Raw genomic sequence first — 57,671 nt, forward strand, 5'->3', positions numbered from 1 at the left:
AATAAAATTTCAGGCATTAAATCTAAAATTTTAAAGAAATGACTTTACAAAATTTAAAATACTCGGTATTGGATTTGGCTTATATAGCACAAGGCAATACAATTAAACAAACGCTAAATAACTCACTGGATTTAGCCAGATATGTAGAGAAGCTGGGGTATACCCGTTTCTGGCTGGCGGAACATCATAATATGGTCAGTATTGCCAGTTCGGCGACTTCTGTATTGATTGGTTATATTGCCGAGGGAACCAATACTATTCGTGTAGGTTCTGGAGGCGTAATGTTGCCTAATCATAGTTCGCTGATTATAGCAGAACAATTTGGGACACTAGAGTCCCTGTATCCGGGAAGAATAGATCTGGGGGTTGGGCGTGCACCGGGAACGGATGGTTATACTGCTATGGCTTTGGGGAGGAATCCGCAGATTATTAATGAGCAGTTTCCGAGACAGATTTCAGAATTGCATACTTATTTCTCAGAAGAAAACAAAAATGGACAGGTAAGAGCCATTCCGGGAGAAGGGTTGAATATTCCTGTTTATATACTGGGATCTAGTACAGATAGTGCATGGTTGGCTGCTGAATTAGGATTGCCTTATGCATTTGCCGGGCATTTTGCTCCCGATCAGATGAGTATGGCGTTTAAGATTTACAGAGAGAATTATAAACCCTCGGATAGATTTCCGGAACCTTACATTATTGCGGCAACCAATATTATTGCCGCAGACACAGATGAAGAAGCAGAATATTTGTCTACAACTTTATATCAAGCATTTGTAAACCTTGTCCGGAATGACAGGAAACCAGCCCAGCCACCTGTGGAAGATATGGATACAATCTGGTCGCCAATGGAAGCAATGCAGGTTCGCCGAATGCTTTCCCTAAGTATCATAGGAAGTAAGGAAACGGTTCAAAAGAAGTTAAATGATTTCCTTGAAGTATACCAGATCGATGAATTAATGGCTGTTACCAATGTTTATGATCATAAAGCAAGGCTGAGATCATATGAAATTTTGAAAGAAGCGATTACAGGCTAATTGATAAGAAACAAAATTTAGAAGTACAAAAAGGAGAAGGCTTTTTATCGTTTCCTTTTTGTACTTTGTTTTTTATAATCATATATCAACGTCCTGAAAAATAATGAATTATTTCATAAAATCTTTACAGACTTTGCGGTAAAATAATTCAGACAGTTTTTTAAATTTGTGAAGATTAAAATCTATGCTTAAATATTTATCCCTATCCGTACTTAGCGGATTGTTGTTCGCAATATCGTGGCCTGCTCACGGAATTCCTGTATTTATATTCATTGCCTTTGTTCCACTTATGCTGCTGGAGCATCATCTTGCTAATTTCAGTACAGTAAAAAGGAAAAAACTTGCAGTATTTGGATTCAGCTTTCTAAGCTTTTTCATTTGGAACATACTTACTACATGGTGGTTATTCAATTCTCTAATGCCGGATGGTAGCCATTCCATCATAGCTGTAGCAGTACCTACATTGCTTAACTCTACAATGATGTCGCTGGTATTTCTGTTCTATCATATTTACAAAAAAAGGATAGGAACCTATCTGGGGTTGGTCTTTTTTGTAGCCTTATGGATTTGTTTTGAGAAACTTCACACCAGTTGGGAGCTCAGCTGGCCATGGCTTACGCTTGGAAATGCATTTGCAGGCTGGCATCAGTGGGTGCAGTGGTATGATACAACAGGAGTCTTCGGAGGATCTTTATGGATTCTGACAGCCAATATTGCTGCTTACTATACATACCGACTTTTCCAGGTAACCAGGAAGAGAAAGGAACTCATAAAAAATACAGCAATTTTCCTGGCCATTATATTAGTTCCGCTGAGCTTATCTCTGGTAAAGTATAATCAGATAAAACTTACTTCGGATAAAACAGTTAATGCAGTCTTGTTACAGCCAGAACTTGATCCTTATGCAGAAAAATATAGCAAGGATAGTGTTACGATTGTAAATGAATTACTGGATATAGCCAAAAAGAATGCAAAAGGGAAAGTAGACTTCTTTATTGCTCCCGAAACCGCAATTCCAGGCTCTGGAGGGCTTAGTGAAAATGGATTTGCCCATAGTTATGTTCTGAACAGCATACAGGATTTTACAAAACAATATCCGCAATCGGTATTTCTAACTGGAGCCTCCACCTATAAAGTTTATCCAAACGAGGAAAAAGCTTCTGAAACAGCTTATCTTGTAGGAAATGTTGGTGTGTGGGTTGATAGTTATAATACGGCATTGCAAATTGCTCCGGGACAAAAGATAGAAACTTATCATAAAGGTAAACTGGTGCCTGGCGTAGAAAGCTTCCCATATATTACAGTACTAAAACCTTTGTTGGGCGAGGCTATGCTAAATTTTGGAGGAACAATAGCATCATTGGGAAGTGATAAAGAAAGAAAAGTATTTTCCAATCCTTATAACACGGCTAAAGTAGCTCCTATTATTTGTTACGAGAGTGTTTATGGAGAATATGTAACAGAATATGTAAAGAATGGGGCTAATCTATTAGCTATTGTTACCAATGACTCCTGGTGGGGTTATTCGCCTGGTCACCGACAGCTATTAGCTCTTGCAAAACTAAGAGCAATAGAAACGCGTAAAGAAGTTGTGCGTGCTGCAAATAGTGGTACAAGTGCCCATATCAATGTCAGAGGGGATGTTGTAGAGAATCTTCCTTATGGAGCTCAGGGAGCAATTCAGGTAAAAGCAGGGATTTTTGAAGGAGAAACGCCTTATGTGAAATACGGAGATGTAATTTATAGAATAGCATTATTTGTATTTGGTTTTCTGTTTATCTATTTTTGGTCTCAAATCTATTTATCAAGTAAAAATAAAGTCAAGAAATAATGCAAAATATAGTTGGCATAGACATAGGCGGATCACATATTACCTTAGCACAGGTAGATCCTGAGAAACATGAAATTATTACTTCTACTTATGTCCGCGAGCGTGTAGACTCTTTCGCAGATCCTGAAACGATTTTCCATGCCTGGGTTTCCGGTATTGAAAAGGCTATAGGAGATTTAAGAAAAGAGGAACTACTTATCGGTATCGCTATGCCGGGACCTTTCGATTACGAAAATGGTGTTTCACTAATGCTACACGGGAAATTTCTTTCCATTTATGATGTAAATATTAAGGAGGAATTGGCGCGCCGTTTAGAAATAAAAACCAATCAGATCCATTTTATCAATGATGCTGCTGCTTTTTTAGAAGGAGAAGTATTTGGAGGATGTGTACAAGGACACGGAAGAATTTTCGGAGTTACACTGGGTACAGGCTTGGGGACTACATTTTATAACGGAACAGTAGCTACAGACGAAGATTTGTGGAATTCACCTTTTCATGAAAGCATCTGTGAGGATTATCTTGCAACAAGATGGTTTGTAAACCGTTATGCTGAACTTACAGGAGAAACAATTACAGGAGCTAAAGATCTGCTGGATAAGCCAGAAGAACTGCGGAATAAAATGTTCGATGAATATGCAGATTCTTTTGCAGAATTTATACTGAAATATGTAAAGTATTATGATCCCGAAGTTCTAGTGATCGGAGGTAATATTTCTAAAGCATATCCTTATTTTGCTGAACGTTTAAATCATATTCTTGAGGAGAATCGGATAGAACTGAAAATTGAAATATCTGAAATTTTTGAAGATGCAGCAATTCTCGGAGCAGCTAGTTATGCTTTGAAAATGAAAAACTAAAACCTGTTACTGTTAAACTATGAGAAAAAAAATTATTGTAACTGTTCTGTCACTTTGCAGTTATTTCTCCTTTGGACAAGATCTTAAACCTGTAGATTATGTAAACACCCTTATGGGTACGCAGTCTAAACATTCTCTGTCCAACGGAAATACATATCCGGCAGTCGGTTTGCCATGGGGAATGAATCTATGGACGCCACAAACCGGGAAAATGGGTGACGGCTGGGCTTACACTTATGATGCAGATAAAATAAAAGGCTTCAAACAAACCCATCAGCCATCACCATGGATGAATGATTATGGTGCATTTGCCATAATGCCGGGAGTTGGTAAACCAAAATTCAAAGAAGATGAACGAGCCAGCTGGTTTAGTCATAAGGCTGAGGTTGCGACACCTTATTCCTATAGCGTGTATCTGGCGGATGCAAATGTAACTACAGAGCTTACACCAACAGAAAGAGCTGCTTATTTTAAGTTTGATTTTCCTAAAACAGATAGTGCATACGTAGTAATTGACGCGCTGGATAAAGGTTCATATATTAAAATATTACCTAAGGAAAAGAAAATTATTGGTTATACAACCAGATATGCAGCAGGTAAATATGAAAATTTCAAAAATTACTTTATTGTTCAGTTTGATAAAGATTTCGATCTGACATCAGCATGGAAAGATAATGCACTGGTGAATGATCAGTTGGAGATCACAAGCAATCATGCAGGAGCGATTGTAGGTTTTAAGCTTAAAGCAAAAGAGTCCATTTATGCCAAGGTAGCATCATCTTTTATTAGCTTCGAGCAAGCCGAAATTAACCTGAAAAGAGAAATTGGGAATCAGTCTTTCGCTCAGGTAAAAAATAATGCTAAAGATATCTGGAGCAAAACATTGGGTAAAATTGAGGTGAAAGGGGGAACAGATGAACAATACAGAACGTTCTATTCTGCAATGTACCGTACTTTGTTTTTCCCGCAAAAGCTTTATGAAATAGACGCTCAGAATAAAATAAAACACTGGAGTCCTTATAACGGGAAAATCTTAGATGGAAGAATGTTTGCAGGAACAGGCTTCTGGGATACTTTCCGGGCTTTGTATCCGTTCCTAAATCTGGTATATCCAAGCATTAATGTAGAAATGCAGGAGGGGTTGGCTAATGCGTTCAAAGAAGGAGGTTTTCTTCCGGAATGGAGCAGTCCTGGATTTGCAGATGTAATGATTGGTAATAACTCCGCCTCCGTGGTTGCAGATGCTTACATAAAAGGGCTTAAAGGCTATGATATCGAAACATTGTGGAAAGCTGTTGTCCATGGTGCGAATAATGAAGGTCCTATGGATGCTGTCGGAAGAAGAGGTGTTTCTTACTACAACTCTTTAGGTTATGTTCCTTACGATGTACAGATTAATGAAAATGCTGCACGTACATTGGAATATGCTTATGATGACTTTGCAATTTACCAGTTAGGAAAAGCACTTGGAAAACCTGAGTCTGAAATCGGTATTTTTAAGAAAAGGGCTTATAACTATAAAAATGTTTTTGACACCTCTACCGGAATGATGAGAGGTAAAAATAAAGACGGAAAATTTCAGTCTCCTTTTAATCCGTTTAAATGGGGTGATGCTTTTACAGAGGGTAACAGCTGGCATTATACCTGGTCAGTATTTCAGGATATTGACGGATTGTCTAAGTTAATGGGGGGTAAAAAGAAATTTGAAGCAAAATTGGATGAGGTATTTTCATTACCACCAGTTTTTGATGATTCTTATTATGGATCTGTAATTCACGAAATCCGTGAGATGCAGATTATGAATATGGGGCAATATGCACATGGTAATCAGCCGATTCAGCATATGATCTATTTATACAACTATGCAGGAGCTCCTTATAAGACACAATATTGGACACGTCAGGTGATTAACAAATTGTATAAGCCGACACCGGACGGGTATTGTGGAGATGAGGATAATGGACAAACATCAGCATGGTACGTGTTTTCGGCTTTAGGCTTCTATCCGGTAACACCTGCTACGAATCAGTATGTTTTGGGAGCTCCGTTGTTCAAAGAAGCAACGATCCACTTGGAGAATGGTAAAAAAATTGAAATTAAAGCACCACAAAACAGCCAGGAAAATATATACGTGGAATCTTTAAGAGTAAATAACCAGCCATATTCTAAAAACTGGTTAAATCACCAGGAATTATTGAAAGGAGCAGTGCTGAATTTTGATATGAAAGCACAGCCTAATAAAGAAAGAGGTTCACAGGAAAAAGATTTTCCTTACTCTATGTCAACAGAAAAATTATAACAGAGATATTTAATATATTATGAATACTGAAAAAACAGAAATCTTTAACAGAATAGAAAAAACACTTGGAGAACAAGGGTTTAATATTGTAGCAAAAGATGATAGCAGGCCTTGGGGAGGCTTTTTTGTAATCGAAGAAAAGCAGGCTCAGGATTTCGCTAATCAATATTTTGACGGAATTGATGTAGAAAGCCTTAAGATAGGAGGGAAGCTAAGTCCTAAAATTCTTTTGGTTGCTCCTCAGGCTCGATTAAGCTGGCAGTATCACCACAGAAGAGCTGAGATTTGGCAGGTAGTGGATGGTGTTGTAGGGATTAAAAGAAGCAATACTGATGAAGAGGGCGATTTAAAAGAATATAATCCAAAAGATCAGGTAAAGCTTGAACAGGGAGAAAGACACCGCCTGATCGGATTAGACGGATGGGGAGTAGTTGCCGAGATCTGGCAGCATACAGATGCTAATAATCCGTCTGATGAAGATGATATTGTAAGGGTACAGGATGATTTTGGAAGATAATTTTAAACTTTCATATTCATCGTAACCGCTCATTATATCGTGAACGATAAGTATTCTGAAAAGATTTTCAGGAAAATAAAATATAAAATTTTGTGTGTTTGAAAAAAAATACATAATTTTGCACTTCAATTTGAATAAGTAGTAAAAGACTAAAGATATGTCAAAAATTTGCCAGATAACAGGTAAGCGTGCAATGGTCGGGAACCACGTTTCTCACGCCAATAATAAGACCAAAAGACGCTTTGAGATTAATTTATTGGAAAAGAAATTTTACCTTCCGGAGCAAGAGAAGCACGTTACTTTGAAAGTATCTGCTCACGGATTGAGAGTTATTAACAAGATTGGTGTTGAGGAAGCTATTGAAAGAGCTACTAGAAACGGATTTATTAAATAATTAGAAAATGGCAAAGAAAGGTAATAGAGTGCAGGTAATATTAGAGTGCACTGAGCATAAAGAATCCGGAATGCCGGGGATGTCAAGATACATCACAACAAAAAACAAAAAGAATACAACTGAAAGATTAGAGTTGAAGAAATTCAACGCTGTTTTGAAGAAGTATACTGTTCATAAAGAAATTAAATAACTTCTTAAAATAATAAGACAATGGCTAAGAAAGTTGTAGCAACCCTTCAGACATCATCTAAAAAAATGACTAAAGTGGTTAAAATGGTTAAATCACCGAAGTCCGGCGCTTACGTTTTCGAAGAAAAAGTAATGAACGCTGATGAAGTAGATGCATATCTTAAAAAATAATTTAAGTTAAGAACTTAACATACAGAAAACTACCTATTTAGGTAGTTTTTTTTATATATTTGTTTTATTAAACATTTAATATGAAACCATTCAGACGTATTTTAGTGTTCAGTTTGCTGCTGGGTTTTATAATAGCGTCTGGTCAAAAGAATGTTGAAATGATACAATTTAAAAATACTGAGTCGGTATTTCAGATCAAAGGACTTTCTCAGGTAGTTGAAGTACCTCTGGGTACTTCTAAAATGCTTATTTTATCAGGACAGGTTCCTGTTAATCAGAAAGGAGAAGTTGTCGGTACAGATATTAAAACACAAACACAGCAGGTATTTCAGAATATCCGTGCTGTTTTGGAGCATTGCGGAGCAAGCCTTAATGATATTGTAAAGCTAGGAATCTTTACTACTGATATTTCTAAAATAGCCGAATTTAGAGAAGTCAGAGATCAGTTTATTAATACCGAAAATCCGCCTGCAAGTTCTCTTTTAGAGGTAAAAGGACTATTCAGGAAAGATGTATTTATAGAAGTAGAAGTTACGGCAATTGTTAAAAATAAATAATATTTAGCTAAGTGAGTTGGTTTAAAAAAATATTCAAAAAAGAAGAAAAAGAATCTTTAGACAAAGGATTGGAGAAATCCAGTCAGTCATTTTTTGATAAGGTAAGCAGAGCTGTTGTTGGTAAGAGCAAGGTTGATGATGAAGTTCTGGATGATCTTGAAGAGGTACTAATTGCATCTGATGTAGGTGTGGAAACTACTGTGAAAATCATCAGAAGAATTGAAGATAGAGTAGCTAAAGACAAATATGTAAATGTAGCAGAGCTTAATAATATTCTTCGTGAAGAAATATCAGGTTTACTTTTAGAAAATCCACATGCCGGAACGCAGAATATAGATAAGACTAAAAAGCCTTATGTAATAATGGTAGTGGGGGTAAATGGTGTTGGAAAAACAACAACGATTGGAAAGCTTGCTCATCAGTTTAAATCAGAAGGGCTGAATGTTGTTCTTGGAGCTGCAGATACGTTTAGAGCTGCTGCAGTGGATCAGTTGGTAATTTGGTCTGAAAGGGTAGGTGTGCCGATAGTAAAACAGGCTATGGGGTCTGATCCTGCATCTGTTGCTTTCGATACAGTCCAGTCTGCAGTATCACAAAATGCAGATGTTGTAATTATAGATACGGCTGGCAGACTTCATAATAAGGTAAATCTTATGAATGAGCTTTCTAAGATTAAAAGAGTTATGCAAAAGGTTATTCCGGATGCTCCACACGAAGTACTCTTAGTATTGGACGGATCTACGGGACAAAATGCCTTCGAGCAGGCAAAACAATTTACAGCGGCTACGGAAGTTTCAGCTTTGGCAGTTACTAAACTGGATGGGACAGCTAGAGGTGGAGTAGTTATTGGTATTTCGGATCAGTTCCAGGTACCGGTGAAATATATAGGTGTAGGAGAAAAAATGCAGGATCTGCAGCTTTTTAATGGTACAGAATTTGTTGACTCTTTCTTCAAAAAGAGAGAAGAAAATTAATTTGCAGTTTTTAATTAAATTCTGCTAAATTTGAGATAACAAAGTTAAACTATTTTATAATCTATTAAAAATCACAAAATTATGGGCTGGATTACATATATTGTATTTGGGCTTATTGCTGGGGCAATCGCTAAAGCAATACATCCGGGTAAGGATCCGGGAGGCTGGTTGATAACTATTCTTCTTGGTATTCTAGGATCTATTTTAGGACGTTGGATAGCTGGCGCAATAGGCTGGTATGCAGCCGACAGTTTCTGGAGTTTCAAAAACTGGCTGTTCTCAATCGGAGGCGCAATTCTGCTATTATTTATCTATAATAAAGTAGTCTCTAATAAAGAGTAAGAATTTATTAATGTTTAATAAAAAAGTAAAGGCGGGAAAATTTCCCGCCTTTACTTTTTATCATTCTTTACAATGGCTATTCTATTTTCAGTACATATGGAAGTGCCATTTGTACTCCTTTATTATTAGGATTGTTAATCTTCTGGAATAACTGATAGTTCTCTTTACCAAATTTTGTTTCTATGGCTTTAGCAGCAACATCTTCTTCATTCATGCTCTCGAAGAACTTTTCGAAATTACTCTTATCCTTAGGATAGCTTTTGATGCTGAAATCTTTGGTTTTAGCTAACCCTGCAGCATATTTTACGGCATCATCCAATGTGCCTATTTCATCTACCAGGCCTAGTTCTTTTGCTCTTGTGCCGGACCATACATGTCCCCCCCCAATAGCGTCTATTTCTTCAAAAGTCTTCTTTCTGTTCTGGGTTACAAAATAAACAAAACGCTTATAAGTTTGTTCAACACTTTTCTGCATCATATTTCTTGTACCGGGAGTCATACCGGAAATAGTAGAAAACATTTTGGAATTAACATTAGTCGCTACAACATCGGAACGAAGCCCATTTCTGTTAGCAAGTTCTTTAAAGTTCATTACCAGTCCAAATACTCCGATAGAACCTGTTAATGTGTTGGCTTCTGAGAAAATCTTTTGTCCGGCCATAGCAATGTAATAACCTCCGGATGCAGCATAATCTCCAAATGAAACAACTAATGGTTTCTTAGCTTTTAGTTGCTGCAATTCAAAAAGAATTTCGTCGCTGGCATTAGCGCTTCCTCCAGGTGAATTAATTCTAAGGACTACTGCTTTTACATTGTCGTTCTTTTCAATCTTTTTTATTTCTTTAATGAAGTTTTCAGAGTAGATACCTGTATTTCCTTTTCCGTTGAAAATCTCTCCGGAAGCATAAAGAACAGCTACCTGGTCTTTGGCGCTAGAGCTGGATGCATTTTTATTCACATACTCAATATAATTTCCAATAGATACTTTATTAAGATCGTCTTTAGCTGCAACTTTTAATTTGCCTTTAATAAGATTATCATATTCTGACTTCTGAAGAAGTTTGTCAACCAATTTACTTTTTAGAGCATATTCAGGTATAATACCATAAAGGCTGTCTGTAGTTGTTTTTAATTCTTCGGCGCTAAGCTTTCTGGAAATTTCTATTTTTTTAGAAATATTACCCCATAAATCATTTAGTAAGAATGATAATTGCTCCTTGTTTTCATCGGAGATCTTATTTGTTAAATAAGGTTCTACAGCGGATTTGTATTTTCCATGACGGATAACATCTGCTCCGATTCCATATTTATCGAATAAATCTTTGAAGAATACAACTTCAGTAGAGAGACCTTTTAATTCTACACCTCCGGTTGGGTTCAGGTAATACTGATCGGCTACAGTAGAAAGGTAATATGAACTTTGGGAGACATTATTTCCATAAGCATAGACAAACTTCCCTGACTTTTTAAAATCCTCCAGTGCTTTTCTGATATCATCTATTTGTGTGATACCGGCAATGGTTCCGTCAGTTTCTATAGAGATACCGGATATCTTCTTGTCATCTTTTGCTTGTTTGATAGCATTTAATATATCGGAAATTTTTAGACTACTGTCATTCCCTAAATCAAATATCGAACTGGAAAGCTCCGATGTAGATTCAATAATATTCTCTTTTAAATTAATGGTTAGTACAGAATTATCTTTAACATTTACGCTACCTTTGCCGGACATGGACGAAATGAGGATGAACAGGAATAATCCTATCATGCCTATAAATCCTACTATAAATATGGCAATAATATTGGCCATAACGGTCTTGAAAAAATTTTTCATCTTTTTAAAAACTGTAATTTTTGTAATATGTCGTCAAATAACGTGATTTTGTTACTAGGAAGCAATATTAATTTTCCGGAAAAAAATATTGATATTGCTATAGAGTTGATCAATAATAGATTAGGGAGTATAATTGCAAGTTCTTCAAAACTTATAACTGATCCTGTAGAATTTGACAGTAAGAATATTTTTTGTAATATTGCCGTGTTAATAAAAACACAATTCTCACCTGTTCAATTATTAAAGAATATTAAAGAAATTGAACATGAAATGGGAAGAGAAGAAGACTCTTTTGTAAAAGGTAGATATGAAGATAGGATAATTGATATAGATATTGTAGAATTTGGTAATATCAGATTTTATTCACAAAAATTAATGATCCCGCATCTGAAACACTTATATGAAAGAGATTTTTCGAAGGAGTTGTTAACAGAATTAAACACAAATATTGAAAGAAAATAATGTTGAAGTTCTCATTCAGTATTATTTGACACAAAAATCATTTATTAACTTAAAAACAAGATTTATGAAATTAAATTTTGCAAGTGTGGCTTTGGCATGTGTACTGCCAATTGCAATGTATGGCCAGGATTCTACGGCTGTGGCGAAGACAACTGCTCAGGGACAGTATCCTAATGCGTATACATCTGGCTCTGCCAATGTATCTCCTTTTACTAACAAATCTAAAAGATTTAACGATTGGTCTATTTCTGCCGGAGCAGGTACCGTTATCATGAAAAGTGGTAGTCTTTATTCGCTTCATGATGAATCTGGATCTAAAAAATTATTTGGCTGGACAGCTTATTTTAGTGTAGACAAAGCTATTACTCATGCATTCGGCTTGAAGCTTCAGTATGACAAAGGAGAAACAAGACAAGGCTGGGTAAATACCAAAGATCATGTATCGAGCGGTCAGCCTGGAGGGAGAACACAATATGATGCGATTTCAATTTTAGGAGATGTTAATATTTCTAATCTTTTCAGAAGAGTAGACAATCAGTCTCCTTACAGATGGGCACTTCATGCTTACGGAGGTATAGGTACCATTGCTTACAGATCTTACCTACAAGAGCCTGGAAATTACAATCAGTCTTTAACAAAAGAAGTAAAGCCGTTTAAATTCAACTCATTCTATGCACAATTAGGTACTGGATTAAAGTACAGAGTTAGCAAAGCTTTTGATTTGGAAGGAAGAGTAATGTACTCGATTACCGGAGGAAAAGGCTTTGATGGTGCAAGAGGGAACTATGTAGATCCTGCCAGAGCTGGTAACAATGATATGGTCAATGCAACACTAGGTCTAACCTATAACATCGGAAAACACGAATCTCACTTATTCTGGCATGATCCATTACAAGAAATCTATTATAAACTTGATGTCTTAGAAAACAAAAATCAGGATCTTGAAGTATGTAAAAAAGGTGATGCTGATAACGATGGTGTATGTGATGACTGGGATAGAGAATTAAATACTCCTGCAGGGGCAAGAGTAGATGGTTCTGGTAAGGCATTAGATACAGATTTAGATGGAGTAATTGATCTTTATGATAAGTGTGTTACAGTTCCGGGACCAGTTGAAAACGACGGATGCCCTGTAAAAAAAGACAATAACCAGGTTGCAACGGAAGTAGAAACGGAATTAAAAAATGTGTATTTCCATTTTAATAAAGCAACAATAACAAATGAGTCAGGTGCAAAATTAGATGTAGCTGCTAACATTATTAAAAGCAACGGAGGAAACTATTTGTTAACCGGACATACAGATGCTAAAGGTAGTGCAGCATACAATCTTAAGCTTTCCAGAGAAAGAGCGGCGGCTGTTGTTGGAGCACTAGAGGCTAGAGGAGTGTCTTCTAATACTCTTAAATCGAAAGGAGTTGGTTCTGCTGATGCAACTGTTCCTGCTACAGCATCTGATGCTGAAAGAATGACGGACAGAAAAGTTACTGTAAGATTCGTAGATAATAACGAATGGAATAATCTTCCTAAAAAAGATTATAGCGATGTTTCTGTAAAAAAGACTAAAACTGTTAAAAAAGTGACTAAAAAGAAAAAGTAAATTTTTTATCATAAACTAAAATAGAGTACACATAATTGTGTACTCTATTTTTTTTAATCACTATGAATAGTGGTTTATATAATTTTATAACAGTTTGTTTATTGATTTTTAAATCGTAATTACTTTTATTAATAAATTTTCAAATAAAATAAAGAATTGTATAAGATTTGTCAGTAACAATATTTTTTGTAATATTGCATTGTTAATGAGAACATAAATTTTATCTGTTTATTTGTTAAAAACTGTTAGAAAAGTTGAAAATACGTTAAGCAGAAAAGAAAGGGTTTTATATTAAAAAGCTATGATATGCTGTTAAACAAAAAGTTTAGCTTTGCTTATACAGAATATCATCTTTGTATTATAAATATTCTTAAATGGAGGTTGATTAGCAAGACAAAACACAAACAGAAAAATAATGTTGAGTTCTCATTCAATATTATAAAGACGAAATCATTTATTAACTTAAAATACTGAATTATGAAACTAAATTTCGCAAGTGTAGCTTTAGCATTTGTATTGCCTGTTGCCATTTACGGTCAGGACTCTACAGCTGTCGCTACAACATCTGCAGCCCAGGGGCAATACCCCAACGCGTATACATCTGGTTCAGCTAATGTATCTCCTTTCACCAACAAATCTAAAAGGTTTAATGATTGGTCTATTTCTGCCGGAGCAGGTACGGTTATCATGAAAAGTGGTAGCTTAATCTCTCTTCATGATGAATCAGGTCCGAAAAATTTGTTTGGTTGGACGGCTTATTTTAGTGTAGACAAAGCTATTACTCATGCTTTCGGATTGAAACTTCAATATGACAAAGGAGAAACAAGACAAGGTTGGGTAAGTACTAAGGATCACGTTGCTAGTAGCGGTGCAGCCGGAAGAACACAATATGATGCGATCACAATCTTGGGGGATTTGAATATTTCTAATCTTTTCAGAAGAGTAGATAATCATTCTCCTTACAGATGGGCACTTCATGCTTACGGAGGTATAGGTACTATTGCTTACAGATCTTATTTGCAAGAGCCTGGACCTGCTTACAACCAGTCTTTAACAAAAGAGGTAAAGCCATTTAAATTAAACTCATTCTATGCACAATTAGGTACTGGATTAAAGTACAGAGTTAGCAAATCTTTTGATTTAGAAGGAAGAGTAATGTACTCGATTACCGGAGGAAAAGGCTTTGACGGAGCAAGAGGAAGCTATGTAGACCCTGCCAGAGCTGGTAATAATGATATGATCAATGCAACATTAGGCCTAACCTATAACATCGGAAAACATGAATCTCACTTATTCTGGCATGATCCGTTACAAGAAATCTATTACAAACTTGATGTCTTAGAAAACAAGAGTCAGGATATCGAAGTATGTAAGAAAGGTGATGCTGATAACGATGGTGTATGTGATGATTGGGATAGAGAATTAAATACTCCTGCAGGAGCAAGAGTAGATGGTTCTGGTAGAGCTCTGGATGTAGATTTAGATGGAGTAATCGATCTTTACGATAAGTGTGTTACTGTTCCTGGTCCACCAGAAAATAATGGTTGCCCTACGAACAATCAGGTTGTTACTGAAGTTTCAAGAAGCTTGGAAGGTATCGAATTTGACTTAAATTCAGATAGAATTCTTTCTTCTAATACTGCTATCCTAAACAGTGCTGTTAACTATATTAACTCATCCGAAATGGGTTCTAAATATACAGTTGTAGGTGCTGCTGATGCAAGAGGTACAGTTCAGTATAACCATAAATTATCTCAGAAAAGAGCTAATAATGTAAAGAACTATTTAATCCAGAACGGGGTTCAGTCTTCAAGATTAGATGCTGTAGGACATGGTAAGAGTGATCTTAAATATCCTGAATGTAATCCTGCAAGCAAATGTCCTGAATGGAAAAACAGAGCTAACAGAAGAGTTTATTTCCAACAGAAATAATTATTCTTAATAAGTTATATAACAGAAGGTGTGCTACTGGCACACCTTTTTATTTTTATATACCCCTGAAAAGCTTTAATTTTACCCGATGATTCCGAGCCGGTCTTATAATGAACAGATTCTAGATGAAACCCTTAAACAATTTTGGGGTTATGATCATTTTAGAGACCAACAGAAAGAAATTATTAAGTCTGTATTATCTTCTAATGATACACTGGCCTTATTGCCTACGGGAGGAGGTAAATCATTATGTTATCAATTACCATCTTTACTTCTGGAAGGTGCAACAGTGGTAATATCACCGCTTTTGGCTTTAATGAAAGAGCAGGTTCACGAGCTTAATCAAAGAGGTATTCCTGCAGCCTATCTTAGTTCCGAATTCGATGATGAACAAGAAGAACTTATTTATCAGAACTTAAAGAATGAAGAATATAAGCTGCTTTATGTTTCTCCGGAAAGATTGACCAATCGAAATTTTCTGGAAAATATTGCAGATACTAAACTATCACTTATAGCTGTAGATGAAGCACACTGTATTTCGGAATGGGGAAGTGATTTTCGTCCAAGCTACCAGAATATAAAAGATTTCAGACAGGCTTATCCATATCTTCCGTGCTTGGCATTAACAGCAACAGCTTCTGTTAAAGTGATGCAGGAAATTCAGCAAAAACTGGATTTTAAAAAGACAAATATTTTCAAAAAATCTTATAGAAGAGATAATCTTTATATTCAGATAAGAGAGCTTTCAGATAAGTATAATCATATTCTATATTATCTCAGAAGTAATGAGAAATCGGGTCTTATCTATGTGAGAACCAGAAAAGAAGCAGAGTATCTGAGTAACTGGTTAAAGATTAGTGGCATAGAACAAATAGATTATTATCATGCTGGTCTACCAGTAAAAGAAAAGCAAATACGCCAGAACTACTGGCTTAGTAAAAATAACTATACTCTTGTTTCCACCAATGCATTTGGGATGGGTATTGATAAAGATAATGTAGGATTTGTAATACATCTTTCTCCATCTCCGTCTATTGAAAATTATTATCAGGAAATAGGCCGTGCGGGTAGAAATGGACAAAATGCAGAAACTATTTTACTTTGGAATCAGAGTGAGCTTACCCAGATCGATGATCTAATGAGAAGTCAATTAGCTAGTAAAACTGATTACCAAAGAGTTTGTTCCTATGTTTATTCCTTCTGTCAGGTTGCAGAACACGAACTTCCGGAGGGTTTCTTTGAAATACAAACCAATAAGATTCAGAATCTTACCAAAATTTCCCGTCCTAAAATAGTATCCATTCTTCGATTCCTTCATAACCAGGAAATTATTTACCTGAAAGAATCCAAAGGAATGTCATCTCTGGAACTAAAATTCAATATATCAGAAGTTGAAAGCCTTGGAAAGAAAGACAGTTTCTTTGTGGAAAAATTATCCCGTGCATTAGATGGCGTTTCTACACACCGTACCTATTTTCGGGAGAAAAAGCTTACTGATAAGATGAATGTTGATGAGCAAACAATGCGGGTTCGTTTAAGAGAATTACACGAGAAGGGACTTGTAGATTACTTTGATGGTAATTCAGCCGGGATCAGGTTTCTGATGCCACGAAATGACAAAGAATTACAAAACAGATACTGGAATCTTTTTGCCAGTATTCAAAAAAATAAATTGCAGAAATGGGAGGAAATGAAATTTTTCATCAAGGATACCTCCTATTGCAAGATGAGGCTTATTCTCTCATATTTCGGGGAGAAAGAAACCGAAAATTGTGGAAAATGCAATTATTGCCTCACAAGTAAAATGGGAACCAGTGACAGAGAGTACAAAAAAATTATTTTTGAAGCTCTTATGCGGTCGCCAATGACTTTGGATGAATTAGCTGTTCATCTGAAATTTTATCCCAAAGATGAACTGTTGGAACACCTGAAAATTTTGTTAGACAAAGGTCAGGTCAGAATGTTGAATTATAAAACTTATACACTATAAATGAATAAACTAAAAGTTGTTTTTTTCGGAACACCAGATTTTGCTAGAGCTTCCTTAGAAGCAATTCATAATAGCAAGCATGAAGTTGTAGGTGTAGTTACTGTAGCAGATAAAGCCAGTGGAAGGGGGCAGAAAATTAATGAGTCTCCTGTGAAAAAATATGCTGTTGAACATCAGCTTGCGGTATTCCAGCCGGAGAAGCTACGTAATCCGGAATTTTTGAAAGAAATAGAGAACCTGAATGCAGATATATTTGTAGTTGTAGCATTCAGAATGATGCCAAAAGTATTATTCTCTATGCCGCGTCTTGGTACTTTCAATCTCCATGGATCTTTGTTGCCTGACTACAGAGGCGCCGCACCTATTAATTATGCAGTAATTAATGGCGAAAAGAAAACGGGGGTAACCAGTTTTTTTATCAACGAAAAAATAGATGAAGGACATATTCTTCTGCAAGAAGAAACTGATGTAGCTATAGATGAGGACGCGGGGCAGCTCCACGACAGACTTATGGATATAGGCGCCGGATTAGTTGTAAAGACCTTGGATGGTCTTGCAGAAAGTATTATAGAAGAAAAGCCTCAACCACAAGTGGAAAACCCTAAAACAGCATATAAAATCTTTAAAGAAGATACCCGTATTAACTGGGAGTATGATGTAGAAGTGGTGTATAATTTCATCCGTGGTATGTCTCCTTATCCAGCTGCATTTACGACTATTGAAATTTCAGGACAGCCTAAAACACTAAAAATATTTAAAGGTAAATTCGAGAAAAAACAACACGATAAGTCTGCAGGGCAGATTGAAATTGACAAAAATAGTTTTGCTGTTTATACACATGATGGAATTTACTATCCTGAAGAATTACAATTGGAGGGCAAAAAGAGAATGACACTGAAGGATTTCCTGAATGGATTTCAAAGTTTTGCAGATATAAAAATAGTTTAGTCCCTGATATGAAATTTAAAGAAATTTTTGCTTTTTCCCTGATAGGGATAATGGTGTTGGCAGGTGGATTATATTTTTACAGTAGCTGGAAAATGAAACAGGAGGTACAGGATGTTACTACAGGGAGTTTATTGTTCCGTAAAGTTTCCGGATTTTCTGGTAGCCAGGGAAGGAAAACATACTACACTGCCTATAGAGTAAATAAGATTGCAGGAGATACCATTTTTGTTAATCCGATAAACGAAGTGATGGCGGTTCCTTATTCTGTTTTGGGAGAAGAATCGTATTCTTTACTAAAAAAAGAGGGCAGAAAAGCTGTAATCACACCTCTTGCTTCGGATCGTGCTTTTTTTGAAAGTAATATATCTAGCGGGGAACAAGCAGAAAAAATATTTCCTGAGTTAAAGAAATCTCCTTTTTATTATTTCAAGGGTGAAACTGAAAAAGTTATGAGGAAAGATCTAATCACAGAACAGGTGATTAGGAGATGGACTAATGAGCCTTCTGTTAATAATAATTTCTCAAATACTTATTATCCGGAAGGAAATTTCCAGAGTATAGATGCTTTTGTAAAATAACCAATATAAACTATATAGGTTTATTAAGAAATAAAAAAAGGCCAGCAATAAAGAATTGCCGGCCTTTTTGTTTTATACCGTTAGTTCTACCAGTTCGCTAACCTCTACATCGTAACCACTTACGATTGGTCTTTGGTCAGGACTCTGAGTAAGAACCTTTAGATTGTTAATTCCTAAATCTTTCAGAATCTGGATACCGATGCCATAATCCTTATAGTTGGCTCTTATTGTAGGTTTGCCCTGGGTTCCGGATTGATAAGCCAAAAACTGTTGAAGCTTGTTCATTGTTTTTTCTGAATCCGATACATTGTTGATAAAAACAATGGCACCTTTACCTTCAGCGTTAATCATCTGGATTGCTTTTTCCATCAAAGGTTTTTCACCGTTAGCTAAACGGGTAAATATATCAAAGTAAGCACTGCTGGATTGTACTCGGATTAATACAGGTTCCTTATCTGCCCATTTTCCTTTTGTTATAGCATAGTGAATTTGGTCAGTATGTCTTTCTTTGTATGCATAGAAATTGAAATCTCCAAAATGCGTCTGAATTGCTTGCTCCTCGATTCTTTCTACAAGGTCTCCCTGCTTCATACGATACTGGATAAGATCTTCGATAGAAACAATTTTCAGATCATGTTTTTCCGAGAATTTCTTCAATTCCGGAAGTCTGGCCATGCTGCCATCTTCGTTCATAATCTCGCAAATGACACCACCTTCGTTCAGGCCTGCTAATCTTGTAAGATCTATTGAGGCCTCAGTATGTCCTGCACGTTTTAATACACCACCTTCTTTAGCACGTAAAGGGAAAATATGCCCCGGACGCATAAAATCAGTTGGTTTAGTATTAGGATCCATCATAGCCTGTATAGTTCTGGAGCGATCACCTGCAGAAATTCCTGTAGAATTTCCGTTGCCCAGAAGGTCAATAGAAACTGTAAAAGCTGTTTCTTTTGGATCACTACTGCGGCTTACCATAATATCCAGACCCAGTTCATCACATCTTTTTTCAGGAAGAGGAACGCAAACTAATCCACGGGCATGAACCGTCATAAAGTTTATCATTTCCGGAGTTACCAGGTCGGCAGCGCCAATAAGGTCTCCTTCATTTTCACGATCTTCATCGTCTACTACGACGATCATTTTCCCTTGGCGTAAGTGTTCTATAGCTTCAGGAATAGTATCGAGTTGGATTCTATCCATTTTTACTTGTATTATATTATTTTCCACAAATTTACTTATTCCGATAGCAATTCGCAATTTTTGAAAACTGTTTTAAATTTTTCTCTGTATGGATAGGCGTTCTTTATTGTAGGTGTCAGAACTTTTGGAAAAGATTCTTTAATGAATTTCAGAACAATTCTGCAAACTATGTAAGAAATATAGATACAAAAGAATTGTGTGCACACTATATTTGAGTATAGCTTTTGGATATGATTTTTAGTCAATTCATAAAATTTTCACAAAAAAGCATCCTAAATAAAACGAGACTTTTTAATAAAGTAAATATTTCTTATTTTTGCCGTCTAAAAATTTCAATTAATGAAGATTACGAATAAAAATCACGATGAAGTAAGTGCATTACTTACAGTGACACTGGATAAGTCTGATTATAAAGAGAAAGTTGAAAAAACTTTGCTTAACTACGCTAAAAATGCAAACATTCCGGGTTTTAGAAAAGGTAAAGCTCCTTTAAGTCTTATTCGTAGACAATATGAAGCAGGGGTAGCTTATGAAGAAATCAACAATCAGGTTTCCGATGCTTTAAACAATTATATTAATGAAAACAATCTTAGACTTGTTGGGCAGCCTGTGCCACAGCCGGTAGAAGAGTTAGATTATAATAATGACAACGTAACTGTAGCTTTCGAAGTTGGTTACGAGCCTCAAATTACTATTGATCTTGCTAAATATGAAGCACCTCACTACAAAGTAGAAGCTTCTGAAAAAGAGATCAGCCAGAGTATTGAGAACATGCAGAAGAGATTTGCAGAGCGTGTGCCTCAGGACAAAATGAACAAAGATTCTTACGTTGCTTTACAGATTGAGCAAGTTGTAGAAGAAGATGCAGAAGGGGAGCATCACCATGCACCTAAAAATGTTACAATTAACAAAGACAACAAAGAAGTTTACGCTGTAGTAAAAGGTAAAAAAGTTGACGAAAGTGCTATTGTAACTAAAGAAGATCTTCAGAAAGATGAAACTTTAGCAAAAGAATTAGGATTCGCTCAGGGAGAGGTAGAGCACCTTCACCACAACGAAGTAAAAGTTACAGTAAAAGAAATCTATTCTTTAGATTTAGCTGAACTAAACCAGGAACTTTTCGATAAAGTTTATGGTAACGATAACATTAAGTCTGAAGAAGAACTTAAGAACAAAGTAAAAGAAGAATTAGACGAATATTTCCAACAAAATGCAGATGTACACTATGTGAACAAAATGTTGGAACAAATTGTTGAAAAAGAAGAAATCCAGCTTCCTGAAACTTTCTTGATTAAGTGGTTAATGTTCAACAACCAGAACATTCAGTCAGAAGAGCAGGCTAAAGAAATTCTTGAAAACGAAAAAGCTCAGTTGAAATATCAGATCATCGAAGGTAAACTAATGAATGATAATGATGTTAAAATTGACTATGCAGATATTTTAGCACAATCCGAGCAATTGGTAAGAAACCAATTAGCTATCTATGGTATTCACCACCTTTCTGACGAAGAAGTTCAGAAATATGCTGTTGAAATGCTAAAAGATCAAGAGCAAGTAAGACAAATTTCTTCTGAAGTAGCAATGGCTAAATTGAAAGATACTATCCTTGAAAAAGGTGGTAAGAAAGAAGAGGTAATCTCTCACGACCAATTTATGGAAGAATTGAAAAAATAATTGATGTTGTTTTTCTATTTATATGAACTCCGCTATTAAGCGGAGTTTTTTTTATTCTGTTATTTTGCTTCTGTGATCCAAACCCCACTGAACAATAGCTTCAGTTAACGGGATAACTGTTTTACCATATCCGCTAAGACTGTAAAATACTTTTGGAACCTTGTCACTGTTCTGTTTACGACAGATTAATTGGTTTTGCTCCAGATCTTTTAATTCTTTAATGAGAACTTTAGGTGAAATACCACCTATATCCTGAAGAATCTTAGTGTAATTTAATTCGAGGTGTTGCCTGTTGGCAAGATACCGCAGAATCAGAAGTTTCCACTTACCTCCTATTACAAACAAACAATCCCGCATTGCACGTAACTCTTCATCACAGGATGCTTCTCTTATACTACCATTTTTTTTGATGTTTCCCATATACTTTCTTCCAGGTAAGTCTATTGCTTTTGGCGGCTTACACAGGTTAAATTTACATAAAAATAAAATTTATGAATGCAGTAAAACTAGTCTCTGTGCGAGGAGAAAATAAACTGGTTAATGATAGTATTTATTCTAAACCTGAAATTAAAAAGGACAATCAGGTTCTTGTAAAAGTTAAGACGGTTGCTGTTAACCCGATTGATTTACAAATGTTTCAGGGAAAGAATGAAGCAAGGATTATGAGTTCAGACATTCTAGGGCGGGAGCTGGCAGGTATAATAGAGGAAATCGGAAATAAAGTAGAAAGCTTTAAAAAAGGAGATGAAGTTTTTCTGGCTGTTGGCAGTATGGGGAGTAATGGAGCTTTTGCAGAATATGTTGTCGTTTCTGAGGAAATACTAGCGCATAAACCCAAAGAATTAAGTTTTGAACAGATTACAGCGCTTCCAATAGCCTATGTCACAGCCTGGCAGGCAGTATCCAGATTACAATTACCAAAAGAATCGACGGTACTAATCCTGGGAGCATCAGGAAGTGTCGGAAAGGCATTAATTAATGTACTGCATCATTTCGGATACCATAAGATTATAGCTACTGCCGGAAATGATTATAGTATGGGTGAATTAATGAAGCAAGGATTGTCCAAAAAGCAAATAGTTTCTTATAAGCTGCCTGATCTGGATAGAATAATACTGATGCAGAATAATGGGCTTTATGATATTGTGATTGATTGTATTGGTGGTAAAATGACAGAAACAGGCGCTGATTCCCTGAAAAGAGAAGGTCTGTTTGTAGATATTACCAATTTGCGAACCGAAGAAGCCAACTATATATTGTTTCAGAAAGCGGCAATAATTATGAATATTGCCCGATATGCAGAGCCTGAGCTACATTTTAAATATGGAGAAATTTTGAATCAAGTTTCTTCTGTTTTAGAAAGTGAAGAGAATTGGCATCTGCAAGAGGTTTTAAATCTCGGAAAGTTGTCTGCAGAAAATCTTATGATAGCTTTTAATTTAATGGAAGAGAATAAAACCAAAGGGAAAAAGTTGGTTTTGGAAATGGAATAAAAAAGAAGCGGGAAAACCATTTTCCCGCTTCTTTATATTTATTTATTGAATTCCTGTTTCCAGGCTATTGCAGCATCGGTTAGGGTACTGTAAAACTCTTCACCATATTTTCGGATCAGAGGTTTCTTCAGGAACTGGTAAACACTCACTTTTAGTTCATCGCCAAGTGCACAGGCGTCAGCACAAATCTTCCAGACATCATAATTCAATGCGTCGAAAGTAGAGTATTTTGTTACCCGTATAGGGTACAGGTGACAAGAAATAGGCTTCTGATAATCGATTACACCGTCTTCATAAGCTTTTTCAATACCACATTTGGTATACCCCTTTTCGTCAAAGATAACATAAGCACATTCTTTTCCGTGTACCAAAGGTGTAACAAGATCTCCATCTACATCAACAACGTGGGTGCCCTGTGCATCTATAGCTTCAGCACCTTCAGGGCGTAAGTAGCCTTTTATTTTAGGGTATATTTCTGCAAGAATTTCTGTTTCATCCTGGTCTAGCGGTGCTCCGGCATCCCCGTCCACGCAACAGATTCCTTTACATTTACTAAGATTGCAGACAAAGTTTTCTGCAAATACATCTTCTGAAATAATTTTATCGTCTATCTGAATCATAATCTGTTTTTAAAAATAATATGCAAGCTTAAAAAGCAATGCAAAAATAATAATACTCCATAATATAAGTTCTTTTACCCAATATTTGGATATAAAACGAAGTCCTCTACTGGTAATAACACTTACCGGAAAAGCGATGAGTAAGAGAAATTCGTATTGGGTTCCCATATAAAATATAAGAATAATCAATATGCTTAATGAGTATACAAGTAGTAGCGTATAGCGAAACTTACTGGAAGGACTCTTCTTGGAAAAATGCACAAAATGATCATAAATACAGTACAGCAGAAACAGCACAACAGGGGAGAGAAATATCAGAGGCTCTATATTGGTGATCATCTTATCTGATACATACGGAATAAGTCTTGTGTAATAATCGGGAATATCCAGCAAATAATATAATCCGGCGTAGTTAACAAATAACAAGAGTATCCCAAAGAATAGTCGAAAAAGATTAGCCGAAATATTGCCAGAAGTTGCAAAGATATGCAGTATAATAAATATAATCAGAGGCCATGTTTGTGGCATTACAACATACATGAATCCCATAAGACAACCTACAAGAAAATAGGATCTTTTTCCTATTTTTTCGTTGTTACTTATTAATATCAGGGTAGAAAGGTTGGCCGTAAGAATGGTAAAGGCCAATGGGAAACTTACATCTCCGAAATAGAAACTAAATACTAATATGGTGTATATAAAAAGCGGTAAATGAGTGTTCCTATTCAGTCCTATATTATTAAAAAGAAAATATCCCAGGGCTATTCCAAGAAAAGCGATAATACTTGAAATTATGCTTAATAAATTGAAATTCAGTATATTGAATAGAGAAATGAATACCAGTAGACAAACCAAATAGGCCGGAATTGAAAAAATATTGGTTTGTTTAGACAGTAATCGGAACATTTTTATTAAATTTGCGACAAAGTTAATATTAAAATAAGGAAATAATGACGTCTTTTTGGTTATTCTTGAGCAAAGTTTTCAAATGGTCATTCGGGTTTTACGATACCTTCGGAAATGTTCTTAACTGGATTCTATTCATAGTAGCATGTGGATATTTCGTATACTGGTGCTGGATATTGGTAGCTCCATTAGGAAATAATAAAGATAAGGAGTACCACTCTGATACAGAAGACAACAATCCTTATTACAGAGAAGATTTGTATAAGCAAGGTTAGAAACCTTACTTAAAAAATAATATAATAAAAACCGACTGATATTTCAGTCGGTTTTTATTTATTTAGAAATAACTCTATATAGAATATTGCTGCAACGTAGCGTGAAGCCTTATAGTGTGTTTTTAGTTGCTTTCTTACCTCTCCCAGAGTAGACGAAAGATAGTTTCTGACCGTTTTTTCACTTATGTTTAGTATTCTTGCTGTTTCTTCAACAGATTTCCTTTTCATCATTCTGAGTTCGAAAACCTGTTTTTCGGTTGTGGTAAGCTGGTCTATAATTGCCTGTATTTTTTGTAGCAACTCTTTTGTATCAAAGGTATCCAGTATTTCCAGATATTCATCATCAGATATCTCCGGATAATTTTCCTCAGAAAATTCGGCTTTATATTTAAGGTTCCGAAAATAATCCAGTATACGGTAATCACAATGTTTTAGCAAAAAAGCATTTAGTTGTATCTCCTTTTTCAGGATAAAATCCGGTTCTTCCCATACTTTCATCCAGGTTTCCTGAAGAATGTCCCGTGCGATTTCTTCATTTTTAATTTTGGCATAAACTCTCCTGAATAACAGTGTAAAATATCTGTTATACAACGTACGAAAGGCCTGTTGGTCTCTGTGTTTTACTCTTTCCAAAAGAGCTATGTCAGTCTCTGTTTTCACTGCTTCAAATTTATGGGTAAATGGATTAAGTTTTCGTGAACAATCTATTAATACATTATTAATTTAATTGATATAGTGAAAATTCATTTGAACTTTGATTTATTATAAATAGTTATTAATCAATGTTATATAATGTTAATAATTGTTCAGAAAAAAGAAATGATGTTGAAAAAGAACTAAAAAAGCTAAAGGACAAATTAGTTTTTGATACGATATACTATCGAAAACTTATTTATGAAATTTACAACAGAAAAGATAACAGCTTTTTTCTTTCGTCTTCTTGAAAGGGAAGATAAGTTGTTGCCTAAGGAGAAGGAATTAATACAGAATTTACTGGATAAAGAATCAGAAATTATAGCTGATGAGAGTAGGGAAAAGGATTTGATATGGAAGCAGCTTTCACAAAAAATACAAATTAATGTAAGGGCTAGCAGACCAAGACAAATTACTATCAGATCTTATGCTGTGGCAGCATCTGTTATTTTCATTTTTGCTTTAGGTTTTCTTTTCTTCCAGCTAAATAAAACTTCAGAAAGCGAAAGAGCAATATTTTCTACAGCTAAAAATGAAATTAAAAAAATAGTACTTCCAGATGGTAGTGAAGTATTTATCAATAATGCTACAAGAGTAACCTATGATAAAGCAAAATTCAATGATAAACTTCGTGAAGTATGGTTAGAAGAAGGGGAAGCTTTCTTTTCTGTTACTAAAAATCCCCAAAAGCCATTTATTGTCCATTATCAAAATCTTAAAACAACCGTTTTAGGAACTTCATTTAATATCAAATCTTATAAGGCACTTGGAGAGAGTATTGTCACGGTGAGGACTGGGAGAGTACGGATTTCTGATGCGAAACATGTGTATGGTGTTTTCGAAAAAAATGATAGACTAATCTATGATCAGCGAAATAAAACTTCACGTGTAAATGAAGCCGATGCGGATCGTACAGCATCGTGGCGTACAGGTGATCTTGTATTTTCTAATGCCGGATTCCAGGAAATTGCCATGCGTGTAAAAATGAAATATGGAGTTACACTTATCTCAACATTTAATATGGATAATATCCGCCTTAATGCAAGCTTCAGGAATGATGAAAACCTGCAAAATATATTAGATGCTATTTGCGGTATTTACCAGCTGCAGTATCAAAAGCAGGAGAAACAAATTATTTTCTCTCATAAAACAGAAACTGATGAATCTGAAAATAAAAAAAATAAATCTGTTAAGTAAAAATGAAAAAGAACTACCAGAGTATTGTTAACCTGAAAAGCATACTGCTACTAGCTGGCATTAGCTTAGTTGGTCTTCTGCCAGCGCAAAGCGTTAGTTTTGCATCAGAAAATCTGACGACAAGGTTGCAAAAAATTAGCTTGCAAACAGGCCGAAATATCGCGTTTGATAATACGATGCTACAAAATACCAATGCCCCGTCTGTGGAGGGGGATTCCAAATCTGCTGAACAACTTATCCGTAAATCTTTGTCCGGTACAGCATTTACTTACCGTCCATTAGGGGAAGGTTCCTTTATGATTGTACAAAGAAATCAATCTCTTGGAAAGGGAAGGGTTTCTGGTAAAATATTAGATGAAGTAGGCGCTCCGCTTGCAGGAGCTGTAATAAGCGTTAATCCGGAAGGGATAACAATTGTAACAGGTAATAACGGGGATTTTTCTATAGAATTACCGGAAGGTCAATATACACTTACAATAAAGGCAAAAGGTTATAGTACTACAATATTGGATGATGTTATTGTGAAAAATAGTGAGACTAATCAGGTTTCTCTTAGTCTTAGCCCAGTAGGGAAGGATGAACGTATTATAAAAGAAGTAACAATCTCAGCAGCTAAAAAGCAGAATACTGTAAGCGGGCTGTTGGCTAAACAGAAAAAGGCAGCAGAACTTTCGGATGGAATTTCAGCGGAGCAAATATCCAAAACACCTGATAATGATGCAGGAGATGCTATAAAAAGAATTACAGGGCTTTCCACGGTAGATAACAAATTTGTTGTGGTAAGAGGAATGGGAGAACGTTGGAACGAAACAGCACTAGACGGAGTAACACAACCAAGTACGGATCCTACCCGAAAAATGTTTTCTTTCGATCTTATCCCTACATCGGTAATAGATAACATCATAGTAAGCAAGACTGCAACGCCAGACATGAATGCAAATTTCGCTGGTGGTTTTGTACAAATAGTAACAAAAGATATTCCCACAGAACCATTTTTTAATTTCTCAATGGGCTCATCTTATAATGACATTAGTACATTTAAGGAGCAGTTGGGTAGAAAAGTGAGAAAGTATGACTATCTAGCTTTTGATGATGGCTCCAGAAATCTTCCGATAGGAAAGGTTAAAACACTACTTCAATTATCTAAGGAAAATGGAGATGATGCTCAAACTAATCCTGAATTATTAGAGCAATCAAAACTATTTAAATATGATAATTTCACAACTTACAGGTCAAATACTCCATTAGGAATCCAGTATCAAGCCTCAGGAGGTACTTATTTTAATTTAAATCATAATAATAGTAGCAAACTGGGATTTGTTGCTGCATTATCTTACCGAAACAGGCAAGAGCAAGAAGAGATTAAAAATTTTGAACGGGGAAATTACAGACGGTATTTTACTAATAAGAGTGGTGATTTAATAGAAAGGAGTACCAGAAATACTGGTGGAAACTATGAATTTAATACTACATGGAGTGCCTTATTTAATGTTGGTGCACAGCTAGGAAAGAACAGGTTTACATTGCGTAATATTTACTCCAGAGTTTTTGATCAAAGATTAAACAGAATTCTCGGATGGAGTTATGATGATACATCAGAAGGAACAGCTCCTGGTATTGAAGAGACTAATAGGCCTGTTTTTTCAGCTCTTTTACAAAATAAACTAGAAGGAACACACCAATTAGGGAAAGTTAAGTGGGATTGGGCTATTTCGAGAACAGAAATCAATAGAGATCAAAAAGATGTAACCTATCTCAACTTTGTAAATAAGAAAATCGGGGATGAATATTTTTATTACACTATGCCGGATGTATTAGGAAATACATTTAAGAGAATACCTTTTGGACGAGGAAGCTATTTATATAACGAAAAAGATTATAACTGGGAAACTTCTTTTTCATACCCTTTTATACTTGGGAGTCTTAAAAATAATCTAAAAGTAGGTTACTTTGGGGCTGCAAAAGAGGCTACCCAGGACTTTTTTGAGGTATCTTTAAATGCCATGAGATCTGCTACGGGCAGCGGGGGATATCTAACTCCACAGGAATTACTAATGGCTCCAATTTCAGTTAAACTGGATCAGAAAAATTACAATCCAAACGGTTTCGCCTGGGTGCCAACCTGGGAAGCAGGAAATAAGTTTGACGGAAAAGTAGATCAGCATGCACCTTATATAATGTTAGATAACAGATGGAATAAATTTCGTCTTGTATGGGGGCTCAAAGCAGAGTACTATCTATATAAGGATATTGAAAATACAACATATAAAACAAGATGGCCTTATGAAGGTAAGACGGATGATAAAAAATGGCAATTCTTACCTTCAATCAACTTTACTTATACTCCATGGAATAATTTTAATTTCAGGCTTGCTTATTCAAAAAGTGTAATCCGTCCTCAATTCTCCGAAAGAAACAAGTACCCCTATTATGAACCAATTATGGGTGGTGAAATCTTCAACATGCCTATAATTTCTTCTGTTGCTAATAATTATGATTTTAAAGCAGAATGGTATCCATCACCAGGAGAGTTAGTTTCTGTAGGTCTGTATTATAAAAATATAGATGATCCTGTAGAACTTTACAGACGTATTACCCCCGATGCAGCAAATGTTTTTACAAGGTTAAATACTAAAAATGCCAAGGTAAAGGGAATTGAAATCGATATACAGAAAGATTTTGGTTTTATTTCTGAAAACCTTAAAAATTTAAAGTTTATAGGAAACCTATCGGTAAATGATACTAAAGTACAAGTTGAAGAACTTTCAAGTGTTGATGAAGATGGTGTTTCTTTTAAAGATGAAAAAGGAGAAAGCATCAATAAACAAATTGCATATACAGATAATCGCCCGTTGTATGGACAGTCTCCATATATATTCAATCTGGGATTGGGCTATTTTGGTGATCGCCTTGGTATAAATATTTTGTATAACAAAGCTGGTAAAATGCTGAATGTCGTGTCTTTTGATGAAGCTGGTAAAGAATATCTTGCTCCTTATGGTAAAGCCGATGCTCAGATTTCCTATAAGTTAATGAAAAATAAGCAACTGGAGATTAAACTGAATATCAGCAATATCTTCAATGAAGACTATATTTATTATAATAATGAAAATAGTTATCAGTTCAATCCTCCTAATTCAGATAAAGGAAGAAGTGATGTGAGATTTCAAAATCCTGTATTTTATAAGAAATATGCAACACATAAAGAGGGCTGGTCTGATGCGTATGATGAGAAAGATAATGTATTGTACCGCTTTAATGTTGGTCGTCGTTTCACACTAAGTTTTACCTACAACTTTTAAAATATTCTTTCACCACTGCATAGTATGGAGTTTTCAAGTAAGAACCAATCACATTATAGTATAGAAACTCATCACATATTGCAGGGGCAAAGAAGGCTTTCGTTCTGTAGAAAGTAAAAAAGGCAGAGAGCGAAGAGGGAACAGAATATTTGCCATGCTGTAACCAATTGCTCCCCACCAAATTGAAATTCTTCTAAAGATGGCAAAAATAAAAAAATCAATTAATATGAAAAAGCTTTTTTTAACTGCCTCAGTTGCAGCATTAATGTTAAACTCTTGTAGCCGTGAGGGAATAGCAGAACAAGACAATTTTAAAATGCAGTCCACAACTGCTGACTACACAGGTTTTCCTGCTGCGGTACAAATAGTAAGTGGTACCATTACTTCTAACACTACATGGACAAGTGACAAAGTTTGGGAACTTAACGGACAGGTAGATGTTGCTCCGGGGGTTACTTTAACTATTCAACCAGGTACGTTTATCAAGGGAAAACAAGGAACTGTTTCTTCTTTGATTGTACTAAGAGGTGCTAAGATTAATGCAACAGGAACTGAACAAAAACCAATTATTTTCACGAGTTATAAATTATTAGACAATAATGCTTCTACAACAGCTGCTCCTGGAGATTTTGGAGGTATTATCTTATTAGGAAATGCGCCTGCCAATGTCAAAAAGACTATTGAAGGACTTCCTAGTACTGATGATAAGTATAAATTCGGAGGTAATTTAGGTACAAATGCTGCTGATAATTCAGGTATTTTAAAATATGTAAGAATAGAATATGCAGGTTATAACCTTTCTCAGGATAACGAAATTAATGGTCTTACTTGTGGTGGTGTAGGTAATGGTACTATTTTAGACCATATCCAAGTTTCTTACGGTAGAGATGACTCTTTCGAATTCTTCGGAGGAACAGTTAATGCTTCTAATTTAGTTTCATTTGCTGCAGATGATGACGGATTAGATTTTGATAATGGTTATACAGGAACAATTACAAATGCTGTTGTAATTGCAGATAAAAACTCTACTCACAGTCAAAGTAGTGGAAAACCAGACTCTAATGGAATAGAGCTAGATAACAATGCTGCTTCTGAAGATGCAAGCTTTGGATTATTGCCTAAAACACATCCGACATTAAATAATGTAAGTGTTTATGGTGTTAATAATTCAACGGATGCTGCACTTTACAAATATGGTGCAAGAATCAGAAGAGGTGGTGAGATTACATTGAAAAATGTAGTTGTTACTGGATTTACCCATGGTGTAGTATTCGACGGAGATACTAATGCTACATGGTCTTCAGTTAATAATTCTGGATTTAGCGGATTTACAGCTGCTGTTACACCTACAGGATCAGTTAATAACACCAATTCGATTTTCAACGGATCAGCTAATACTTTTGGAGCGTCAAGTCCATTCTTTGATATTCTTGATTTTAGTGGTTCGAATAAAGGGGCTTTCGTTAATGGTGATTGGACTCAGGGATGGGTGCAATACGCTTTTTAATAAGCAAATAGTTTTAAATTTTCAGAGTGGTGGTTTCCACCACTCTTTTCTAACATCAATTTTATGAAAACAAAGCAAAATCTATATTCTTTTTTTTATATCCTTTTCTTTTTTATTGTATTTACTTCCTGTTCAGATGATCAAAGGGAATATTACCAGGATAAAAAAGTAATGAAGGTAAACATCAAAGGATATATTGCAAAAGATTCGTTACAAATAAAAATGGGGAATACCATTGTTACTACAGACGATGGAAATAAAAAATATTTTAAAAATGCCGTAGATAAAAGTGTTGATGCATTTGCTCCGTCTGTTTTTAGTCTTATAGATGGAAAAGGAAAGGTACTGGTAACCAAGAATTATGAAGGGAATACCTTTAATAATAATTTCAAGTTTTTTTACGATGGTACAACTCTTATAGATAAAATACCTGATGTTCCCAAACCTACCACGGGTAATGTTGGGATCTTACTCGATTTTTCTGAAAGAAAAATAACCAAAACACCACTTTCAGAAATTGAAATTTATGTTTTTGCAACCAGGTTGGGGAGGACTACAGATATTACAAGAACAAAATTCAATAATGACGGTCAGGTATATCTGGATTTAGCTGTACCAACACAAAATACGGCTTTTACAATAGCGCTTGTAAAACCCGGAACAAAAATTTCTTATGTATCTACTATAAACACAAGAATTAATCAGAATTCTGTCAGAGATAAAGGTTTAATGATGTTAATTCAGGAAACCGGAGATAGTGAAATAACAGGGATACAAGGTACTGAGCTTACACAATATTTAAATTAAACAGATTTAACACTAAATTAAAATATAGGTAATGCCAACTTTTGATATTTGAAGGATTTTTACTCACAAATTAATAATTAGAAAATGAAAAAGTTAATGCGATGGTCTTTGTTGTGTTATACTATTTTATTCACAATATTGTATTCTTGTCGGGCAGATGAGGATATACTTAGTACATATCCGGCAGGAAGCAGCCAGCAGGTCAATCAGTGGATGTTGAAGACTATGCAGCGCTATTACCTGTGGGCAGATCAAATACCTCCGCAAACAAATATTGATCAGAATCCTAAGGATTACTTCAAAAGTTTGCTGATAAAAGAGGATCAGTTTTCTGTAGCTATAAAAAAAGATGACCCTGGGACTATTCCGCAATCTGTACGTTCGTTATTTGGTTTTGATTTTTCTGTAATACAGCAACAGAATCAGCTTACGTTTGCGCTTGTAAAAATGGTATTAGAGGATTCTCCGGCAAAACGTGCAGGCTTACAACGCGGAGATATTATTACCGGAATTAATGAGTTTAACGTTAGTCCGGAAAATATTAATAAGATAATGGCAACAGTCTCCGGATTCCGGACTTTATCATTGAAGATAGCTGAGTTAAAAGGCAACCAGTTGGTCTTTAAGCGTTCGGTAGAAGTTCAGGCGATGTTTAGCTTTAATCAGCCTTTATTATCTAAAATACTAGAGGTAAATAATGATAAGGCGGGTTATCTTTATCTTGCCGATTTTCAGGATGGATTAGCAAGCTCATTAGTAAAGCCGTTCCAGGAATTTAAGGGGCAAAATATCCGTCACTTGATATTAGATCTTCGCTATAACGGTGGAGGCTCTGTCTCCTCGGCTGCAGCACTTTGCGCGCTTATAACTGATAAGTTAAAATCTGGAACACCTTTTATCGTTTATAAAGGAAATAAAAACGGCGGAACTGTAAGTCACTCAATTGATCAGGCATTTGCAAACGGTAATCAGAATATAAGCTTTGATGCTCTGAAAGCTTCTGCATTATCTTTGTCTGAAGTCTATATTATTACCTCTGCTAATACCGCTTCAGCTGCTGAGGTGGTTATTAATAATCTTAAACCCTATATTAAAATTACCCAAATTGGCGATAAAACGCTGGGTAAGGATATGGCGGCATTTACATTATCTGATACTGAAACACCGGAAAATAATTGGGTCATTTATCCTATGGTGTACAAAATATTTAATATTCTGGATTCCGGAAATTATACCTCAGGGATCGAACCTGCTCTTATTGCAGACGAATATGCACAACTCCCGTTACAACCATTGGGCAGTAAAGACGAAACACTACTGGCCTCTGCATTATTAGTGATTACAGGGCGGGCAAGTAGTAACTTAAAAACAAAAAGCCACAACACAAAAAATATGGTTTTCCGCATTCTGGCGGAAAGTGAAAAACCTGAAAATTTTATAAAAATACCATTATGAAAGGAATAACAGCTTTTGAACATTTTAAGAATATCGAACGTATACGAAAGTTACAAGACAGTGAAGTAGAAGAGAAGCTGCAGTTTTTGTACATACGCTACGAAAAAGCAATTGCACGCTTAATTAACTCCAATGCATTGTATAAAGAGTGTATGATGAAATTGTCTGAACGCTAAAATAATTATAGTTATGAGACTTATATCCAAAGAAGATCATGCCCGGAATCTCAGAAAACTCCGGAAAAAATATGATGAGATTAATCCTGAACTTACTCAGGGGAAAGTGGAGGAACTCAATGCAATATTTTTGGATTACCTGAATACCTGCAGTGAGCTAAAGAATCTTATTTTTGCTTATCAGCGGGAGGTAGAAGCAGGTACTACAAAACAAAAGAGTAAGGTATAACCTTACTCTTCATATTTTGTTTTATTTAGCATCATGTATCGGGACAACCAATACCGGAATGCTGGATTTCTTAGTAATAGACTTCGTTAGGCTACCAATAAATACGTCGTACATACCGCTTCGTCCGTGAGAACCGATTACAATGTAGTCGGCATTTTTTTCTTCAGCAAATTCCAGAATAATAGAGGATGCTTCGCCTTGTTTTAGAAGATGATCACAGTCTATATCCTGTGCAATAATTCTTTGCTCCAGACGGTTTAGCTGTAAGAGCTCTTCTTTTATTTCGGACTTTTCTATCTCGGGAAAATATTGGAACCCCATATCCCCAATAGCAAATCCAATATCTAACGGAGCAACATGGATAAGGCTTATTTTAGCATTTACCTCCTTTGCAAATTTTACAGCCTCGTCAATCAGGTATTCAGATCTTTCTGAAAAATCTATAGGCAGAACAATTGTTTTCATAAGCTTTCTTTCTTACTAAATTAAGAAAATTAATGGACTTTTACACTAAAAAGCTTCTCATTTTCCATATAGGCATCTAATATATCATTTTCTTCAACTTTGCCAACGCCCGCAGGTGTACCTGTAAAGATAAGGTCACCAACACGAAGCGTAAAATATTGTGAGATATTGGCTATAAGTTTATTGATATTGAAAATCATGTCTTTGGAATTGCCTTCCTGAACGGTCTGATTGTTTTTTTTCAGCTCAAAGTGGATTTCTTCTGTATTGAAATTTTCAACCGGAAAAAAATCACTTACAACAGCCGAACCATCAAAACCTTTGGCTTTTTCCCACGGTAATCCTTTTTCTTTCAGTTTGCTCTGCAGATCTCTGGCTGTAAAGTCTATTCCCAGACCAATTTGCTCATAGTGCTTTGCCGCATTTTCTTCCTGAATATATTTTCCTCCTTTGGATATTTTAATTACCAGTTCCAGTTCATAATGGATATCGTTAGAAAACTCGGGAATATAGAAATCAGAACCTTTTAGAACCGAAGTGTCGGGTTTTATAAATAAAACAGGCTCTGTGGGAATTTCGTTTTTTAGTTCTTTGGCATGTTCTGTATAATTTCTGCCGACACAAATTATCTTCATATTGTTTAAGATTAACTATAGAGGTTATATACTCATTTTAGCAATTAGTGATTAGAATTTACTTTTCAGTTTTATAGCTGTTAATATCTTTTTGGTGTACAACGGGAAGTCTGCATTTTGTATCCATCCGAAATAGCCAGGATCTTTATCAAATACATCCAGTACTTTTTGGCCCTTGTATTTTCCGAAAGAGAACATCTCCTCTTCCTTATCATTGTAGATAATAAAACCTGCTAAATCAGCACTTCTTTTATGAAAAGAAAATTCGCTTAAAGTATGTGCATCATCTCCTAATTCATCATATTTACCTACCTGTGCATCTAATATTTCAAAAGTCGCCAGAGTATCCGCTTCTGCAGAATGAGCGTTTTCAAGAGATTTTCCACAATAGAATTGGTATGCAGCAGAAAGATTTCGAGGTTCCATCTTATGAAAAATAGTCTGTACATCAATTGGTTTATGTTTTGACAGGTCGAAGTCGAAACCAACTCTTAGTAATTCTTCTGCCAATAAAGGAATATCAAATCTGTTAGAATTGAAGCCTCCTAAATCGGAATCCTTAATCATATCAATGATTTTAGGAGCAATTTCTTTTAATGTAGGTTTGTCTGCTACCATCTCGTCTGTGATTCCGTGAATATCACTGGATTCTTTAGGAATAGGCATTTCCGGATTTACCAGCCATGTTTTAGATTCACGTGAAGCATCCGGGAAAACCTTCAGGATACATATTTCAACAATACGGTCTTTAGATATATTAATACCTGTGGTCTCCAGGTCGAAAATACAAAGAGGTTTATGTAATTTTAAATTCATATTTGCGTTAAATTTTTTTGAAATAATAAAGAAACAGCGATGTAATAGATCATACAAAGCGGAATACCTGTAATTCCGAATATGGAAAGAAGTATAATACATCCTATCAGTAATACTACTTTAGGGTAGTTGTCTTGCAGTTTCATGGATTTGAATTTCATTGCAATCATTTTTATTGGGCTTACCAGCAACCAGGAACATAGCAGACTTAGTAGTATAAGTAATCCTGCATTTTCGAATAAAAATGAGAATGAATATTTTTCTCTGAACGCGTAATACATACCGAACAGCAAAATTGTATTACTAGGAGTATTAAGTCCTTTGAAGTAATACTTCTGATCTTCATCAAGGTTAAAGATAGCCAGACGCAGACATGAGAAAAGAGTAATCAGAAGTCCAATATATTTAATATCGAAAGGAAGACTTATTCCAAATGCCTGGTCTCCGAAACCTTCCAGAGCTTTATACATTGTCAATCCTGGCAGAAAACCGAAGCTAACCATATCTGCAAGAGAGTCCAGCTGGACACCAAGGTCACTGTTTGCTTTTAGTGCTCTGGCTACAAAGCCATCGAAAAAGTCCAGTACAAGAGAACATATAATACATAAAGCTGTAGTTTTATAATCTCCCAGTACAAGTTGGATTGCACCAACACTGCCGAAAAACAGATTTCCAAGGGTCAGAGCATTTGCAAAATTATTCCGGATAAAATTCATGCAACAAAAATAGGGAGGAATTATGAATTATCGGGTATAAGTTGGGGGTTAAACACTATTCACCCGATGAAACTGCTGTAAAAAAACTATAGCTAAAACTAATAAGAAGATGATAAGGAAGAAGTACAGAAATAAATAGCTGTTTAACAATAACTGTATTTACCAGAAACTATGTAAAAAATAACTTTAAAGATTGTTTAATTCAGATAAATAATTATCTTTAAACAAATTTATATGAAAATGAAAAAAATAATCTTTAGCCTTGTTGCAGTATTTTTCAGTGTGTTATCTTATGCACAGATTGAAGGAAAATGGAAGACTATAGACGATGAAACAGGAAAGCCTAAGTCTATCGTCGAGATTTTTAAAAAATCGGATGGTAAATATTATGGTAAAGTAGTCCAGTTATTAATAAAACCTGCAGATCCTAACTGCTCTGGCTGTAAGGATGATCGTAAAGATAAACCTATCCTTGGTATGGAGGTAATCAGAGGATTGTCTAAAGACGGAAGCGAGTTTACAAAAGGAACAATTACTGATCCTAAAAATGGTAAGACTTATAAGTGTACTATCAAAAAAGAAGGTGAAGACAAACTTAATGTGAGAGGTTATATTGGATTCTCAGCATTAGGAAGATCTCAAACTTGGTATAAAGTAGATTAATATTTATCAATATATTCATAAAAGCATCAAATTTCTTTGATGCTTTTTTTATTGAAAAAGTCCCAACCATATGTGTTAAATAACGAATTGTAATCCTCCATAAATTGAGGGCTAATTATAAAGAACTGACCAAATTAGAAGAAAGTAATGCATAATAAAATGAAAATGGTTATTTTTGTACTTTCAAATTAATTAAAAATTATGGCAGAATATACTTTTCGTGAGGTAATTGCACAGGCAATGAGCGAGGAAATGCGCAAAGACCAGTCAATATATTTAATGGGTGAGGAGGTTGCAGAATACAACGGTGCTTACAAAGCATCTAAAGGTATGTTAGCAGAATTCGGACCAGACAGAATTATCGATACACCGATTGCTGAGCTTGGTTTTGCAGGTATCTCTGTAGGTGCAGCAATGAACGGATGCCGTCCGATTGTTGAATTTATGACTTTCAATTTCTCTTTAGTAGGTATTGACCAGATCATTAACAACGCAGCAAAAATTTTTCAGATGAGTGGAGGTCAGTGGAACTGTCCAATCGTTTTCCGTGGGCCTACAGCTTCTGCAGGTCAGCTAGGAGCAACTCACTCTCAGGCATTAGAAAGCTGGTATGCAAACTGTCCGGGACTAAAAGTAGTAGTACCATCTAATCCATATGATGCAAAAGGTCTTTTGAAGACAGCTATCCAGGATAACGATCCCGTTATCTTTATGGAATCAGAGCAAATGTATGGTGATAAAATGGAAGTTCCTGAGGAAGAGTACTATATCCCATTAGGTAAAGCCGATATCAAGAAAGAAGGTTCTGACGTAACTTTAGTTTCTTTCGGTAAAATCATGAAGTTAGCTATTCAGGCAGCTGAAGATTTAGAAAAAGAAGGAATCTCTGTTGAGGTTATCGATCTTAGAACAGTTCGTCCTTTAGATTACGATACAATCTTAACTTCCGTAAAGAAAACTAACCGTTTAGTAGTTTTAGAAGAAGCATGGCCATTCGCTTCTGTAGCTTCTGAGATTACCTATATGGTACAACAAAAAGCGTTTGATTATTTAGATGCTCCAATCAAGAGAATTACGACTCCGGATGCTCCGGCTCCATATTCTGCAGCATTATTTGCGGAATGGTTCCCGAAACTGGAAAAAGTAAAAGCTGAGATTAAAAATGCAATGTACGTTAAGCAATAATAACGTAGATTAACAGATATTAAAACCTTCCTTTTCGGAAGGTTTTTTAATTTTGTCAAATAAATTTATACAACTTAGGGGTAATTTCTTATACATTTGCGCTAATTTTTATATTTTAAAATATGTTAGGACTGAATGCACATATCGATACCAAGAAGCTAACCTTCATAGGTGTTTTAGTGTCATTAGGAATTGTTTTCGGGGATATTGGAACCTCTCCGTTGTACGTAATGAAAGCTATTGTGAATGCCAGAAAAGAATCTGGGACATTAGACCCAATCTTCTTGGAAGGGGCTCTTTCATGTATCATCTGGACACTGACGATTCAGACTACAATTAAATATGTATTAATTTCCCTTCGGGCGGATAACAAAGGAGAGGGTGGTATTTTGGCACTTTTCTCACTGGTAAAAAATCTGAAGAAAAAATGGCTGTATATTATTGCAATTATAGGAGCTGCAACTCTTATTGCAGATGGAGTTATTACACCTTCTCTTACTGTAATGGCAGCTATAGAAGGTCTGGAAATATATAATCCCGAAACACCAGTGGTCACCATTACACTTATTGTATTGGTGGTAATTTTTACCATACAACAGTTCGGAACAAGCTTTATAGGTAAGTTTTTTGGGCCGGTAATGACGATTTGGTTCCTTATGTTAGGAGTATTAGGAATAATCCATCTTTTCGATTACCCACAGATTCTGAAAGCATTAAATCCTTACTATGCAGTAAGACTTATTATAACATCTCCTTCTATTATTGTTATCCTTGGAGCGGTTTTCTTGTGTACAACGGGGGCCGAAGCTTTATATTCTGACCTTGGTCATTGTGGTATCAAGAATATTCGTATTAGCTGGGTATTTGTGAAAATTTGCCTTATTCTTAACTATCTTGGACAGGGGGCATGGCTGGTAGGAAACTATCAACAAGTTTTTGCCGGAGAAAATCCTTTCTTTGCTATGATGCCGGAATGGTTTGTACTACCAGCAGTAATTATGGCAACTGCAGCTGCTATTATCGCCAGTCAGGCATTGATTACCGGATCGTTTACTATTTTTTCAGAAGCAATGTCACTTAACTTCTGGCCTTTACAGGAAATTGATTATCCATCCGGTGTAAAAGGACAAATGTATATTCCCAAAGTAAATTGGGGATTATTGGTCTTCTGTATTTTTGTTGTACTATACTTTAAAGAATCAGGTAAAATGGAAGCAGCCTATGGTCTGTCCATTACCGTAACCATGTTGATGACAACTGTTCTTTTGGTATTTTATCTTTTCAAGAAAAGGATTAATAAGTGGCTCGTTTTGCTATTCGCATTAGTATATCTTTCTTTAGAATTAGGATTCTTTAGTGCCAATGTTATCAAGTTCTTTGAAGGAGGTTGGATCACTGTATTCTTAGCCGGATTTATAGGGATTTGTATGTATGCATGGTACAACGGAAGAATGATTAAAACCAAATTTATCAAGTTTGTAAAACTAGAGCATTACATATCAACTATCCAGGATATGAAGCTAGATGAAACGATTCCTAAATATGCAACAAATCTGGCTTATTTTAGCCGTGCTAAAAATACGCAGGAAATAGAATCTAAGATTATTTATTCTATGATTCGTTCCCAGCCTAAGCGTGCAGATCATTATTTCATTCTGAATATTGTAAACCATGAAGATCCGTATACTTACGAGTATAAAATAGATGAAATTCTTCCGGGAACTATTTACCGCATACATTTTATTTTAGGGTTTAAGGTCGACAGACTTATCAATGATTATTTCCAGCAGGTATTAACGGATATGGTAGATGAAGGAATTATTCCGGACAGAAGTAGCCATCCGTCGCTAAGAGCGCATAATATACCGCCGGATCTTAAATATATAATTATAGACAATGTGTATATCAATGATTATCTTCTTACGATCCGTGAAAAGATTATTATGAACGTTTATAATTTTGTCCGTAAAATGGGTAGTAATGACTTTACGGCATTCGGTTTAGTTTCTCACAACGTGGTTGTAGAGTCCGCACCGCTACTTTATAATCCTGTGCGTGTACACAAGATCAAACAGGTTGGTTTTAACCGTTTTGATGAAGATTAATTTTTATGTTGTAAATTTGTACTATGATGGACCAAAAACAAAAGGAAAAAAATATTGAGACTGTAAAGAGTGTTTTGAAGCAGTATTTACAGGATAAAGGGTATCGTAATACACCAGAACGTTACGCTATTATCGAAGAAATTTACAATCTGGATCACCATTTTAATGTAGACGATTTGTATTTGTTGATGATTCAGAAGAAATATCAGGTTTCAAAAGCAACAATTTACAACACTATCGAGATCTTTTTAGATGCAGGATTAATCCGTAAGCATCAGTTTGGGGAAAAGACGCTTACCTCTTCCTCTTATGAGAAATCATATTTCGATAAGCAACATGATCACCTGGTAGTTTATAAGCCGGGATCTGATAAAGAAATTGATGAGATTATAGAATTTTGTGATCCGAGAATTCAGGGGATTAAAGAAGCTATTGAAAACGCATTTGGCGTAAGTATCGATAGCCACTCTCTTTACTTCTACGGGTATAAAAAAGATAACTAATCTCGTAAAGATATTATAAATAAAGCGCAAGGAGAGAAGTCTCTCTTTGCGTTTCAAGGTTTAATAGCGTTTCACATTCATGAAAAGAATCCTTTTTCTATTTTTTCTTATCTATATCACAGGAGCAGCGCAGACTATTCCTACGACTCCTCTGAAAAAGGATCCTTACTTTAATCAGAGTAGTGCTCCGAAAACAAAGCCCGGGACTACTCCGGAAAAGATCAAGCTAATCCATGCAGATAGTACCAACGTACGGCCCGAGCTTTACGAAGGAAATCCCTTCCTGAGAGGTAATGTGGAAGTACATCACCAGGGAAGTATCTTCAAGGGGGATGAGGTTGTTCTGTATCAGAAAGAAAATTTCATTAAAGCAAAAGGTAATATAGATATTACCAATCCGGACGGAACACATCTTACATCTGATGAAGCTGAATATGATGGTAATACCAAAAAAGCCATTGCGAAAGGAAATGTTGTTCTTACAGATCCCAAACAAACCATTAAAACCGAAACGTTGTATTATGACAGAAATGCTAATACAGCATATTTTAATGATGGTGGGGTAATTAATGTACATCAGGACAATAGTGTTATTACAACCAAAATCGGAACTTATTATGTTAACGAGCAGCGTATTGTTTTCGATTCCAATTACCGTATTGTAAACGATGAATATATTACAGACGGAAAGAATGTAAACTATCTCCGTGGTGAGGGTATTGCAGTATTTAATGGGCCAACAACCGTTACCAACAAAAAGAATCCCTCTAATTACGTTTATACAGAACAGGGACGCTATCTGATGAACTCTAAAGAAGTTTATCTGAAGAAAAATTCACGTATCCACTATAATGGAAAAATCCTTACCGGAGACGATATGTACTTCAATCAGATTACAGGTTTTGGTAAGGCGATTGGTAATGTAAAACTGGATGATCCTGCTGAAAACAGATATATACTTGGGGGGTACGGAGAGATTTATGAAAAAACTGACTCTGCAGTAATTACTGAGAAACCATATGCTATAAAAGTACTGAAAACCGACTCTGTATATATAGCTGCTAAAAAAATTCTGGCTTACCAGAAGTTGGATAGTAAAACAGGGCAGAAGAAAAGCTACATGCGAGCTTTTAAGCAAGCCAGAATGTTTAAAACCAATGCGCAGGGACGTTCAGATTCTTTAGCATATAACGAAACCGATGGTGTTATGCACTTTGTAGGGAAACCTGTTTTCTGGGCTGGTGAAAGACAGGTTACAGGAGATACCATCAGAGCTTATTCCACACCCGATATGCAGCGTATAGATTCTGTGCGAGTGGTAGGAGATGCCTTTGCTATCAGCAAGGTAGATTCATTAAATCTTAAAGATGAATTCAACCAGGTGAAAGGAAAGATTATGACGATTTACTTTCAGGAAGGTCAGTTAAAAGAAGCCAGAGTAAAAGGGAATGCCCAGGCTATTACATATGCAGATAATCAGGATGAGAAAACTAAAAAGGTAGACCGTATAGGTATTGCTTATTCTACCTGCGGTGAAATCATCACTGAATTTGAAGAGAAAAAAGTACAAACGATAACATGTAATATCGGTGCGCTCACCGACTTGTATCCTATGAGTAAAGTCGCAAAGGCGAAAAGATTTTTCCCGGATTTTAATTGGAATACAAAAGACCGATTGCAGCGATGGCGGGATATATTCTTAGATACTCCGAATTATCCGGAGAAACAATATACCTCGGATAGTACACTTTACGATGCCGCTCAGGGAATTATTAAGAGCAAAGAAGATGCTCAGAAGGCAAAAGAACCTAAACGGGTTAAAAAAGAATAATCTTAATCATAAAGTACTAAATTAGAAGTACGGAGAAAAGGTATTCATCATCTGATTTTTTAATAAATCAATCAACAATTTTAAAATGAAACAAGAGTTTTATAAATATCAGGCGCAGACAACACAATTTGCTTCAGGATTTGAAGTGGAATATGCGGAAGGAAGTTATATTTATGGTAAAGACGGAAAAGCTTACCTGGATTTTGTAGCAGGAGTTTCTGCCAATACATTAGGACATTCCCATCCGAAAATTGTTCAGGCCATTAAAGAGCAAACAGACAAATACCTTCACGTAATGGTGTATGGTGAATATGCACAGGAAAAACCTGTTGCACTTTGTCAGCTTTTAGCCGATGCTACACCTGCACCGCTGGAAGTTACTTATTTGGTGAACTCCGGAGCAGAAGCTATTGATGGAGCATTGAAATTAGCCAAAAGATATACTGGTCGCGAGGAGATTATTTCCTTTAAAGATTCCTATCACGGAAATACTCACGGTGCGCTAAGTGTTTCCGGTAATGAAACACACAAAAGAGAGTACCGTCCTTTGCTGCCTATGATTAACTTCATTGGGTTTAATGAAGAAAAAGATCTGGAGCAGATTACAGAAAGAACAGCTGGAGTAATTGTTGAAACAATCCAGGGGGCTGCCGGATTTATTATGCCGGAAAATGAATTCTTTATAAAGCTAAAGAGAAGATGTGAAGAAGTAGGTGCATTGCTAATTCTGGACGAAATCCAGCCCGGATTCGGAAGAACCGGAAAACTCTTTGCTTTTGAACACTTCGGAATTGTTCCGGATATTTTAGTAATGGGTAAAGGAATGGGAGGAGGTGTTCCTGTAGGAGCATTTATGGCTAGTGCCGAAGTTATGCAGACACTTTCACACTCTCCAAAATTAGGACATATTACAACATTTGGTGGAAACCCATTAATCGCAGCGGCATCTCATGCTACTTTATCCGAAGTACTGGAATCTGGTGTGATGGATGAAATGTATAGAAAAGAACAACTTTTCAGAGAATTATTGGTACATCCGAAGATTAAAAGAATTAACGGAATGGGGCTTATGTTAGCCGTAGATCTTGGGACTCCCGAGTATTGTCTGGATGTCGCAAAACGTTGTATGGAAAACGGACTTATTGTATTCTGGCAACTCTATAAAAATAATTTTATGCGCATCACTCCGCCTCTGATAATCACCGATGAAGAGATAAAGAAAGGGTGCAAGATCATAATAGACGTCCTCAATGAAAATTAATTGATATTTTCTTCTCCCGCTATTGTTAAAGTATAAACTAATTTATATATTGCGCAACCAAAAGTTGGTAATTTATGGCGAAAACAAAAGTACATTTTGAGTATCCAATGCATTGTCAATCAGAGATCTTGTATGAATATCTAGCAAGTGGTGAAGGACTGGCGGAATGGTTTGCGGATGATGTTGTGGAAAAAGGAGATGATTTCTATTTCAGCTGGAATGGAGGGGAACCCGAAAAAGCTACCATGATTCGTTATAAACCAGAAAGTTTTGTAAGATACAGATGGGAAGCAGATGAAGGGACAAAGAATTTTTTTGAATTAACTATCGTTATTGATGAGATCACCAATGACCTCTCTCTTAACGTTACAGATTTTGCGGATGAAGGTGATGAAGAAGAGGTACAACAGTACTGGGATAATCTTATCGAAAATCTACAGATAAAATTAGGTGCAGCTTAAAACATCATGATTAAGAATTTTCAAAATATACAAAAAGACCCGGCTAACCGGGCTTTTTTGTTCGGTGACGGAGTATGGGTTTCTTTTTATATCAGAAATAATGAGGTTATTCTGGCAGAAGAATGCTATTTCTATCTTATGGCTTCTATGCGTAAGCTTCGGCTAAATATTCCGCAGTCTTATACACTAGAGTTTTTTAAACAATTATTTCAGGAAGAAGTAATTGATAAAGGAACAAAGAATGCTATTGTCCGATTCTTTGCTTACAGAGGTGATAATGGTCTTAATATGGCTAAAAATGAAGTGGAATATTATTTTGAAGCAGAGGAAGCAGAAGATGTTTTAGCAAGTGCTAAAGACTATGAAATGGATCTTATAAAGGAGATCAATGTCAATACAAATCTTCTGAGCAATATCCATGTGCATTCTCCGGAAAATATATATGCAGGAATCTATGCATCCGAAAATGATCTGGATGATGTTATATTGCTGAATCCTGATAAAAGAATTGCAAGAACATCGCAGGGAAATATCTTGTTATTAACTGATAATACACTGCGTGTTCCGAAACATACTGAAGGTGCATATATCTCTCCGCTGTTGGAGTCATTTGTCACTTTTCTGGATAAAAAAGGACTGGCTCTTCTGGAGGAAGCTGAGATTATTGCCTTTGAAACTCAGAAAGCAGATGAAGTCCTGATGATTTCTGAAACGAATGGAATTCACCACGTAACAAAAATTAGAAATAAAGAGTTTTCTAAAACGAAATTTGCAAGCCTATTAGAGGAGTGGCAAAATAGTTTTAACTAAGCTTTTACAAACTTTTTCAGTATCCGTAAGATTTTTTGAGCATCACGGTCCCGGTAATCTTTTAAGTCAAAAGAATAATCCTGGGATGTTGTTTTAATGTTCAGAATCTTATGGGTAAGGGAATACTTACTCACTTCATTAAAGTATATCAGCGTATTCTTTCGGGTATTAATTTTTATCTGAAGGGTTTTGCTGTTCCAGCCCACAAAGTTTTTCAGAATTAGATTCTGGACAATGGTTTTTCCAAATACAACGACAATAAATGCATATGCAGCCATCTTGTACCAGTAGAGCTGTTCATAAGATATGTTTTTTACAAAATTAAGTCCGATAACAGCGGTTACACCAATAATGATGCTGGTGATATTGAAAATGCTAAGCGCATTGTTGAAATAAATTCGTTTCAAAATAGTTCTGATTGTTATTTATAAATGATGAACCCTTTGATTAGTTCTGAGAAATGTCTTCAGGCGCATTTGCCCATAACAAAAATTCTCCGCCTAACCCCTGCATTATTTTTTTCCACAAGTTCTGGTCATTGGATTCCGTGTAATCCAGATTAATAACTTCTATAACTGTCCACATCTTATTTTTCACTTCACCTTCCAGTTGTTGGGGAGACCATCCTGAATAGCCGGAAAATATTTTGATATCTTTTGTTTCCAGTTCCTGTTTTACAATAAGGTCTATTACCTCTTCAACATTGTCTGTAAGGTAGTAGTCTTCGTTGATTTCAGAATTTACAGAAGTAGCTCTTTCTCCATGAATGATGAAAAATATTTTGTCCTGAGATATAGGCCCGCCTTCGTATACCTCAATATCATTTTGCATGATTTTATTGAAGCGTTTACTCAGGAAATTATTTTTCTTATTAAGGATAAGGCCAAAGGCTCCTGATTCGTTGTGTTCGATGATGAGGACAACAGAGCGGGAAAATATATCTCCGGAAATATCAGGTGTGGAGATTAAAATCTTACCTTTGTAGGAGTTATTCATACTCAAAAATAATATTTTTTCGATGGAAAACCTACACGACAGAAGAAAAGTTTATGAAAAAGCAGAATTGCTTGAAAGTCAAATCGAACAGTCGCCTTTTGAAATATTCAAAATATGGCTGAAAGCCGCAGAAGAAGATACAAGTGTTGTAGAAGCCAATGCAATGGATGTCTCCACAGTAGACGATGACGGTTGCCCAAGAACCAGAATCGTACTACTAAAAGAATATTCTGATAAAGGATTTGTATTTTTTACCAATTATAATAGTTACAAAGGAACAGCTATAGCGCATAATCCTAAAGCCTGTCTTCACTTTTTCTGGTCCTCTTTGGAGCGTCAGGTAACCATTAAAGCAGAAATGGTAAAAACATCAGTACAGGATTCCGATACTTATTTCCATTCACGTCCCCGTGGCAGTCAAATAGGAGCTGTTGTATCTCCACAAAGCAGTGTTATTCCGGACAGAAATTTTCTTGAAGAAAAGCTTGCAGAAACGGAGAAGTTATTCGAAAATAAAGAAATAGAAAGACCTGAGCATTGGGGTGGGTATATTGCTAAACCGTATGAGATTGAATTCTGGCAAGGACGACCTAACAGATTACACGACCGTATAGTCTATACTAAAGCTGAAGATGGAAGCTGGACAACTGAACGCCTGGCTCCATAGACATAAAAAAAGCTGCCCATTGGGCAGCTTAATTTCTTTTAAGAAACTACTTATTATTTCTTTTTGCCGTTTACAGATTCTGCTAACTCAGAACCAGCCTTAAACTTAGCTACTTTTTTAGCAGCGATTTTAATTGGTTTCTTTGTTGAAGGGTTGATACCTTGTCTAGCAGCTCTTTCAGCTACGGAAAAAGTTCCGAAACCTACTAAAGATACTTTACCATCTTTTTTCTTCAATGTAGAAGATACATTAGAAATGAAAGATTCTAATGCTTTCTTAGCTGCTACTTTAGTGATATCAGCATCCTTTGCAATTGCGTCGATTAATTCAGACTTGTTCATAGTAAATAATATTTAAAGTTTAATTTAACTAATAGCAAATATAACACAAATTTTGTCTCATGCAAATAATTAGTGTTTTTTTTTAATAAAAGCATGCTAATACTTCTCAAAGGGTTGAAATTTAATAATGCATGTTTTTACTAAAATGCTGCTTTACGGGTAACTAAAAGCGTGCCAAAAGTCCATGACAACGTATTTTTAAAGAATTGTTAATATTTTGCTTTGAATTATCATATTTTAAATTTTAAGTGTTTATAGGGGTTTATTTAATGATTTTTATGAAAAGGCTCATTATATGTAGGTTAGCAGTAGTCATATTGCCTTTGACGTTTCTTTTTTTTAATATGCATACTTTGAAGAATTCTTTTGCCTTTCGCCGGAAACCAGTAAATTTGCATTATGCTAATAGAAGTTTTTAAATCCAAAATACACAGAGTTAAAGTAACTGAGTCAGATCTTAATTATATAGGTAGTATTACTATAGACGAAGATCTTATTGATGCAGCGGGACTTGTTGTGGGGGAAAGAGTTTACATTGTGAATGTGAATAACGGTGAAAGATTTGATACTTACGTAATAAAAGGAAAGAGAAATTCAGGAGAAATCTGCCTGAACGGACCTGCCGCACGTAAAGTACACAAAGGAGATATCATTATTATTATTGCTTATGCACAAATGACTCCGGAAGAAGCCCAAACATTCCAACCAAAAATAGTTTTCCCGAACGAAGAAACTAACCTGTTAACTTAATAAATGGCAGAGGCTAAAAAAAATAATGCACTAAAGACAGCCCTTACTATTGGAATATCTTTAGCGATAGCTGCTTTTTTTATGTGGCTGGCATTACGAGGTCTTGATGAAAAGAACAGGCAAGGAATTAAAAATGCTTTTGTTAAAGCCAATTATTTCTGGGTTTTTGCTGCATTTGTCTTTGGGATTATGGCATACTGGATTCGTGCTATTCGCTGGAATATGTTTTTAGAGCCTATGGGCTACAAAATATCCAATTCTAATGCGCTTTGGACATTATCCTTCGGCTATTTAATGAATCTTACTATTCCCCGAAGCGGAGAAGTTGCAAGAGCAACAGCGTTATATGGTGTAGAAAAAGTTCCGGTAGATAAATCTTTTGGAACTATTATCCTGGAAAGGGTCGTAGATCTGTTCTTCATGATGTTGTTTTTACTGCTTACCGCAATTTTTAAATATGAAGCACTTATATCTTTCTATAATTATCTGACAAAGCAGAAAGAGAATACACCACAGCAAGAACAAGGTTTTCCTTGGAAATGGCTAATAGTAGGTTGCATAGGATTAGGAGTCATATTGTTTATTGCTTTTCGCAAAAAGCTACAGCAAACTTCGATATATGCTAAAGTTATAAACTTTGGAATAGGGCTTATAGACGGGCTGAGATCCATAGTTCAGATAAAAAATAAACTAAAATTTTTCCTGTATTCAGCAGGGATCTGGACTTGTTACTATTTTGCTGCTTATTTAATATGCTTTGCCTTACCTGAGACTTCTTCCTTTGGATTTGCAGACGGATTCTTCCTGATTACAGTAGGAACATTAGGAATGATGGTGCCGGCTTCTGGAGGTATTGGTGCATATCACCTGGCATTAAAGTTAGGTGTAATGGGACTCTTTTTAGCCTGGGGTAAAGATCCTGAGGCTGGAGCTGAAGTAGGTCTTAGCTATGCTTTCTTATCGCATACACTTCAATTATTTATTATGTTATCTATGGGATTAATCTCTATACCGCTTTTGGCAAAAGCCAGAAAAATATAAAGGCTGAGCATATCTTTATTTCAGATTAGATTTAAATCAAAATATTATCTTTGCATATAACGATAGCAATAAAATGCTATTATAAATACAATAACAGGGGGAAATCCCTATAAAGAAAGAACATGACAATAGACAACAATCATGTAGTTGCTTTAAACTACACGCTTCATACAATTGAAGAAAACGGTGAAAAAACTTTTGTTGAGCAAACAACAAGTGAGAACCCATTAACATTTTTATATGGTGTTGGAATGATGATTCCTAAATTCGAGGAAAACATCAAAGGTCTTACAGTAGGTGACAAAACTTCTTTCACAATTGCTCCTGAAGAAGCTTATGGTGAAAAAGATCCTAATGCATTGGCTCAATTACCAGTAGACATGTTCAAAGAATCTGGTATGCCACCAGTAGGAGCAATGCTTCCTTTATCTGATAACCAGGGAAATAATTTCCAGGCTATTGTTGTAGAAGTTACTCCGGAGGTTGTAATCGCAGATCTTAACCACCCAATGGCTGGTAAGACGTTAAACTTCGATGTTGAAGTTTTATCAACTCGTCCTGCTACAGAAGAAGAACTTTCTCACGGTCACGCTCATGGTGTTGACGGTACAGAAGGTCACTAAAAAATAAAAGCCCGGCTTTTGCCGGGCATTTTTATTTTAATCAAAGACGGTTTCCTGTTTGCATTAGCCTATCAGGAATTTTTATTTTCCTATTTTTGCCAAAAAAAGATGGAACAGCAATCTAAAGATCCTTTACACGGAAAAAAACTAGTCGATATTCTGGAAGAATTGGTAGACTATTATCAGGGTTTTGAAGAGCTGGGAAATCAAATTAATATCCGCTGTTTTACTCATGATCCGAGTATCGGCTCCTCTTTAAAATTTCTCCGCAGAACCCCATGGGCCAGAACCAAAGTGGAAAGCCTTTATTTATATGTCTTAAGACAAAAAAAGAAGAAAGGGTTATTGTAGTATTCTGTAAATCAAAATGAGCTATAACCAAAATGATTATTATATTTTAGATTAAAGCTTTGACTAGACATCAATAGAAATATAACTGTATCAAAAAAGGCAATTATAAAGGGAATAAATGTCCAGGAAAAAAATAAATAGAACAACCCTTTTTTAGTTTCTCCTAAATAGAAACGATGTATTCCAAGGCCTCCAAGGAAAAATGCTAATAGAACGGTGATAAACTTGTTTTTCATAATTACATTCTTTCTAAAATTTCAATTTTTTTATGATTAAATTCCTCTTGCGAGATGAGTTGATTATCCAAAAGGGATTTCAATTTTTGTAAGACAGCTAAAGGATCTTCTTTATGATCTGTTGTATTTGGGGTTTCGGTTGCGGGAGAGAGGTTATTAACAATAATTCCGCCACCTGCTGCGGCTCTCTTTTCTTCGAGAGCACGTTGTCTTCTATATTCCATCATATCTTCTTCTTTGCCCTGAGCATATTGGTATAGCTTTCTTGCTTGTTGCTTTGGAAGGTAATCGAGCATATTTATAAATCCATATATAGTTTTTATTTTAAATGTTGCTCCTAATATGCCTTCACTCATGTGGCAGTCGGCAATATCTTTCCATAAGTAATCCTGAAAATTCATAGCAAATCCAAAATTTTTAGGTCTGCAGAAAATTATTCTCTTATTAGTTAATGCAATACAATCAGGAGAAATGTTTACGGCTGGTTTCTTCTGAACAGCAATATAATCTACATGCTCGTCTGTAGTTAATAGTCCATTTACCTTTTCTAATATTTTTTCTACAGCCTTGGGATCTTGTTCTTCATTTAAGAACTTTTTTAAATCATTAATCATATTTTACAGCGATTTAATGGTGAAACATTTGTAATGTTTTCCCTGTTTTACAGTTGCTAAATTATAATCTAAGCATTAGAATTAATTACGGTTTTCCGTAATTGTGTGGTATTAATAAAAAAAATCCCCTTAGAATTCTAAGAGGATTTAATGTATAAGAGTTTTTTTATAATTATCCGAATGCTCTTTTTAAAAGGCTTTCCACTTTCGGTTCGCTACCACGGAAGTTTTTATACAACTCCATAGGATCTTTAGTTCCTCCTGAGGATAATAATACTTTATATTTCGCTGCTGTTTCCGGATTGAAAATTCCGGTTTCTTTGAAATAAGCAAAAGCATCTGCATCCAGTACCTCTGCCCATTTATATGAATAATACCCTGAAGCGTAACCACCCTGAAATACGTGGGAGAAGCTTGGGCTAATTGCTGTTTCCGGATTTACGGGATACAATTGAGTTGCCTTAGTTTGTGCATCTTCAAAAGTTTTGATGTCTTTTACTTCATCAACCTTTATATGATAAGCCATATCCAGTAATCCAAATCCTAACTGACGCAGGGTCTGATAACCTTCCATAAAGTTTTTGGAGTTCTCAATTTTCTCAATCTTTGCATCGCTTAGTACTTCACCTGTTTGGTAATGTTGTGCGAAGGTTTTCAGGAATTCAGGTTCGTAGCAGAAGTTCTCCAGAAACTGAGAAGGTAATTCTACAAAATCCCATTTTACAGATGTCCCGGAAAGACCAGGATATTGAGTGTTTGCTAAAATTCCGTGGATAGCATGTCCAAATTCATGGAATAATGTAGTTACTTCCTGGAATGTTAGTAAACTCGGTGTATCTCCACTTGGCTTGTTGAAATTACATACCACTGAAATATGTGGACGGCTATTTTCTCCATTTTGCTTGTATTGGTTTTTATAGCTTGTCATCCATGCGCCGGCACGCTTTCCTTTTCTTGGGAAATAATCCACATACAGGATTGCTTTGTATTGTTGATTGTTAGCCGAACTTTCGGAGACTTCTTTTACTTCATAGGTTCTTACTTCATCGTGGTATTTCGGAATGTCTTTTCTTTCCTCAAAAGTAAGCCCGAATAATTGCTTAGCAAGACGGAAAACAGCATCCTGCACTTTTTCCAGAGGGAAATAAGGCTTTAGCTCCTCATCATTCAAATCATATTTTTGCTTTCTTAGTTTCTCAGCATAGAAAGAATGATCATAGTTTTGCATATCCTCTATTCCGTCAGCTTTAGCCAGAGTTTTTAATTCTTCTATTTCTTTTTGGCTGTATGGCGTTGCTTTCTCTAGCAGTTCGTGCAGAAAACTTTCAACCTTTTGTGGTGATTTTGCCATTCTTTCTTCCAATACAAAAGCAGCATAGTTTTCATAACCCAAAAGTTTTGCTTTCTGGTTTCTGAGGCTGATAATATCTTTAATCATTTGCTGATTGTCGAATTCACCACCGTCAAAAGATTTTTTACCATTGGCTAAAGCCAGCTCCTGGCGTAATGCACGATTTTCTGCATACGTCATAAAAGGAACATAGCTAGGATACTGCAGGCTTACTGTCCAGCCGTCCAGCCCTCTTTCTTTAGCTTCCTCTGCATATTGTGCAACAATAGCTTCCGGAATTCCGGCAAGGTCTTCTTTTTCTGTCAGATGCTTTACATAAGCATTTGTAGCGGCCAATACATTTTGTCCAAACTGAAGCTGTTTTGTGGATAACTCTATACTAATCTTTTTTAGCTTTTCTTTATCCTCCTCATTCAGTAAGGCACCATTTCTTACAAAACCTTTGTAGGTTTCATTTAGTAAAGTTTGTTGCTCTTCATTCAGTTCATAGTTTGTCTTTTCGTCGTATACTTTTTTAATACGTTCAAATAGCTTCTCATTCTGAGATATTTTAGAAGAGTATTCTGTTAGTAAAGGCGAAACCTCCTGTGCAATTTGTTGGATTTCATCATTGGTCTCAGCAGAATTGAGGTTGAAGAAGATATTGGAAACCACATCCAGTTGCTCCCCTGCATAAGCTAATGCTTCAATCGTATTGGAAAAAGTCGGGGTTTCCGGGTTGTTGGCTATCTGTTCAATTTCTGCTTCGGATTTTTTTATCAATTCCTGAAATGCAGGAAGGTAATCTGTGTTTTTTATCTGGTCAAAAGGAGCCGTATGAAACGGAGTTTGAAAGGATTCTAATAAAATATTGTTCATTTAAATCTTAAATTTTTAGAGATATAAATTTACAAAATTCGCACCAATAATATTGTTTACCTTTGTTGTTAATAACTATTAAAATCTAAACTATGAAGAAATTTTTTAAAATCATGCTATGGCTTTTTGCAATAGTATTCATCCTTCTCACTGTTACCATGTTTGTGCTGGGTAAAAAATACCATTACGAGAAAGCTATTACGATTAATGCTACACCGGACAAGATATGGCCTCATATCAATTCTATGAAAGCGCTGAATGAATGGAGTCCTTATATGAGCCTTGATCCTAATATGAAAAGAACTTATAGTGGAACGTCCGGAGAAATAGGGGATACTTTCAAGTGGGAAAGCAATAAAAAAGAAGCAGGTACAGGAGAGCAGAAATTAATTGAAATTGTCCCAGGGCAAAGTGTAAAAACAAGTCTTCATTTTATCAAGCCTAATGAAGGACTGGGTATAGCTAATCTTATGTTGAATCCGGAAGGTAATCAGACTAAAGTAACTTGGAGTCTGGATACAGAAATGGATTATCCTATGAATCTTATGAAACTTTTTATGGATGGCTTCATGGATGATGCTTATGGAAGAGGACTTAAGAGTCTGAAAGAAATCAGCGAACAGTAAAAGGCTGTATTATAATAACAAAAACCCTCACAGATTTCTGTAAGGGTTTTTGTTTATTTTTCATCGTATTTTTTTCCAATTGATCTTAGATAGCGGATCAGGCTTTCCGGTCTGTCAGTCTGAATAATATTTGCTCCTTTCCGGATCATCCATCCCCAATGTACATCTGGCTGGTCTTCTGCGAGGTCATCATCATGCCCTGCACAAAGTTCCGGCCACAGGGCATTGATCCATATTAATGCTTTTTTACTTTTTATGAGCTTCAGAAGCTGATCGGCTTTCGGTGTATCATCTTTAATGATAACTTCGTATGCAACAGGATTAAAGATAGCTGAGAAATCATTGATATAGGTTTCCGGATTTACTACCTCATCTCTTTTATAGATGCTATAATCTTCCGGCCATACCATTGGCATATAGATTATGTTATCCAGCTTGTTGCCTGTTTCTTTTTTCAGTTCAGATGCCTTCTTATTTCCTTTTAATATAATCTGCTCTCTGGTTCCGGTTTTGTTAGCGATGGTAAGAACCTCATCCAGATAGTCCCAGGCTTTATCCAGGTTGAGCATAATTCTTTTACCTTTAATAAAATTAAGCATTTCTTCAAGCGTCGGAACTTTCTCACGCGTCGGCATGGAAGCACCGTTTCGTAAAATGAGTGTTCTCACATAATCTAATGTTACATCCGATATTTTACCAGTACCATTCGTGGTACGGTCTAATTTAGGGTCGTGCATAATGATGAGCTGCCCGTCTTTAGTTTTCTGGATATCTATTTCCACAATATCGACACCCATTTTAATAGCGCCTGCAACTGCCTTTATGGAATTTTCCGGATAGTTTCGCCAGTCGCCACGGTGTGCAACTACGAGTACTTTATCCTTTGGAAAGTTTTTACTGAAGTAATTGGTTTGTGAGAAAAAGAACTGGCATAAGAGGAAAGCCAGAACAAAAGTATATTTTGATATTTTTGGTATCATAGTTTTTTTTATTGATAGTGGTTAATAATAGAGTCCTTTTGCTTTTAGAAAATTAATTAGTTCTTTGGGTCTGTCAGTCTGGATTATATTTACTGCATGATCGGTATACCATTGGTAAATATTGGGGTTATCCAGTACTTTGTCATCTTCATGCCCGGCATTGTGATGTGGCCATAAAGAATTTACCCAGACTTTTGCTCCCTTTTTTCGGACTTCTTTGAAATCGATTAGCTTGGATTCATCATTTCCTATCGTAAACTCAAATCCATAGACTTTATAATGATCCAGGTACTCCTTTATTTTTTGCCAGCCCTCCAGGTTATTCAGCCGGATAATAGGCATGTACTTTATATCATTTTTAATATTACCATACTTTCTGTTGAATTCCGGATAGGTTTCCGTTCCTTTGAACAAAACCTGGTCCAGCATATTTCTTTGTTTCAGCATAGGGTATACAATATTGATATAATCAAAACCTTTATCCAGATTAATAAGGATTTTGTCTTTTGTAATATCCAATATTTCCTCCAGAGTAGGTATTGGCATTTGTGTTTTGCTGCCAAGGCCGTCCCGCAAACTAAACTTTCGGATCTCTTCGAGTGTATAATCGGATACCTGACCTTTTCCTGTGGTAGTTCTGTCAATAGTTTTATCATGCATCAGAACAAGCTTTCCGTCTTTGGTTATTGCCAGATCCAGTTCTACCATATTAATACCTTTTTCAATTGCTTTTTTTACAGCCCATACAGAATTTTCCGGAGCTTCCCGCCAATCGGCCCTGTGAGCAACAACCATTACTTTGTCTTCTGGAAATCCGGATAAGGAAACTTGTTGTCCCCATGCAAATCCGGAAACCAGAAGAAGTAAAATAAATAGTGTAATATTTGAGAATCTATTAGTCATTTTCTGAGATTTTTAGATTAATAACCCGGATTTTGTTTAATGGAGGGGTCTGTATTAATTTGTCCTTGTGGAACAGGCATTATCAGATTGTGCTGTTGGATTTTTGCAGTGCTGTATCCGGGTGTATTTTCGAAATGCTTCGTCATTACTTCTATTGCTTTACCTGTTCTTACCAAATCGAACCAACGATGTCCTTCGCCAATTAGTTCTTTTCTTCTCTCAGTAGCAATCTCATCCAACAGCGTGTTTTTATCGGAGATATTAACATTATCCAATCCGGCTCTTGTTTTTATTTTATTCACATAAACATTCGCATTGGCAGCATCACCTGTTTGGGCGTAACATTCGGCAAGCATCAGATAAACTTCAGCAAGTCTCAGTACGACAACATTACTGCCACTGTCTGCAATTACATCAGATGTTTTCACCAGTTTTTTAGTGTAAGGAACTCCACCAGGTGTAAGGCCTATATAAGCATCTCTTCGCTTGTCCTTAGAAGAGTACATATTATAGATCTCTTTAGTAGGTAAATTATGACCTTTGGCTCCGGGTACAAATCCGGAAGGGCTAAACATCTGAAAAGCGCTATTCCCTTCAGAGTTGGCATTAATTCCTGAAGCGAACTGAACATCGAAAATAATCTCAGAATTATTTTTGTTGGCTGGTGAAAAAATTTGAGCAACATCGCTTTGCAAACTGTATCCTAAACCTTCTGACTGCTTTAGGTAAGGAATTGCTTCATTGAATTTTCCATTTGTAATCAGGACTTTTGCCAGTATTCCCAATGCTGCACCTTTTGTAGCTCTGCCTTTCTGAGCTGTAGAGGCAGGGAGTAAAGCGATAGCGTCTGTAAGTTCTTTTACAATAAATGCATAAATATCCGCTGTGGTATTTCTGCCTTTACCAAAATAGTTATTAACATTAGTCGTTTCTTCTGTACTTAGCGGAACATCTCCAAAAATCCTTACCAAATCGAAATACATTAGGGCGCGCAAAAATTTCATCTCACCAATTCTGTAATTTTTAATCTGGCTGTCCATAGCCACAGGGGTTATTCTGTTCAGTACGATATTGGCCTGCTGAATTCCGATATAGTGATCGCGCCATGCCTTTGCTAATAGATCATTTTTAGCCTGTATTGTAAAAAAGTCAAATTCACCATAGGTAAAGCTGTCGTTTGCCGGAACTTCATCAAATGTATTATCCGAAGGAATTTCTCCTATAGTAGGCATTGCCAGTTGATATTGTCCGTCGTATTGCAATGCTCCGTAGGTTGCATTTACTCCTTGTTCCAGCTGATCAGCGTCTTTGTAAAAGTTAGTGGTAATTTTGGTGCTGTCAGGAGATGTATTCAGAACATCTGACGAACATGATGCCATAAGAAAAGCAAAGACGGCAACTGATATATTTTTTTTCATGATTGATCTTAAATTTGAAAGTTTAGAATTTCATACTGATACCCAATGAAACCGACCTGGAGACAGGGTAGTATCCGTTATCATATCCTTGTGTAAGTACATTATCTGTCGTTGCATCTATATTTTGTCCTTTATAAGGAGTGATGGTAAACAGGTTATTTCCCATTAAGTATAACTGTATTGCACGAATATTCAGTGTGGACAAAATTTCCTGTGGTACATTGTAAGCCAACCTTACAGATCTTAACCTCAGGTAATCTGCTTTTTTAAAGAACATACTGGATGTCCTGGCTTCTTTTCTGTTATTAGAAAAATTCATATTTGGCATTGCAAAGAAGCCATTAGGATTGGTTACAGGGTTGTATCGGTTATCGAAGTAATATTGGCTTGGAACACCAAAGCCTTCGCCAGCCTCTCCA

At 35.8% G+C, this 57,671-nt stretch carries 61 protein-coding genes (1 of these 61 running past the window's edge); 41 read left to right on the top strand and 20 right to left on the bottom strand.

Annotated features, from left to right (window positions below; all coding sequences use genetic code 11):
- Positions 1-38 precede the first annotated feature (38 nt).
- The 11 genes from C8J95_RS06910 (at position 39) to C8J95_RS06960 (ending at position 9,171) form a co-directional block, all read left to right on the top strand.
- Positions 39-1,037: an LLM class flavin-dependent oxidoreductase gene (locus tag C8J95_RS06910; RefSeq protein ID WP_107807720.1), complete on the top strand. Its 999-nt coding sequence runs from the start codon at positions 39-41 to the stop codon at positions 1,035-1,037.
- 184 nt (positions 1,038-1,221) lie between these two features.
- On the top strand, positions 1,222-2,868 hold the full coding sequence (lnt, locus tag C8J95_RS06915) for an apolipoprotein N-acyltransferase (RefSeq protein WP_107807721.1): 1,647 nt from the start codon (positions 1,222-1,224) through the stop codon (positions 2,866-2,868).
- A complete protein-coding gene (locus tag C8J95_RS06920; RefSeq protein WP_107807722.1) occupies positions 2,868-3,728 on the top strand; it encodes an ROK family protein in 861 nt (286 codons plus the stop codon). The genes lnt and C8J95_RS06920 overlap by 1 nt, the downstream gene beginning before the upstream one ends.
- 19 nt (positions 3,729-3,747) lie before the next feature.
- Positions 3,748-6,027, top strand: a complete 2,280-nt coding sequence (locus C8J95_RS06925) for a GH92 family glycosyl hydrolase (protein WP_107807723.1) — start codon at positions 3,748-3,750, stop codon at positions 6,025-6,027.
- Positions 6,028-6,046: 19 nt separating this feature from the next.
- Positions 6,047-6,544 (top strand): phosphoheptose isomerase, encoded by a 498-nt coding sequence (locus C8J95_RS06930; protein WP_107807724.1) that lies wholly within the window; start codon positions 6,047-6,049, stop codon positions 6,542-6,544.
- A gap of 157 nt (positions 6,545-6,701) precedes the next feature.
- Positions 6,702-6,938: a 50S ribosomal protein L28 gene (gene rpmB / locus C8J95_RS06935; protein ID WP_009085749.1), complete on the top strand. Its 237-nt coding sequence runs from the start codon at positions 6,702-6,704 to the stop codon at positions 6,936-6,938.
- A 7-nt stretch (positions 6,939-6,945) separates the two neighbouring features.
- Complete coding sequence (gene rpmG / locus C8J95_RS06940; protein ID WP_009085751.1) at positions 6,946-7,128, top strand: 50S ribosomal protein L33; 183 nt, start codon at positions 6,946-6,948, stop codon at positions 7,126-7,128.
- 20 nt (positions 7,129-7,148) lie between these two features.
- The gene (locus C8J95_RS06945; RefSeq protein WP_009085754.1) at positions 7,149-7,298 is read left to right on the top strand and encodes a DUF4295 family protein; all 150 of its coding nucleotides are present in this window, start codon (positions 7,149-7,151) and stop codon (positions 7,296-7,298) included.
- 158 nt (positions 7,299-7,456) lie between these two features.
- Positions 7,457-7,855 (top strand): RidA family protein, encoded by a 399-nt coding sequence (locus C8J95_RS06950; RefSeq protein WP_255412739.1) that lies wholly within the window; start codon positions 7,457-7,459, stop codon positions 7,853-7,855.
- An 11-nt stretch (positions 7,856-7,866) separates the two neighbouring features.
- The gene (gene ftsY, locus C8J95_RS06955) at positions 7,867-8,829 is read left to right on the top strand and encodes a signal recognition particle-docking protein FtsY (protein WP_059156793.1); all 963 of its coding nucleotides are present in this window, start codon (positions 7,867-7,869) and stop codon (positions 8,827-8,829) included.
- Positions 8,830-8,910: 81 nt separating this feature from the next.
- Positions 8,911-9,171 (top strand): GlsB/YeaQ/YmgE family stress response membrane protein, encoded by a 261-nt coding sequence (locus C8J95_RS06960; RefSeq protein ID WP_107807725.1) that lies wholly within the window; start codon positions 8,911-8,913, stop codon positions 9,169-9,171.
- A 76-nt stretch (positions 9,172-9,247) separates the two neighbouring features.
- Here C8J95_RS06960 and sppA read toward each other — a convergent pair whose 3' ends face one another.
- Positions 9,248-11,005 (bottom strand): signal peptide peptidase SppA, encoded by a 1,758-nt coding sequence (sppA, locus tag C8J95_RS06965; RefSeq protein ID WP_107807726.1) that lies wholly within the window; start codon positions 11,003-11,005, stop codon positions 9,248-9,250.
- A gap of 27 nt (positions 11,006-11,032) precedes the next feature.
- Here sppA and folK point away from each other — a divergent pair, with 27 nt between their 5' ends.
- From folK to C8J95_RS06995, 6 genes are all read left to right on the top strand, one after another.
- On the top strand, positions 11,033-11,467 hold the full coding sequence (gene folK / locus C8J95_RS06970; protein ID WP_107807727.1) for a 2-amino-4-hydroxy-6-hydroxymethyldihydropteridine diphosphokinase: 435 nt from the start codon (positions 11,033-11,035) through the stop codon (positions 11,465-11,467).
- A gap of 64 nt (positions 11,468-11,531) precedes the next feature.
- Positions 11,532-13,064 carry an OmpA family protein gene (locus C8J95_RS06975; RefSeq protein ID WP_107807970.1) on the top strand — a complete coding sequence of 511 codons (1,533 nt, stop codon included), beginning with the start codon at positions 11,532-11,534 and terminating at the stop codon, positions 13,062-13,064.
- A 477-nt stretch (positions 13,065-13,541) separates the two neighbouring features.
- Positions 13,542-14,996: an OmpA family protein gene (locus C8J95_RS06980; RefSeq protein WP_107807728.1), complete on the top strand. Its 1,455-nt coding sequence runs from the start codon at positions 13,542-13,544 to the stop codon at positions 14,994-14,996.
- Positions 14,997-15,084: 88 nt separating this feature from the next.
- The gene (locus C8J95_RS06985; RefSeq protein ID WP_107807729.1) at positions 15,085-16,986 is read left to right on the top strand and encodes an ATP-dependent DNA helicase RecQ; all 1,902 of its coding nucleotides are present in this window, start codon (positions 15,085-15,087) and stop codon (positions 16,984-16,986) included.
- A complete protein-coding gene (fmt, locus tag C8J95_RS06990) occupies positions 16,987-17,934 on the top strand; it encodes a methionyl-tRNA formyltransferase (protein WP_107807730.1) in 948 nt (315 codons plus the stop codon).
- Between the two features lie 8 nt (positions 17,935-17,942).
- Positions 17,943-18,512 carry a histidine kinase gene (locus C8J95_RS06995; protein ID WP_107807731.1) on the top strand — a complete coding sequence of 190 codons (570 nt, stop codon included), beginning with the start codon at positions 17,943-17,945 and terminating at the stop codon, positions 18,510-18,512.
- A 72-nt stretch (positions 18,513-18,584) separates the two neighbouring features.
- Here the strand turns inward: C8J95_RS06995 and ribB are convergent, their stop codons facing one another.
- Entirely contained in the window at positions 18,585-19,712 is a 1,128-nt protein-coding gene (gene ribB, locus C8J95_RS07000; protein ID WP_045182141.1) for a 3,4-dihydroxy-2-butanone-4-phosphate synthase, read from the bottom strand.
- 339 nt (positions 19,713-20,051) lie between these two features.
- Between ribB and C8J95_RS07005 the strand changes: the two genes are divergently transcribed.
- Complete coding sequence (locus tag C8J95_RS07005) at positions 20,052-21,386, top strand: trigger factor (RefSeq protein ID WP_107807732.1); 1,335 nt, start codon at positions 20,052-20,054, stop codon at positions 21,384-21,386.
- Between the two features lie 51 nt (positions 21,387-21,437).
- On the opposite strand, the gene C8J95_RS07010 is transcribed toward C8J95_RS07005, so the two are convergent.
- A complete protein-coding gene (locus C8J95_RS07010; RefSeq protein ID WP_107807733.1) occupies positions 21,438-21,806 on the bottom strand; it encodes a helix-turn-helix domain-containing protein in 369 nt (122 codons plus the stop codon).
- A 71-nt stretch (positions 21,807-21,877) separates the two neighbouring features.
- Between C8J95_RS07010 and C8J95_RS07015 the strand changes: the two genes are divergently transcribed.
- Positions 21,878-22,879: a zinc-binding alcohol dehydrogenase family protein gene (locus C8J95_RS07015; protein ID WP_107807734.1), complete on the top strand. Its 1,002-nt coding sequence runs from the start codon at positions 21,878-21,880 to the stop codon at positions 22,877-22,879.
- 38 nt (positions 22,880-22,917) lie between these two features.
- On the opposite strand, the gene C8J95_RS07020 is transcribed toward C8J95_RS07015, so the two are convergent.
- Positions 22,918-23,499, bottom strand: coding sequence for a DUF3109 family protein (locus C8J95_RS07020; RefSeq protein WP_107807735.1), 582 nt, complete (start codon positions 23,497-23,499; stop codon positions 22,918-22,920).
- 9 nt (positions 23,500-23,508) lie between these two features.
- Positions 23,509-24,405 (bottom strand): DUF6427 family protein, encoded by an 897-nt coding sequence (locus C8J95_RS07025; protein WP_107807736.1) that lies wholly within the window; start codon positions 24,403-24,405, stop codon positions 23,509-23,511.
- Positions 24,406-24,449: 44 nt separating this feature from the next.
- On the opposite strand from C8J95_RS07025, the gene C8J95_RS07030 reads away from it, so the two are divergent.
- Positions 24,450-24,680, top strand: a complete 231-nt coding sequence (locus C8J95_RS07030) for a hypothetical protein (protein ID WP_009085793.1) — start codon at positions 24,450-24,452, stop codon at positions 24,678-24,680.
- A 54-nt stretch (positions 24,681-24,734) separates the two neighbouring features.
- Here the strand turns inward: C8J95_RS07030 and C8J95_RS07035 are convergent, their stop codons facing one another.
- Positions 24,735-25,340: an RNA polymerase sigma factor gene (locus C8J95_RS07035; RefSeq protein WP_185124590.1), complete on the bottom strand. Its 606-nt coding sequence runs from the start codon at positions 25,338-25,340 to the stop codon at positions 24,735-24,737.
- A gap of 234 nt (positions 25,341-25,574) precedes the next feature.
- Here C8J95_RS07035 and C8J95_RS07040 point away from each other — a divergent pair, with 234 nt between their 5' ends.
- From C8J95_RS07040 to C8J95_RS07070, 7 genes are all read left to right on the top strand, one after another.
- A complete protein-coding gene (locus C8J95_RS07040; protein ID WP_107807737.1) occupies positions 25,575-26,570 on the top strand; it encodes a FecR family protein in 996 nt (331 codons plus the stop codon).
- Positions 26,571-26,572: 2 nt separating this feature from the next.
- Positions 26,573-29,872: a TonB-dependent receptor gene (locus C8J95_RS07045; RefSeq protein ID WP_107807738.1), complete on the top strand. Its 3,300-nt coding sequence runs from the start codon at positions 26,573-26,575 to the stop codon at positions 29,870-29,872.
- A 226-nt stretch (positions 29,873-30,098) separates the two neighbouring features.
- Complete coding sequence (locus C8J95_RS07050) at positions 30,099-31,379, top strand: hypothetical protein (protein WP_255412740.1); 1,281 nt, start codon at positions 30,099-30,101, stop codon at positions 31,377-31,379.
- Between the two features lie 63 nt (positions 31,380-31,442).
- Entirely contained in the window at positions 31,443-32,186 is a 744-nt protein-coding gene (locus C8J95_RS07055) for a hypothetical protein (protein ID WP_107807740.1), read from the top strand.
- 84 nt (positions 32,187-32,270) lie between these two features.
- Positions 32,271-33,641, top strand: a complete 1,371-nt coding sequence (locus tag C8J95_RS07060) for a S41 family peptidase (RefSeq protein WP_255412741.1) — start codon at positions 32,271-32,273, stop codon at positions 33,639-33,641.
- Positions 33,638-33,817, top strand: coding sequence for a hypothetical protein (locus C8J95_RS07065; RefSeq protein ID WP_107807741.1), 180 nt, complete (start codon positions 33,638-33,640; stop codon positions 33,815-33,817). Before C8J95_RS07060 ends, C8J95_RS07065 begins: the two co-directional genes overlap by 4 nt.
- Before the next feature lie 13 nt (positions 33,818-33,830).
- Positions 33,831-34,046: a hypothetical protein gene (locus tag C8J95_RS07070; protein ID WP_107807742.1), complete on the top strand. Its 216-nt coding sequence runs from the start codon at positions 33,831-33,833 to the stop codon at positions 34,044-34,046.
- A 21-nt stretch (positions 34,047-34,067) separates the two neighbouring features.
- Here C8J95_RS07070 and C8J95_RS07075 read toward each other — a convergent pair whose 3' ends face one another.
- The 4 genes from C8J95_RS07075 to C8J95_RS07090 are packed head-to-tail and all read right to left on the bottom strand — an operon-like array spanning position 34,068 to position 36,678.
- Positions 34,068-34,511 (bottom strand): universal stress protein, encoded by a 444-nt coding sequence (locus C8J95_RS07075; protein WP_009085808.1) that lies wholly within the window; start codon positions 34,509-34,511, stop codon positions 34,068-34,070.
- 29 nt (positions 34,512-34,540) lie between these two features.
- Positions 34,541-35,146, bottom strand: coding sequence for a fumarylacetoacetate hydrolase family protein (locus C8J95_RS07080; RefSeq protein ID WP_107807743.1), 606 nt, complete (start codon positions 35,144-35,146; stop codon positions 34,541-34,543).
- Positions 35,147-35,197: 51 nt separating this feature from the next.
- Positions 35,198-35,962, bottom strand: coding sequence for a 3'-5' exonuclease (locus tag C8J95_RS07085; RefSeq protein WP_107807744.1), 765 nt, complete (start codon positions 35,960-35,962; stop codon positions 35,198-35,200).
- Positions 35,959-36,678: a phosphatidylcholine/phosphatidylserine synthase gene (locus C8J95_RS07090; RefSeq protein ID WP_107807745.1), complete on the bottom strand. Its 720-nt coding sequence runs from the start codon at positions 36,676-36,678 to the stop codon at positions 35,959-35,961. Before C8J95_RS07090 ends, C8J95_RS07085 begins: the two co-directional genes overlap by 4 nt.
- A gap of 240 nt (positions 36,679-36,918) precedes the next feature.
- Here C8J95_RS07090 and C8J95_RS07095 point away from each other — a divergent pair, with 240 nt between their 5' ends.
- The 8 genes from C8J95_RS07095 (at position 36,919) to C8J95_RS07130 (ending at position 45,497) form a co-directional block, all read left to right on the top strand.
- Positions 36,919-37,341: a DUF2147 domain-containing protein gene (locus C8J95_RS07095; RefSeq protein WP_107807973.1), complete on the top strand. Its 423-nt coding sequence runs from the start codon at positions 36,919-36,921 to the stop codon at positions 37,339-37,341.
- A 201-nt stretch (positions 37,342-37,542) separates the two neighbouring features.
- Positions 37,543-38,526, top strand: coding sequence for a pyruvate dehydrogenase complex E1 component subunit beta (locus C8J95_RS07100; protein WP_034869489.1), 984 nt, complete (start codon positions 37,543-37,545; stop codon positions 38,524-38,526).
- A gap of 122 nt (positions 38,527-38,648) precedes the next feature.
- Positions 38,649-40,631, top strand: coding sequence for a KUP/HAK/KT family potassium transporter (locus C8J95_RS07105; RefSeq protein WP_107807746.1), 1,983 nt, complete (start codon positions 38,649-38,651; stop codon positions 40,629-40,631).
- Between the two features lie 23 nt (positions 40,632-40,654).
- Complete coding sequence (locus C8J95_RS07110; RefSeq protein ID WP_009094261.1) at positions 40,655-41,134, top strand: Fur family transcriptional regulator; 480 nt, start codon at positions 40,655-40,657, stop codon at positions 41,132-41,134.
- A 79-nt stretch (positions 41,135-41,213) separates the two neighbouring features.
- Positions 41,214-42,965, top strand: coding sequence for an OstA-like protein (locus tag C8J95_RS07115; RefSeq protein ID WP_107807747.1), 1,752 nt, complete (start codon positions 41,214-41,216; stop codon positions 42,963-42,965).
- 85 nt (positions 42,966-43,050) lie between these two features.
- A complete protein-coding gene (locus C8J95_RS07120; protein ID WP_107807748.1) occupies positions 43,051-44,226 on the top strand; it encodes an aspartate aminotransferase family protein in 1,176 nt (391 codons plus the stop codon).
- A 74-nt stretch (positions 44,227-44,300) separates the two neighbouring features.
- Positions 44,301-44,687, top strand: a complete 387-nt coding sequence (locus C8J95_RS07125; protein WP_107807749.1) for an START-like domain-containing protein — start codon at positions 44,301-44,303, stop codon at positions 44,685-44,687.
- A 6-nt stretch (positions 44,688-44,693) separates the two neighbouring features.
- Entirely contained in the window at positions 44,694-45,497 is an 804-nt protein-coding gene (locus C8J95_RS07130; RefSeq protein ID WP_107807750.1) for an aminotransferase class IV, read from the top strand.
- Here C8J95_RS07130 and C8J95_RS07135 read toward each other — a convergent pair.
- Both C8J95_RS07135 and C8J95_RS07140 read right to left on the bottom strand, forming a co-directional pair.
- Positions 45,494-45,904, bottom strand: coding sequence for a hypothetical protein (locus C8J95_RS07135; RefSeq protein ID WP_045182112.1), 411 nt, complete (start codon positions 45,902-45,904; stop codon positions 45,494-45,496). The genes C8J95_RS07130 and C8J95_RS07135 overlap by 4 nt on opposite strands.
- Before the next feature lie 40 nt (positions 45,905-45,944).
- Positions 45,945-46,493, bottom strand: coding sequence for a YqgE/AlgH family protein (locus C8J95_RS07140; RefSeq protein WP_107807751.1), 549 nt, complete (start codon positions 46,491-46,493; stop codon positions 45,945-45,947).
- Between the two features lie 22 nt (positions 46,494-46,515).
- Between C8J95_RS07140 and pdxH the strand changes: the two genes are divergently transcribed.
- Entirely contained in the window at positions 46,516-47,160 is a 645-nt protein-coding gene (pdxH, locus tag C8J95_RS07145; RefSeq protein WP_107807752.1) for a pyridoxamine 5'-phosphate oxidase, read from the top strand.
- A gap of 53 nt (positions 47,161-47,213) precedes the next feature.
- Here pdxH and C8J95_RS07150 read toward each other — a convergent pair whose 3' ends face one another.
- Complete coding sequence (locus tag C8J95_RS07150; RefSeq protein ID WP_034869473.1) at positions 47,214-47,501, bottom strand: HU family DNA-binding protein; 288 nt, start codon at positions 47,499-47,501, stop codon at positions 47,214-47,216.
- Positions 47,502-47,900: 399 nt separating this feature from the next.
- On the opposite strand from C8J95_RS07150, the gene panD reads away from it, so the two are divergent.
- The 4 genes from panD (at position 47,901) to C8J95_RS07170 (ending at position 50,266) form a co-directional block, all read left to right on the top strand.
- The gene (gene panD / locus C8J95_RS07155) at positions 47,901-48,251 is read left to right on the top strand and encodes an aspartate 1-decarboxylase (protein WP_034848729.1); all 351 of its coding nucleotides are present in this window, start codon (positions 47,901-47,903) and stop codon (positions 48,249-48,251) included.
- A gap of 3 nt (positions 48,252-48,254) precedes the next feature.
- Positions 48,255-49,292 (top strand): lysylphosphatidylglycerol synthase transmembrane domain-containing protein, encoded by a 1,038-nt coding sequence (locus C8J95_RS07160; RefSeq protein ID WP_107807753.1) that lies wholly within the window; start codon positions 48,255-48,257, stop codon positions 49,290-49,292.
- A 122-nt stretch (positions 49,293-49,414) separates the two neighbouring features.
- Positions 49,415-49,915 carry a peptidylprolyl isomerase gene (locus C8J95_RS07165; RefSeq protein WP_034869468.1) on the top strand — a complete coding sequence of 167 codons (501 nt, stop codon included), beginning with the start codon at positions 49,415-49,417 and terminating at the stop codon, positions 49,913-49,915.
- Positions 49,916-50,023: 108 nt separating this feature from the next.
- The gene (locus C8J95_RS07170) at positions 50,024-50,266 is read left to right on the top strand and encodes a VF530 family DNA-binding protein (RefSeq protein WP_034869467.1); all 243 of its coding nucleotides are present in this window, start codon (positions 50,024-50,026) and stop codon (positions 50,264-50,266) included.
- Between the two features lie 11 nt (positions 50,267-50,277).
- Here C8J95_RS07170 and C8J95_RS07175 read toward each other — a convergent pair whose 3' ends face one another.
- The 3 genes from C8J95_RS07175 to C8J95_RS07185 form a co-directional block, all read right to left on the bottom strand.
- On the bottom strand, positions 50,278-50,502 hold the full coding sequence (locus C8J95_RS07175; protein WP_107807754.1) for a TM2 domain-containing protein: 225 nt from the start codon (positions 50,500-50,502) through the stop codon (positions 50,278-50,280).
- A 2-nt stretch (positions 50,503-50,504) separates the two neighbouring features.
- On the bottom strand, positions 50,505-51,116 hold the full coding sequence (locus tag C8J95_RS07180; RefSeq protein ID WP_221407235.1) for a PH domain-containing protein: 612 nt from the start codon (positions 51,114-51,116) through the stop codon (positions 50,505-50,507).
- Positions 51,117-51,288: 172 nt separating this feature from the next.
- Positions 51,289-53,325, bottom strand: a complete 2,037-nt coding sequence (locus C8J95_RS07185; RefSeq protein ID WP_107807755.1) for a M3 family metallopeptidase — start codon at positions 53,323-53,325, stop codon at positions 51,289-51,291.
- Between the two features lie 92 nt (positions 53,326-53,417).
- On the opposite strand from C8J95_RS07185, the gene C8J95_RS07190 reads away from it, so the two are divergent.
- Positions 53,418-53,951 (top strand): SRPBCC family protein, encoded by a 534-nt coding sequence (locus C8J95_RS07190; RefSeq protein WP_107807756.1) that lies wholly within the window; start codon positions 53,418-53,420, stop codon positions 53,949-53,951.
- A 53-nt stretch (positions 53,952-54,004) separates the two neighbouring features.
- On the opposite strand, the gene C8J95_RS07195 is transcribed toward C8J95_RS07190, so the two are convergent.
- The 4 genes in view from C8J95_RS07195 to C8J95_RS07210 are tightly spaced (at most 22 nt apart) and all read right to left on the bottom strand, a layout consistent with a single transcriptional unit that may run on beyond the window.
- Positions 54,005-54,931, bottom strand: coding sequence for a glycerophosphodiester phosphodiesterase family protein (locus C8J95_RS07195; RefSeq protein WP_107807757.1), 927 nt, complete (start codon positions 54,929-54,931; stop codon positions 54,005-54,007).
- Between the two features lie 21 nt (positions 54,932-54,952).
- The gene (locus C8J95_RS07200) at positions 54,953-55,834 is read right to left on the bottom strand and encodes a glycerophosphodiester phosphodiesterase family protein (RefSeq protein ID WP_221407236.1); all 882 of its coding nucleotides are present in this window, start codon (positions 55,832-55,834) and stop codon (positions 54,953-54,955) included.
- Between the two features lie 17 nt (positions 55,835-55,851).
- Positions 55,852-57,252 (bottom strand): RagB/SusD family nutrient uptake outer membrane protein, encoded by a 1,401-nt coding sequence (locus C8J95_RS07205; RefSeq protein ID WP_107807758.1) that lies wholly within the window; start codon positions 57,250-57,252, stop codon positions 55,852-55,854.
- A gap of 22 nt (positions 57,253-57,274) precedes the next feature.
- Positions 57,275-57,671, bottom strand: the final stretch of a protein-coding gene (locus C8J95_RS07210; RefSeq protein ID WP_107807759.1) for a TonB-dependent receptor. It continues 2,810 nt past the right edge of the window; 397 of the gene's 3,207 nt are visible here — the last part of the coding sequence; its start codon lies beyond the right edge, outside the window; the stop codon is at positions 57,275-57,277.

The sequence above is a fragment of the Elizabethkingia sp. YR214 genome (assembly GCF_003058195.1).
GTDB lineage: Bacteria > Bacteroidota > Bacteroidia > Flavobacteriales > Weeksellaceae > Elizabethkingia.

Bases quoted from the DNA above. Each gene is read 5' to 3' on its own strand.
- C8J95_RS06910 (WP_107807720.1), top strand. From the start codon at position 39: ATGACTTTACAAAATTTAAAATACTCGGTATTGGATTTGGCTTATATA.
- lnt (WP_107807721.1), top strand. From the start codon at position 1,222: ATGCTTAAATATTTATCCCTATCCGTACTTAGCGGATTGTTGTTCGCA.
- C8J95_RS06920 (WP_107807722.1), top strand. From the start codon at position 2,868: ATGCAAAATATAGTTGGCATAGACATAGGCGGATCACATATTACCTTA.
- C8J95_RS06925 (WP_107807723.1), top strand. From the start codon at position 3,748: ATGAGAAAAAAAATTATTGTAACTGTTCTGTCACTTTGCAGTTATTTC.
- C8J95_RS06930 (WP_107807724.1), top strand. From the start codon at position 6,047: ATGAATACTGAAAAAACAGAAATCTTTAACAGAATAGAAAAAACACTT.
- rpmB (WP_009085749.1), top strand. From the start codon at position 6,702: ATGTCAAAAATTTGCCAGATAACAGGTAAGCGTGCAATGGTCGGGAAC.
- rpmG (WP_009085751.1), top strand. From the start codon at position 6,946: ATGGCAAAGAAAGGTAATAGAGTGCAGGTAATATTAGAGTGCACTGAG.
- C8J95_RS06945 (WP_009085754.1), top strand. From the start codon at position 7,149: ATGGCTAAGAAAGTTGTAGCAACCCTTCAGACATCATCTAAAAAAATG.
- C8J95_RS06950 (WP_255412739.1), top strand. From the start codon at position 7,457: ATGATACAATTTAAAAATACTGAGTCGGTATTTCAGATCAAAGGACTT.
- C8J95_RS06960 (WP_107807725.1), top strand. From the start codon at position 8,911: ATGGGCTGGATTACATATATTGTATTTGGGCTTATTGCTGGGGCAATC.
- sppA (WP_107807726.1), bottom strand. From the start codon at position 11,005: ATGAAAAATTTTTTCAAGACCGTTATGGCCAATATTATTGCCATATTT.
- folK (WP_107807727.1), top strand. From the start codon at position 11,033: ATGTCGTCAAATAACGTGATTTTGTTACTAGGAAGCAATATTAATTTT.
- C8J95_RS06975 (WP_107807970.1), top strand. From the start codon at position 11,532: ATGAAATTAAATTTTGCAAGTGTGGCTTTGGCATGTGTACTGCCAATT.
- C8J95_RS06980 (WP_107807728.1), top strand. From the start codon at position 13,542: ATGAAACTAAATTTCGCAAGTGTAGCTTTAGCATTTGTATTGCCTGTT.
- C8J95_RS06985 (WP_107807729.1), top strand. From the start codon at position 15,085: ATGATTCCGAGCCGGTCTTATAATGAACAGATTCTAGATGAAACCCTT.
- fmt (WP_107807730.1), top strand. From the start codon at position 16,987: ATGAATAAACTAAAAGTTGTTTTTTTCGGAACACCAGATTTTGCTAGA.
- C8J95_RS06995 (WP_107807731.1), top strand. From the start codon at position 17,943: ATGAAATTTAAAGAAATTTTTGCTTTTTCCCTGATAGGGATAATGGTG.
- ribB (WP_045182141.1), bottom strand. From the start codon at position 19,712: ATGGATAGAATCCAACTCGATACTATTCCTGAAGCTATAGAACACTTA.
- C8J95_RS07005 (WP_107807732.1), top strand. From the start codon at position 20,052: ATGAAGATTACGAATAAAAATCACGATGAAGTAAGTGCATTACTTACA.
- C8J95_RS07010 (WP_107807733.1), bottom strand. From the start codon at position 21,806: ATGGGAAACATCAAAAAAAATGGTAGTATAAGAGAAGCATCCTGTGAT.
- C8J95_RS07015 (WP_107807734.1), top strand. From the start codon at position 21,878: ATGAATGCAGTAAAACTAGTCTCTGTGCGAGGAGAAAATAAACTGGTT.
- C8J95_RS07020 (WP_107807735.1), bottom strand. From the start codon at position 23,499: ATGATTCAGATAGACGATAAAATTATTTCAGAAGATGTATTTGCAGAA.
- C8J95_RS07025 (WP_107807736.1), bottom strand. From the start codon at position 24,405: ATGTTCCGATTACTGTCTAAACAAACCAATATTTTTTCAATTCCGGCC.
- C8J95_RS07030 (WP_009085793.1), top strand. From the start codon at position 24,450: ATGACGTCTTTTTGGTTATTCTTGAGCAAAGTTTTCAAATGGTCATTC.
- C8J95_RS07040 (WP_107807737.1), top strand. From the start codon at position 25,575: ATGAAATTTACAACAGAAAAGATAACAGCTTTTTTCTTTCGTCTTCTT.
- C8J95_RS07045 (WP_107807738.1), top strand. From the start codon at position 26,573: ATGAAAAAGAACTACCAGAGTATTGTTAACCTGAAAAGCATACTGCTA.
- C8J95_RS07050 (WP_255412740.1), top strand. From the start codon at position 30,099: ATGAAAAAGCTTTTTTTAACTGCCTCAGTTGCAGCATTAATGTTAAAC.
- C8J95_RS07055 (WP_107807740.1), top strand. From the start codon at position 31,443: ATGAAAACAAAGCAAAATCTATATTCTTTTTTTTATATCCTTTTCTTT.
- C8J95_RS07060 (WP_255412741.1), top strand. From the start codon at position 32,271: ATGAAAAAGTTAATGCGATGGTCTTTGTTGTGTTATACTATTTTATTC.
- C8J95_RS07065 (WP_107807741.1), top strand. From the start codon at position 33,638: ATGAAAGGAATAACAGCTTTTGAACATTTTAAGAATATCGAACGTATA.
- C8J95_RS07070 (WP_107807742.1), top strand. From the start codon at position 33,831: ATGAGACTTATATCCAAAGAAGATCATGCCCGGAATCTCAGAAAACTC.
- C8J95_RS07075 (WP_009085808.1), bottom strand. From the start codon at position 34,511: ATGAAAACAATTGTTCTGCCTATAGATTTTTCAGAAAGATCTGAATAC.
- C8J95_RS07080 (WP_107807743.1), bottom strand. From the start codon at position 35,146: ATGAAGATAATTTGTGTCGGCAGAAATTATACAGAACATGCCAAAGAA.
- C8J95_RS07085 (WP_107807744.1), bottom strand. From the start codon at position 35,962: ATGAATTTAAAATTACATAAACCTCTTTGTATTTTCGACCTGGAGACC.
- C8J95_RS07090 (WP_107807745.1), bottom strand. From the start codon at position 36,678: ATGAATTTTATCCGGAATAATTTTGCAAATGCTCTGACCCTTGGAAAT.
- C8J95_RS07095 (WP_107807973.1), top strand. From the start codon at position 36,919: ATGAAAAAAATAATCTTTAGCCTTGTTGCAGTATTTTTCAGTGTGTTA.
- C8J95_RS07100 (WP_034869489.1), top strand. From the start codon at position 37,543: ATGGCAGAATATACTTTTCGTGAGGTAATTGCACAGGCAATGAGCGAG.
- C8J95_RS07105 (WP_107807746.1), top strand. From the start codon at position 38,649: ATGTTAGGACTGAATGCACATATCGATACCAAGAAGCTAACCTTCATA.
- C8J95_RS07110 (WP_009094261.1), top strand. From the start codon at position 40,655: ATGATGGACCAAAAACAAAAGGAAAAAAATATTGAGACTGTAAAGAGT.
- C8J95_RS07115 (WP_107807747.1), top strand. From the start codon at position 41,214: ATGAAAAGAATCCTTTTTCTATTTTTTCTTATCTATATCACAGGAGCA.
- C8J95_RS07120 (WP_107807748.1), top strand. From the start codon at position 43,051: ATGAAACAAGAGTTTTATAAATATCAGGCGCAGACAACACAATTTGCT.
- C8J95_RS07125 (WP_107807749.1), top strand. From the start codon at position 44,301: ATGGCGAAAACAAAAGTACATTTTGAGTATCCAATGCATTGTCAATCA.
- C8J95_RS07130 (WP_107807750.1), top strand. From the start codon at position 44,694: ATGATTAAGAATTTTCAAAATATACAAAAAGACCCGGCTAACCGGGCT.
- C8J95_RS07140 (WP_107807751.1), bottom strand. From the start codon at position 46,493: ATGAATAACTCCTACAAAGGTAAGATTTTAATCTCCACACCTGATATT.
- pdxH (WP_107807752.1), top strand. From the start codon at position 46,516: ATGGAAAACCTACACGACAGAAGAAAAGTTTATGAAAAAGCAGAATTG.
- C8J95_RS07150 (WP_034869473.1), bottom strand. From the start codon at position 47,501: ATGAACAAGTCTGAATTAATCGACGCAATTGCAAAGGATGCTGATATC.
- panD (WP_034848729.1), top strand. From the start codon at position 47,901: ATGCTAATAGAAGTTTTTAAATCCAAAATACACAGAGTTAAAGTAACT.
- C8J95_RS07160 (WP_107807753.1), top strand. From the start codon at position 48,255: ATGGCAGAGGCTAAAAAAAATAATGCACTAAAGACAGCCCTTACTATT.
- C8J95_RS07165 (WP_034869468.1), top strand. From the start codon at position 49,415: ATGACAATAGACAACAATCATGTAGTTGCTTTAAACTACACGCTTCAT.
- C8J95_RS07170 (WP_034869467.1), top strand. From the start codon at position 50,024: ATGGAACAGCAATCTAAAGATCCTTTACACGGAAAAAAACTAGTCGAT.
- C8J95_RS07175 (WP_107807754.1), bottom strand. From the start codon at position 50,502: ATGAAAAACAAGTTTATCACCGTTCTATTAGCATTTTTCCTTGGAGGC.
- C8J95_RS07180 (WP_221407235.1), bottom strand. From the start codon at position 51,116: ATGATTAATGATTTAAAAAAGTTCTTAAATGAAGAACAAGATCCCAAG.
- C8J95_RS07185 (WP_107807755.1), bottom strand. From the start codon at position 53,325: ATGAACAATATTTTATTAGAATCCTTTCAAACTCCGTTTCATACGGCT.
- C8J95_RS07190 (WP_107807756.1), top strand. From the start codon at position 53,418: ATGAAGAAATTTTTTAAAATCATGCTATGGCTTTTTGCAATAGTATTC.
- C8J95_RS07195 (WP_107807757.1), bottom strand. From the start codon at position 54,931: ATGATACCAAAAATATCAAAATATACTTTTGTTCTGGCTTTCCTCTTA.
- C8J95_RS07200 (WP_221407236.1), bottom strand. From the start codon at position 55,834: ATGACTAATAGATTCTCAAATATTACACTATTTATTTTACTTCTTCTG.
- C8J95_RS07205 (WP_107807758.1), bottom strand. From the start codon at position 57,252: ATGAAAAAAAATATATCAGTTGCCGTCTTTGCTTTTCTTATGGCATCA.